The following is a 56,068-nucleotide window of genomic DNA, read 5'->3' on the forward strand; positions in this document are numbered from 1 at the left end:
TCGTCAGGTCGGTGACCGGGTGTGATGCTGGCGATCTCGCCAAGGCGCGCGAGGCGCTGACGCAGTTCCTGTCCGGGACCGCGGGCAATGCCGGCTGGCCGGGCATGGATCTGCTGGCGGCCGTCTCCAGACACGCCGGCAGGCACGCGGCGGTGCTGCTCCCCTGGGATGCCGCCCTCGCGCTTGTGGAGCAGGGCGCCACCGCCCGTCGGGCAGCCCGGTCCTGATGCCGCTCGAAGGGGGGCATCCCACACTGCTGATCGATGCGCAGGCGCTGGCAGCGAACTGGCGCACCATGGCGCGCATGGCTCCGTCGGCCGAGGTGGCCGCGGCGGTCAAGGCGGATTGCTACGGTCTCGGGGTCGATGCATGCGTGCCGCACCTCGTCGCGGCCGGAGCCCGGCACTTCCTGGTGGCGCACTGGTTGGAGGTGGAGGACGTGGCCCGTCATGTGCCGCCGGCGCGGATCAGCGTGCTGCACGGCCCCGTCTGTGCGGCCGACGTGGCGATAGCCCGGCGGACGGGAGCGCGGCCGGTTATCAATTCTCTGGCCCAGGCGCAGCGCTGGGTGCAGGCGGGCGGCGGTCCCTGCGACCTCATGATCGACACGGGGATCAACCGCCTCGGACTGCGGCCTGACGAGGTGCGCGATCCGGTTGTCGGGCAGCTCGACATCGAGGTGCTGATGTCGCATCTCGCCTGCGCCGACGAGGACAGCCCCCGCAACGCGCAGCAGCAGTCGCTGTTCACGGCGCTTCTCAGCGCGGTGGCGCACCGCCGTGCCAGCCTGGCCAATTCGGCCGGCGTCGCTCTGGGCGCCTCCTACCACCTGGACGTGGTGCGTCCGGGGCTGGCGCTTTACGGCGGCGTGCCGCGCCGGGAACTGGCGGGGCGGATTGCGCCGGTGGCGACGCTCGCCGCCCCGCTCGTCCAGCGGCGCCGGGTGCGGCAGGGCGAGGGGGTCGGCTACAACGGCACCTTTGCCGCACCCCGTGACATGGACATCGGCATCGTCTCCCTCGGCTATGCCGATGGCCTTTTGCGTGTCTGGGGTGGGAGCGGGGCATTGCACTTCGACGGGCGGGAACTGGCCATGGTCGGCCGGATCTCGATGGACATGCTGGCCGTCGACCTGACCTGCGCGCCCGATGCGCGCGAAGGGGATCTTCTCACGCTGGCTCACGACGTTCCCGCGGCCGCACACGCGACCGGTCTTTCGCAGTACGAGGTGCTCACGACACTGGGCCGGCGCATGCCGCGGCGCACGGTGCGGGGGTCCGGTTGCACCGCGGGACCGGCCGGTGCTAATGCTGCGCAGCAATAAGCGCGAAGGAAGGATGCTGCGGTGGCGAAGCGTCAGGCGGGCGACGGCCCGGTCATCATCAAGAAATACGCCAACCGGCGCCTCTACAACACCGGGTCTTCCACCTACATCACGCTCGACGATCTGGCCACGATGGTCCGGCAGAATGTCGACTTCAAAGTGGTCGACGCGAAGACCGGCGACGATCTGACCCACGCCATCCTGACGCAGATCATCATGGAAAAGGAGGCCGGTCAGGGCGAGCCGATGCTGTCCGTGCCGTTCCTGCGTGAACTCATCGCGATGTATGGCCACTCGGTGCAGGCGCTCATGCCGGCCTATCTGACCACCATGATGCAGCAGTTCCGCGAGAACCAGGAGAAGCTCGGCGAGGCGTTCGGCATGGGACAGGGAGCGGCCGCCCTGGCCAAGATGACCGAAACGAACCTCGCCATGATGCGCGCCGCAGGCCGCGCCTTCATGCCGCCGCTCGGGGGTGCCGCCGGCAGCACCGGCGCCGGCAAGGCGCCGGCGTCCCCGAAAGCGGAGCCGCCCTCGCGGGACGACGATCTCGCCGCGCTCAAGGCGCAGCTGGCGAGCATGCAGAAGCGGCTTGACGAACTGGACCGGTGAGCGGCTTACCGGCTTTTCCCTCTTTCCAGGATTTCGCGTGGCTCAGATCCGACATGCGCTAGGCATCAAGCGCGCCGACAACTTCGCCCAGTGGTATCAGGAGGTCATCTCCGCCGCGGACCTCGCCGAGGATTCCGGCGTGCGGGGATGCATGGTCATCAAGCCGTGGGGCTACGGCATCTGGGAGCGGATTCAGCAGCTGCTGGACCGCCGCATCCGGGCCGAAGGGCATGACAACGCCTATTTCCCCTTGTTCATCCCCCTGTCCAATTTCGAGCGCGAGGCCGAGCATGTCGACGGGTTCGCCAAGGAAATGGCCGTCGTCACCCACCACCGCCTGATCGCCGACGGCAGCGGACGGCTCATCCCCGACCCGGACGCGCGTCTCGAGGAGCCGCTGGTGGTGCGGCCCACATCCGAGACGATCATCGGCGACGCCATGGCGCGGTGGGTGCAGAGCTGGCGCGACCTGCCGCTCAAGCTGAACCAGTGGGCCAACGTGGTGCGATGGGAGATGCGCACACGCATGTTCCTGCGCACGTCCGAGTTCCTCTGGCAGGAAGGTCACACCGCCCATGCCGACGCGGCGGAGGCAAAGGCGCACACGCTGCGCATGCTGGAGGTCTACCGCGCCTGTGCCGAGGACGATCTCGCCTTGCCGGTCATCGCCGGTCAGAAGCCGGAGAACGAGCGGTTCCCCGGCGCTGTCGAGACGTGGTCGATCGAAGCCATGATGCAGGACGGCAAGGCGTTGCAGGCCGGCACCTCGCACTATCTCGGCACCAATTTCGCCGAGGCGGCGGGGATCCGCTTCCAGAACCGCGAGGGACAGCAGGCGCTGTGCCACACGACCAGCTGGGGCGTGTCCACCCGCATGATCGGCGGGATCATCATGACGCATGGCGACGATGACGGCCTGCGCGTGCCGCCCCGCATCGCACCATGGCAGGTCGTGATCCTGCCGATGCTGCGCGAACGCGAGGACGACGACGCGCTGCTCCGGTACTGCGAAACCCTGCGGCAAAGCCTTGCGGGCGCCTGCGCGCTGGGCGAGCCGCTGCGCGTGCTGCTGGACGCGAAGCCCGGCAAGGCTGCGGCCAAGCGCTGGGACTGGGTGCGCAAAGGCGCGCCGGTCATTCTCGAGGTGGGACAGCGCGACCGCGAGAGCGGTGTCGTCACCCTGATCCGCCGGGACAGGCTGTGGGACGCCGGCACCGGCAAGCTGGAGACGGCGGTGCTGCCTCTCGACGGGGCCGGCGACAAGCTGCCTCTCCTGCTCGATGAGATCCAGCAAGGCCTGTTCGCGGATGCGCGGCAGCGGCGGGACAGCCACATCCGCCGCGACATCGCTACCTTCGACGCGCTTGCGCAGGCCTTCGCCGGTGACGATGCGGTGGCAGGCTGGGCCGAGGTGCAGTGGGCGCGCCCGACGGGTGACGAGCTTGCGGGCGTGGTCGAGCGGCTCAAGGCGATGCGCCTGACCTTCCGCAACGTGGACATGACGGCGGCACCGGCGGATGGCGTGTGCCTGTTCACCGGTGCCCCAGCGGTCGAGCGGATCCTCGTCGCCAAGGCCTACTGACCGGCAACGCCTTGCCTTGAGGAGCGATGTGCGGGACAAGACCTGCATGAAAACGCCTTTCGCTCTCGCCTTGCTGCTGACGACCTCCGCCGCCTTCGCGCAGGAGACGGACACCGCGTTCCCGGTGGCGGAGGACCGCCTGCGCGGGGATGTCGAAACGCTGGTCGCGTTCGGCACCCGTCACACCCTGTCCTCGCAGGACGACCCGCGCCGGGGCATCGGCGCCGCGGTCGACTGGTCGCTGGCGGAGATGCGCCGCATCGCCGCCGCCTGCGGCGGGTGCCTGGAGATCGTGGCGCCCGAGCAGACGCTCGAGGGCGCGCGCCTGCCCGGGCCGACGCGCATCCGCAACGCCGTCGCGATCCAGCGCGGCTTCGAGCGGCCCGACGAGGTGGTCATCGTGCAGGCGCACATCGACAGCCGGGTGTCGGACGTGATGAACGCCGACGCGGATGCGCCGGGCGCGAACGACAATGCGTCGGGCAGCGCGCTGGTTCTGGAGGCGGCGCGGGTGCTGTCGCAACGGCGCTACCCGGTCACCATCGTCTACGCCCTGCTGTCGGGCGAGGAACAGGGGCTGTACGGCGGGCGGGTGCTCGCCGACACCGCCGCGAGCCGGGGATGGCAGGTCAAGGCGGTGCTCAACAACGACATCGTCGGGAACAGCTGCGGATCGGACGGGCTGTGCGATGCGGCGCATGTGCGGGTGTTTTCCGAAGGCCAGCGCGCCGATCTCAGCCCGGCGCTGAGAGCCGCGCAAAGACGCGACGGAGGCGAGAACGACAGCCCGTCGCGCAACCTCTCCCGCTGGCTGGCGGAGCTTGCGGCAGAGGATGCAAGCGGTCTTGCCGTCCGGCAGATCTGGCGCACCGACCGGATGGGTCGGGGCGGCGACCAGATCCCGTTTCAGGAGCGCGGCATCCCGGCCATCCGCTTCTCCGTCGCGGTGGAGGACTACAACCACCAGCATCAGGATCTGCGCGTCGAAGAGGGCATCCGCTTCGGCGACACGGTCGAGGCGATGGACTTCGCCTACCTTGCGCGGGTGACGCGGCTCAATGTCCGGGCGCTCGACGCGCTCGCTCGGACACCGGCACCGCCAGCGCCGACGGCCACGGCGGCGGTGCAGACCTTCACCGCGCTGTCCTGGCAGCCGGTGCCGGGGGCGCGCAGCTACACCGTCTGGCAGCGGCGCACTGACGAGCCGAACTGGCCCCGGCAACCGGTGCGGGCGGGACTGACCGCGACGCAGCTCCGTCTCGACGGGGTGCGCGGGGACGACTGGCTGTTCGGCGTCAGCGCGTGCGACGCGGCGGGCCAGTGCAGTCCGGTGGCCAGTGCCGTGCCCGCAGGGGCGTTCCGCCCGGCAGAAGCGCCCGGGCAGCCAAGAGCAGGAGAGCAGTGACATGATGACGGCAAGATCCTGGCTTCTCGCGGCGGCCGCGGCCGCCCTTCCGGTGAGCGCGGCGGCGCATCACGGCTGGATCTCCTATGACGAGACGCAGCCGGTCACGCTGACGGGTCATCTGACCAGCGTCGAATGGAGCAATCCGCACGCCACGGCGACGATGGTGTGGCAGGGGCGGCAGTGGGACGTGATCCTCGCGCCCGTCTCGCGCATGACCGCGCGGGGGCTGGCGCTGCAGGACATCAACAACCGCCAGACGATCACCATCACCGGCTATGTGCGCCGCGACGGCACGCCGGAAATGCGGCTCGAGCGCGTGCGGGTCGGCGACCGGGTCGTCGAGCTGCGCTGACGCGTGCAGGAGGGGCTGCTGGCGCTCGATGCCTGGCTCGGGCAGACGGGACTGAACGCATGGGTGCGCAGCAGCCCCCACATCTATCCGTGGGCCAATGTCCTTCATGTCCTGGGCGTGGCGCTGCTGGTTGGAGCCATCGGCATTCTCGACCTGCGCATTGCCGGCGCGTGGCGGCGCCTGCCGCTTGAGGCGCTTTCGGCGGCGCTGACGCCCCTTGCGGCCACGGGAGTGGCGGTGCAGGCCGCCTCGGGTCTGGTGCTGTTCGCGGCGGACGGTCAGGCGCTGGCGGCATCCGGCGTGTTCCATGCCAAGCTGGCGCTGATGGCCGCGGCGCTGCTCAACGCGGCACTGTTCCGGTGGCGCTGGCGCAGTCTCGCACACGCTTCACGCACGCGCGGAGAGGTCGTCGCCCGCGAGGAGCCGCCGGCCTCAGCACGCCTGCTCGCCCTTGCGTCGCTGGCCCTCTGGATTGCGGTGCTGATCCTCGGTCGCCTGATCGCCTACGCCTGATGCGAGGTTGAGCATCGGCGGCCGAGGGGCCATAGCGGCACCATGCCGCGCCACCGACCCGCCGGCTTGCCTTCGCGCGAGCAGATCCTCGAGTTCCTCCGGACCTCGCCACATCCGGCGGGCAAGCGCGAGATCGCCAAGGCCTTCGGGCTGAAGGGCGACGACAAGCTGCAGCTCAAGCGGCTGCTCAGGGACATGGCGGAGGAGGGGCTGATCGATGGCAACCGCACCGCGTTCCGGCGGGCGGGCGGGGTGCCGCGCGTCACCGTGCTCAGGATCGTCGACACCGACGAAGAGGGCTGGGTGGCCGTGCCGGACACATGGGAGAGCACCCATGACGGGGATCCTCCCCGAATCCGCATCGCGGAGCGTGGCACGGACAGCGGCAGGAAACGGGCATCGACCCCGCCCCTGAAACGGGGCGACCGGGTGCTTGCCCACACGGAGCAGAGCGGCAACACGGTCACCGCCCGGGTGATGAAGCGTCTGCCGCCGCGCGCAGAAGGGCTGATCGGCGTGGTGGAGACCGACAGCGCCGGGCGGCTGGTGCTGGCTCCGGTCAGCAAGCGGGTGCGTGACTCGGTGCCGATCGGCGATGCAGGCGGGGCGCGCGTGGGCGAGCTGGTGCTGGCGGAGCGCACGGGACGTTCCGCCCGGGGAGCCGCTCGGGTCGTCGAGGTGGTCGGCGATCCGCTCGCGCCGAACAGCTTTTCGCTCATCGCCATCGCCGAGCACGACATCCCGCACAGCTTTCCCCCGGCGGCACTGGCCGAGGCCGAGGCCGCCACCGTTCTTCCGCTGTGCGCGGACGAGAGAGAGGACCTGCGCCATCTGCCGCTGGTCGCCATCGACCCGCGCGACGCGCGCGACCATGACGACGCGATCTGGGCCGAGGCCAAGGAGGATGGCGGCTTTCGCGCCGTGGTGGCGATTGCCGACGTGTCCTACTATGTCCGCCCCGGCGGCGCGCTCGACCGGGAAGCGCGGCGCCGGGGCAACAGCGTCTATTTTCCCGACCGCGTCGTGCCGATGCTGCCCGAGGTGCTGTCGGCGGACGTGTGTTCGCTTGTCGAGGGCGAGGACCGGGCGGTCATGGCCTGCCATCTCGACATCACCGCCGAGGGACGGATCGCCGCGTGGCGCTTCTCCCGCGGGCTAGCGCGGCTGGCGGCGAACATCGCCTACGAGGATGCGCAGGCCGCCATTGATGCGGGCGCCGCGGGCGCGGAGCTGCGCGCCCTGTGGGCGTGCTGGCGGCTGCTGCACGCCGCGCGGGTGGCAAGAGGTCCGCTCGAGCTCGACCTTCCCGAGCGCCGGGTCGTGCTCGACGAGGGCGGCGGCATCGCGGACATCGTCACGCGGGAGCGGCTCGACGCGCATCAGGTGGTCGAGGATTTCATGATCGCCGCCAATGTCGCCGCCGCGCGGGCGCTTGAGGCGAAGACCTCGCCGGTGGTTTACCGCGTGCACGAGCCGCCGAGCCGGGAGAAGCTGCTGGCGCTGCGCGAGTTCCTGGCGACGCAGGGCCGGTCGCTGGCGCTCGGGCAGGTGGTCACGCCGGCGCTGTTCAACCGCATGCTCAAGGACATCGCGGACGACACCGAACGGGCGCTGGTCATGCAGGCCGTGCTCAGAAGCCAGACGCAGGCCTATTACGGCCCCGCCAATGCGGGCCATTTCGGCCTGTCGCTGGCTTCCTACGCGCATTTCACCTCGCCTATCCGCCGCTATGCCGACCTGCTGGTGCACCGGGCGCTGGTGGATGCCTACGGTCTCGAGCAGAGTGGCGCCGTCGCCGGCGTGCCGCAGGAGACGGGGCTGTCGGCGCGCGACCGGGCGAGCCTTGCCTCGGTGTCCGAGGCGATCAGCGCAACCGAGCGCCGGGCCATGGAGGCGGAACGCGACACCATCGACCGTTACGTCGCCGCGTGGCTCGCGGGCCGGGTGGGGGAGGAGTTCGACACCCGCATCACCGGCGTGCAGTTCTTCGGCTTCTTCGCCACCATCACCGGCGTCGGCGGGGACGGGCTGGTCCCGGTGTCCACCCTCGGGGACGAGTTCTACCGCTTCGACGAGGCGGCGCAGGCGCTCGTCGGCGCGGACAGCGGACGGCGCTTCACCGTGGGCGACCGCCTCCGCCTGCGCCTCGTCGAAAGCAATCCGCTGACCGGGGGGCTGCGCTTCGCCTTGCCGGATGCGGAGACCGCGGACGCGGATGCGCCGCTGGCAGCGGCTCGATCGGGACAGGCGCGCAGAGGCGCGCGGCCCGAACGGCCACGACGCGGGCGGCCCGGCAACATCCGCCACCAGGGCCGCCGCCGCTAGCCGAAGCGGCGCCCGCTCAGGCGATCTCGTCGAGCGCCTCGTCCGTCATCCCGCCGGGGACGATGTAGAGGGGGCAGGGCAGCGTGCCGGCCACGGCCGAGAAGTGCGTCACCAGCGGACCCGGCCCTCCGGTCGCGGAGGCGGCCAGCACCAGCGCGGCAACGTTCGGGTACTCGTCCAGATACTCTCGGATGATCGCCTGCGGCTCGCCCTGGCGGACCGCGATGACCGGGCGGCGACCGGTCTCGGCGAAGATGTTGCCCGCCTCGCTCGCCGCCAGGACCTCGGCCCGCTCGCGCGCTTCCTGCTCGATGGTCGCCTGCACCGCGCCGAAGGCGTTGAAGCCCTGCGGCGGCGCAAGGGCGAGGATGTGGACGAGCGACTGGGTGCGCGCAGCCCTGCGGGCGGCAAAGCGCAGCGCCCGGCGCGCTTCGGCCGTCTCGTCCATCACCACCAGATACACGCGCATCGATCAGCCCCCCGAACGCATCTGCTTACCGCCCGCCGACCGTCATGTGCAAGCACTTGCCGGTGACGCGGATATTGGTCACAGAGCATGCGTTCCTTCACCCAGCCGAGGATGCGCCGGTCGCCATGCCCATAGCCATCAAGATGCCTGCCCTGTCGCCGACGATGGAGGAGGGCACGCTCGCCCGCTGGCTGATCGAGCCAGGGCAGACCGTTGCCGCCGGTGACGTCATGGCGGAGATCGAAACCGACAAGGCGACAATGGAGTTCGAAGCGGTGGACGAGGGCGTGGTGGCCAGCCTGCTGGTTCCCGCCGGAACCGAGGGCGTGAAGGTGGGGACGGTCATCGCCGTGCTCGCCGCGGAGGGTGAGGATCCGGCAGAGGCCGAACGCGCCCTGACTGCCGAGGCATCCGGGACGCAGCCCGCCGAGGGCGCCCCGACCGATGCGGCGGATCGGGGCGGCGGTTTGCCTCGCGCCGCAGAGCCGACGGGCGACGCGGCGACGGCAGTCTCACCTCCGGCGTCGCCGGCGTCATCGGCGCAGCGGTCGCGGATCATCGCCTCGCCGCTCGCTCGCCGCATCGCCGAGCAGCAGGGGGTCGACCTCGCGCAGGTGAAGGGCACGGGGCCGGGCGGCCGCATCGTCAAGGCCGATGTCGAGGCCGCGCAAGGCGACGCGGCGGTGACGCCTGCGCCGGCGCAGCCCGCAACGCCACCGCCGCCCGAACCGGCGACCGCAAGGTCGCCCGCCGCCGCCCCGGATGCCGACGCGCGAGGCGGGGAGGCGCCGTTCGAGACGGTCAAGCTCAACAACGTGCGCAAGGTCATCGCCCGGCGGCTGACCGAGGCGAAGCAGACGATCCCGCACATCTACCTGACGGTGGACGTGCGGCTCGACGCGTTGCTCGATCTGCGCGCGCAGCTCAACGCGTCGCTCGAGGCGGATGGCGTCAAGCTGTCGGTGAACGACCTGCTGATCAAGGCGCTCGCCCGCGCGCTCGCCCGCGTGCCCGCCTGCAATGTCAGCTTCCAGGGCGACGCGCTGCACCGCTACAGCCGGCAGGACATCTCGGTCGCGGTCGCCGCGCCATCCGGCCTCATCACCCCGATCATCGTCGATGCGGGTCGCAAGGGGCTGGCGCAGATCTCGACCGAGATGAAGGAACTCGCCGCCAGGGCGAAGGACGGCAAGCTGCAGCCGCACGAATATCAGGGCGGCACCGCCTCGCTCTCGAACCTCGGCATGTTCGGCACCAAGCAGTTCGACGCGGTCATCAACCCGCCCCAGGCCATGATCCTCGCCGTCGGCGCGGGCGAGCAGCGCCCGTGGGTCATCGACGGCGCGCTCGGCGTGGCCACGGTGATGAGCGTGACGGGCAGCTTCGACCACCGCGCGATCGACGGCGCCGACGGAGCGCAGCTGCTTCAGGCGTTCCGGCAGCTGGTCGAGCAGCCGATGGGGTTGGTGGTTTGACGGCGACACACACGCATCGCGAGACCGCTGCGACATGACACTTCGCGATCTCCTCATCCGCGTCACCGCCATGCCGGCGGACACCAACCCCTATGGCGGCGTGTTCGGCGGGTGGTTGATGAGCCAGATGGCGCTCGGCGCGGGGGCGCTGGCGAGCCGGGTGGGGCGTGGCAAGGCGGTGGTCGTCTCCGCCACCGACTTCGCCTTCCCCGGAGCGATGAAGGTCGGGGACGAGCTGAGCGTCTATTGCGACATCGTGGCGACCGGTACAACCTCCCTCACCATTGCCGCCGAGGCGATCGCCCGCGAACGGCATGGGGAAGCGACGACACGGGTGGCGAGCGGCGTCTTCAAGTTCGTGCTGCTCGACGAGGAGGACCGGCCGCGTGCCGTCCCTGTGTCGTTCGGGCATGCGCCGGAGACGGCGAACGAGGGCGGCTGATGCTGTCCTACACGGCGCATTCCATGGCAGGCGGGGACGATGACGAACGCCCCGCCGCGCCTCTGTTCCCCGCTTCGACCCGCCCCCGAAGCCGTCATGCCATCTTTTGCCCAGGACCGTGTCACATCCGGTCCAAGTCTCCCGCCATTGGCTGAACACGCAGGAACTTCTCATGGCTGAACCCTTCGATGTCATCGTCCTCGGCTCCGGCCCCGGCGGCTACGTCGCGGCGATCCGCGCGGCACAGCTGGGCCTCAAGACCGCCATCGTCGAGCGCGAGCTACTTGGAGGCGTGTGTCTCAACTGGGGCTGCATTCCGACCAAGGCGCTGCTCCGGTCGGCTGAGGTGCTGAACCTGATGCGCCACGCCAAGGACTTCGGCCTGTCGGTCGCCGGCGCGATCGAAGCTGATCTCGAGGCGGTGGTGAAGCGCAGCCGCGGCGTCGCGAAACAGCTCAACCAGGGCGTCGGGCACCTGATGAAGAAGAACGGCATTGCCGTATTCATGGGCGAGGGACGTCTCGAGGGGCCGGGCACCGTCAGGGTGACGGCCAAGGGCGAGGACAGCGTCCTCAACGCCGCTCACGTGATCGTCGCCACCGGCGCCCGCCCGCGCGATCTGCCTGCCGCGCCGCCCGACGGCCAGCGGATCTGGAACTACCGCCACGCCATGACCCCGCCGGAGATGCCTTCGCGGCTGCTGGTGATCGGCTCGGGCGCGATCGGGGTGGAGTTCGCCAGCTTCTACAACGACATGGGAGCAGAGGTGACGATCGTCGAAATGCTCGACCGCATCGCCCCGGTCGAGGACGACGACATCTCCGACTTCCTAGCCCAGGCGCTGACCCGGCAGGGCATCGTGATCGAGGCCGGCGCGAAGGTCGAGGCGATCGATGTGCGCGGCGACGGCGTCAGCGCCACCATCCGCGACAGTGCCGGCGACGCCCGGACGAGCGAGTGTAGCCACGTCATCACGGCCATCGGCATCGTGGCCAACACGCAGGGCATCGGCATCGACGATCTCGTCGACTTCGACGGCGGCTGCATCGCGATCGACCCCTATGGCCGCACCCGTACGCCCGGCCTGTGGGCGATCGGCGACTGCACACCCGGTCCCTGGCTGGCCCACAAGGCCAGTCACGAGGGCGTCACCGCCGCCGAGGCCATCGCGCAGGAGCTGGGCAGGTCGGGGGCGGACCCCCATCCGCTGGACCGCTCCAACATTCCGGGCTGCACCTACTGCCACCCGCAGATCGCCGCAGTCGGCATGACCGAGCGGGCCGCGCGGGAGAGCGGTCGCGAAATCCGCGTCGGCAAGTTTCCCTTCATCGGCAATGGCAAGGCCATCGCGCTTGGCGAGCCGCAGGGGTTCGTCAAGACGATCTTCGACGCAGCCAACGGCGAGCTGCTCGGGGCGCACATGATCGGCGCAGAGGTGACGGAGATGATCCAGGGCTTCGTCGTCGGGCGGCAGCTGGAAACCACCGAAACGGAACTGATGCAGGCGATCTTCCCCCACCCGACCATTTCGGAATCCATGCACGAGAGCGTGCTCGCCGCCTATGGCCGGGCGCTGCATATTTGAGCCGGGCCGAGTGCGGGTATCGGGATAAAGGGAGGCTCCTCAACGTTTTCCTTGGTGAAGGAGAACGTCGATGGAATACGAGATCAAGGACGAGCCGCAGGGCCTGCCTGAGCGGCCCGAGGCCGAACGCGACGGCGGGGTGGCCGACAACCACTCCTCGCTGCAGAACCAATCCACGGTGACGCCGCAGGACTACACCAAGGAGTACCGCGACCAGCAGGCGATCGGCGCGGGCAAGCAGCCCGGCTGACGCGGGACGGACTGGCGGACAGGGTGGGAGCCAAAATAGGCCCTAAGTAATTTATTTCATTGTAGGTCGCTCTGTCCGTTCAACCCTCAGCCTTAACCAAGAAACGCCGCGACTAGGCTTTTGCGCCAGCCTTACCCGCCATTAAGGGCATCAGCTTATTTGCCGCTCTTGCCGGGATCAGGCTTGGGCTTGGGCGGGTCAGCCGGTTTTTCCCGGTCAGTGCCGGGTTTATTCCGGCCTCGGTTTGGACCCTCTTGCGTGCTGAAGGTTTTCTTTTCGAGTTCGCTCATGTGGGGTTGATGCCAGCCGGCTAGCGGAGCCGTCAAGTTGAGCTAGGCACTTGGTCTAGCCAGTGACGTGACCCCCGTCAGCATGGAAGCCATTGCCCTCCGGGGTAAGGCTGCGAATTTTCGTGTTAGTGAGTTGCTCAATACCCGCCATAAAAGCCATCTTTTCCGCCAGTCTCAGGTTCATCCCTCTGCCTTACCCTGGGGGCTGGAAAGGGGTGTAAAACAGTGGAAGCCAGTAGAATCTGGGTAAGGTTGACAGTCAAGCAAAACCGCCATTTTACGGGAGAACAGCGGATTTGCGTAGGGTTTGTGGCGGACAGGGTGGGATTCGAACCCACGGAGGGCTTGCACCCTCGGCGGTTTTCAAGACCGCTGCATTCAACCGCTCTGCCACCTGTCCGGCGCATTGGCCGGGTCCGCCAGTTCCTCTCCTCTCGCCGCCTGTCAAGGGGGCGCGGGGTTTCGGGGTCGGCGGCGCGCGTCATGGCTTGCAGTCTGCTGTGAGGGTGCGCACAGTGGCGCCATGACGCTTCGCCGAACCTTCCTGTCGCTTGTCGCTCCGCTCGCCGCATTCTGCTCCGTCCCGGCCGCCGCGCAGACGGACTTGTCGTTTGACGGCTATCTGGCCCAGCTCAACGAGCAGGCCCGCCGCGCCGGGGTGAGCGAGGCGACGCTCGTCCGGATGAGCGCAGGGATGCAGCCGGACAGCCGGGTCATCTCCCTCGACCGGGCGCAACCCGGCTCCCCGAACGCCGGCGGCGCCTTCCCGCCGGTCAGCGCCTATATCAGCCGGCACGTGGATGCGGCCCGGATCGGCGGCGGGCGGCGGGTGTATGCCGAAACGCGCCACCTCGAACGGACGCTGGAGCAGCATTTCGGAGTGCCGTTGCCCATTCTGGTGGCGATTTTCGGCCATGAGACCGCCTACGGTCAGGTGCTCGGCAATTTCGATCTCGCCCGCTCGCTGGCAACCCTTGCGTGGGAGGGGCGGCGGCGTGACCTCTTCGCGGCGGAGTATGTCGCCCTGATGCGCATCGCCGACCGCAACCGGTACACGCGCGAGCAGCTGCGGGGAAGCTGGGCCGGCGCGTTCGGCAACCCGCAGTTCCTTCCCAGCGTGTATCTGCGCCTCGCCGTCGACGGCGACGGCGACGGGCGGGCCGACCTGTTTTCCAGCCGCGCGGACACGCTCGCCTCGATCGCGAACTATCTGCGCGACGCGGGGTGGCGACGGAACGAACCGTGGGGCGTCGGCGCCACCGTGCCGACAGGCTTCGACTGGAGCAGGCTGGGCACGCGTCTCAACGCGCCGGTGTGCCCGCGCGTCCACGATCGCCACAGCACCTGGATGACCGTGGCCGAATGGCGGGCACTCGGCGTGCGGCCGACGGGCGCCATTCGCGACGATGTGCACGCCTTCCTGTTCCAGCCCGATGGTGCGGGCACGCCGGCCTATCTCCTGACCAACAATTACCGGGCGATCCTGGAGTACAATTGCTCCAACTATTACGCGATGAGTGTCGGGCTGCTCGCCGATGCGGTCTCCGGCTGAGCCTGATCCACGGACCGGGAGCAGGAGATTGAGCAGCGGATGGAGCAGGACGCGCTCCGCGGCGCGTTCGGGGCTGCGCAAGACGGCGGGTGCCGTGCTTCTCGCGTGCTGTCCGGCGGCAGCGGGCGCCAGCCCGGCACCCATCCAGCCCATGCCGCCGGCGGAGTGGCGAACACCCACGGTCGACGAGGCTCCGATCGCGTTGCTCGTCGACCTCGCCTCGGGACAGACGCTGTTTGCCCGCGAGGAAGAACGGCGGTTCGCCCCGGCTTCCGTCACAAAGGTGATGACGATCTATTCCGCCCTCAGCCGCATCGCCAAGGGGCAGATGAAGCTGGATGACCGCTATGCCGTCAGCCCCGCCGCCTTTTCCGCGTGGCGCCGGCGCGGCTCGACGATGTACCTTGCCGCAGACGCACGCCCGACGGTGGAGCAGCTGCTGCTGGGCATTGCCGCCGTGTCGGCCAACGACGGCGCGGTCGTGCTGGCCGAAGGCGCGGCCGGATCCACCGACGCCTGGCTCGGGTGGATGAACGCCGATGCGCGCCGGCTCGGCATGCGCGACAGCCGGTTCGGCAGCGTGAACGGGTTCCCCGATGGTGGCGGCACCTACACCTCCGCCCGCGATCTGGTGCGGCTCGCATCCGCGCTGATCGACGAGCATCCGCGGCTCTATCGCCATTTCTTCGGTCGGCCCGGCTACACCTTCAACGGCATTACGCAGCGCAACCACGATCCCATTTCCGGGGTGATCGCCGGCGCGGACGGGCTCAAGACCGGCTACACCGACGAGGCAGGGTACACCTTTCTCGGCTCGGCGGAGCGCGACGGACGCCGGCTCGTCATGGTGATTGCCGCCAGCGACACGGCGCGTCAGCGCGACCGTGCCGCGCGTGCGCTGATGGAGTGGGGTTTTCAGGCGTTCGACCACCATCGGCTGTTCGCCGGTGGCGCGGCGCTGGCGCAGGCGCAGGTGCAGGGCGGGACGCGCCGCACGGTGGGGCTGGTTGCCGAGCGCCCGCTCGGCATCTCCGTCCCGCGCGGCACGCGGCCGGCCGTCACGATGAAAGTCCGGTATGAAGGCCCGCTTGCCGCCCCGATTGCGCAGGGCGATCACGTCGCCGACCTGCATGTCCGGATCGACGGGCTGCCCCCTTATACGGTGCCGCTCCTCGCGGCGCAGGATGTCGGCGTGGCGGGTCCCTTGGACCGGATCCTCAACGGATTCGCGCGATGGCTGCGGTGAAGGGGCGGTTCATCACCTTTGAAGGCGGGGAAGGGGCGGGCAAGTCGACGCAAGCGCGCCTGCTTGCCGACTGGCTCACGCAGCAGGGACGCCCGACCGTGCTCACGCGCGAGCCGGGCGGGACGCCGGGCGCCGAGGCGATCCGCGCGCTGCTGCTGTGCCCGCCGGGCGCCGAATGGCTGCCGCGTGCCGAGGCGCTGCTGTTCGCTGCCGCGCGCTCCGACCATGTGGAGCGGTTGATCAACCCGGCGCTTGCGCGGGGGGAATGGGTGATCAGCGACCGGTTCATCGACTCCAGCCTGGCCTACCAAGGTTTCGCCGGAGGGCTGGGTGTGGAGAAGGTCACGGCCCTGCACACGATCGGCACCGGGGGCGTCTGGCCGGACCTGACGCTCGTGCTGCGCGCGCCGGCGGCAACGGCGGCTGCGCGGGTGACAGCCCGCGACGGGAGCTGCCGGGACGCCATCGGCGGCCGCGGAGAAGCTTACCACAGCGACGTCGATGCCGCCTTCCTCCAGCTCGTCGCTGCTCATCCCCAGCGGATCAGGGAAGTGGATGCCAGCGGGGATGCGGACGCCGTCCACGCGCTCGTGCGGGATGCAGTGGCGCCGCTGCTTGAAGGCGCAGCGCGATGAGCGGGAGCCACAGCAGTTTCTGTCCACAGACGGCTTTCGGCACATGGCAAACCCTCGTCGCGGCCGACCGGCTCCACCACGCCTGGCTGCTGAGCGGGCCGGCCGGGTCCGGCAAGCGCGCCTTTGCCGTTCAGGCGGCCGCTCACCTGCTCGGCCAGCCCGTCTCCAAGGGCGCGGTGCATCCCGATCTGCTCCTCATCACGCGCGAGCCGCGGGACGGCGCCGAAGCGAGGAAGGCCGAGGACGGCAAGCCGTTCGAGCGCCGCAGGAACATCACCATCGCACAGATCCGCGCCATGCAGCAGCGCCTCACCATCGGGCTCGTCGGCGCCGGACAGTGGCGCGTGATCCTCATCGATGCCGCCGACGATCTCGAAGCCGGTGCGGCGAACGCCTTGCTCAAGAGCCTGGAGGAGCCACCACGGCGCACGGTGTTCCTGCTGGTCGCCGATCGTCCGGCGCAGCTTCTGCCCACCATCCGCTCGCGGTGCCAGGTGCTCCGCTTCTCGATTCCGCACAACGCCGCCGATACGCGAACGGAACCTGACGGCGCCGCAGCGACCGGCAACGCGGCGACGCGCGGGCAGGGACGGGAGGCGGTTGCGGCGGCCCGGCAGGAGCTTGCCCGCCAGCTTCCCCCTCGCACGGCGGAACACTTTGCCGCCCTCGACCGGAGCTATGCCGAACTGGCAAGGATCGAGAACGAGGTGGCGAGCTTCAACTACGATCCCGATCTGCTGCGCGCGCGCATCGCCGGCTTGCTCGCCGGCGCGCCGCTCCCTAGGGGCGGTGGCAATGACGACGCCGTTCTACATCACCACCGCGATCAACTACCCTAACGGGCGGCCTCATATCGGGCATGCCTACGAGGCGATCTGCGCCGACGTGATCGCCCGCTTCCAGCGGGCACAGGGCCGCCGGGTGCGGTTCCAGACCGGCACCGACGAACACGGCCTCAAGATGATGCGCAAGGCGCGCGAGCAGGGAGTCACGCCCGCCGCCCTTGCGGACGAGATGTCGTCGCACTTTCGCCACATGGCGGATGCGCTCCACATCTCCTACGACCGTTTCATCCGCACTGTCGAGCCAGCCCACCACGCCGCCAGCGCCGCGCTGTGGGAGGCGATGAAAGCGAGCGGAGACCTGTATCTCGGCCGTTACGAAGGGTGGTATTCCGTCCGGGACGAGGCGTTCTACGACGAGACGGAACTGCGCGAGAGCCCCGACGGCGGGCGGCTGTCGCCACTCGGCACACCGGTCGAATGGACGGTCGAGGAGAGCTGGTTCTTTCGCCTGTCGCGGTTCGCCGAGCCTTTGCTGAAGCTCTACGAAGAGCGGCCCGATTTCATCGAACCGGCGGCACGGCGGAACGAAATGGTCGCCTTCGTTCGTCAGGGGCTGCGCGATCTGTCGGTCAGCCGCACAAGCTTCGACTGGGGCGTGAAGGTGCCGGGTGCGCCGGATCATGTGATGTATGTCTGGGTCGATGCGCTGACCAATTATATCACGGGCCTCGGCTACCCTGAGCCCACCGAGGAGATGCGGGACTTCTGGCCAGCCGATCTGCATCTCATCGGCAAGGACATCGTTCGCTTCCATGCGGTTTACTGGCCGGCCTTTCTGATGAGCGCGAAGCTCCCGCTGCCGCGCAAGGTCTTTGGCCACGGCTTCGTTCTCAACCAGGGCGAGAAGGAGTCGAAGAGCCTCGGGAACGTGACCGATCCGCTTGATCTGGCGGAACGCTACGGGGTGGATGCACTGCGATACTTCCTGATGCGTGAAATTCCGTTCGGTCAGGATGGCAGCTGGTCCCACCAGGCGATCGTCACCCGGGCAAATGCGGAACTGTCAAACAGTTACGGCAATCTTGTGCAACGTGTTCTTGGCTTCATCGCGCGGAACCTGGACGGCACGGTCGCCCGTGTGACGGAACTGCAGGAGGCTGACGCGGCCCTTCTGAATCGGGTGCGGTCGGCTTGCCTTGCCGAGCTGCCGGAGCAATGGAATCGCCTTGCCCTCAACGCCGGCCTCGACGCGTGGATGAAGGCGGTCTACGCTGCCAATGCCTATGTGGACGAGCAGGCGCCCTGGGCGCTGCGAAAGACGGATCCCGAGCGCATGGCGACCGTGCTGGCGGTGCTGTGCAACGTGATCGAGATGCTCACATCGGCCATCCAGCCGGTCATTCCGGCGAGCGCCCGGAAGGTGCTGCACATGCTCGAGCCGGACCACGGCGATCTTGGCACGAAGAGCGCGAAGCGCGGCGCTGCGCTGCGCTACACCGTACGGGACGTGCAGCCGCTGTTCCCGCGCCTGGCCGATCCGACGGCGGAGCCTGAAGGGTGCTGATCGACAGCCACTGCCACCTCAACTATCCCGGTCTCGTGGAGGACGTGGACGCCGTGCTCGAGCGCGCCCGCGCGAGAGGGGTGGGCGGCATGCTGAACATCTCCACCAAGCACAGCGAATGGGACGATGTCGTCGGCCTTGCGCGGCACCATCCCGATGTGTGGGCGAGCATCGGCGTGCACCCACATGCCGCGGAAGACCACCTGCATGTCGATGTCGACCTCCTCAGAAATGCCGCATCGCAAGATCGGGTGGTGGCGATCGGCGAGACCGGCCTCGACTATCACTACAGCCACAGCTCACCTGCAGCGCAGCAGTCCCTGTTCAGAAGGCACATCACCGTCGCGCGGGAGCTTGACCTGCCGCTCATCATCCACACCCGCGACGCGGAAGACGACACCGTGGCGATGCTCGATGAAGCGGCGCAGGACGGTCCGTTTGCGGCGCTGATCCATTGCTTCACCGGATCGATCCGCTTTGCCGAGGCCGTTCTGGAGCGCGGCCTGTCGATCTCGCTGTCGGGGATCGTGACCTTCCGCAATGCCAGGGAATTGCAAGCCGTTGCGCGCCTCGTTCCGGAGGAACGGCTGCTCGTGGAAACGGACAGTCCCTTTCTCGCGCCGGTCCCGCACCGCGGCAAGACGTGTGAGCCTGCGTATGTCCGCGATACGCTCGAGCGGATCGCCGCACTGCGTGGGGTGGACGCCGAAGTGCTGGAAAACCGCACAAGCGCCAACTTCTTCAACCTGTTCAAAAAAGCGGTGCTGGCTTGAAACTGCGGATGCTCGGGTGCGGAACGTCGACAGGAGTGCCGCGCATCGGCAATGACTGGGGCGCATGCGATCCGGACGAGCCGAAGAACCGGCGCACGCGGCCGTCGGTCGTCATCGAGACGGAACGTGGCGACCGCATTTTGGTCGACACCTCCACCGATCTTCGCGAGCAGTTGCTGCGCGAAGACATTGACCGCGTCGACGCGGTGATCTGGACCCATGACCACGCCGATCACACGCACGGCATCGACGATTTGCGATTGATGCGCTCATCGCGCACGAACCCGCTGCCCGCTTTTGCGGGGGAAGAAACCGTGAGAAGACTCCGCAGCCGCTTTGGCTATGTCTTCGCCGGGAAGGACGGCTACGCGACGATTGCCCGCCTGGCGCCGCTCAACAAGCTGCATCTCGTGGTGGGGTGTTCGGTTCGCCACTGCGAGATGCCGCATGGCGGCATGACCAGCACCGGACTGCGGTTCGAATGTGACAACAAGTCCATCGGTTATGCCGTTGATTTCCAGGAAATTACTCCGGACATGGTGTCGCTGTTCATGGGCGTCGACCTGCTGGTGTCGGACTGTCTGCGGCGGCAACCGCACCCGACGCATGCCCATCTGGCCATGGCGCTGGACTTTGCTGATAGGGTGAGTGCCAGCAGGGTCGTGCTGACGCATCTGGACAACACCATGGACTATGCGACGCTGTCCGCCGAATTGCCGAAGCACGTCCGGGTCGGCTTCGATGGTCTGGAGATCGTGATTTGAACGAGGTTCAGATCGTCTCGCTGGTCGCGCTGACAGCGATGCTCATCTTCGTGGCGAGCGGTCTGCGTCGGCACGGAGCGTCCGGCGCAAGACTGGCCGGAATGGCAGCCGTCTGGGTGGTCATCTTCATCGTCGTTGCGCTGCTCGCCACGACGCTGTTCTCACGGTAATTTTACATAATATGTATTATCGGACACGGGATGATGTCTGACCCCGTAGCGCAACTCCGCTCCATCATGGCCCGCCTGCGCGATCCCGTGCATGGTTGCCCCTGGGATCAGCAGCAGACCTTCGCGTCGATTGCTCCTTATACCATTGAAGAAGCCTACGAGGTCGCAGACGCCATCGCGCGCGATGATGTCGCGGACCTGCGCGGCGAACTCGGCGATCTGCTCCTGCAGGTCATCTATCATGCGCAGATGGCGCAGGAGCGCGGAGCCTTCACCTTCGACGATGTTGCAACGGACATCTGCCACAAGATGATCCGCCGCCATCCCCATGTGTTCGGGAGCGAACCAGGCGCCGAAGCCCCGGACTGGGAGGCCATCAAGGACGATGAGCGCACCGACACGGGCCAGACCAGCGCCATGGATGGCGTGGCCTTGGCACTTCCCGCCCTCTTGCGCGCGTTCAAGCTTCAGACCCGCGCTGCGCGCTGCGGCTTCGACTGGCCCTCTCCGGATGGCGCGAAGGCGAAGATCGAGGAGGAACTTGCGGAGTTCGCCGCCGCCGGATCGGACGCCGAGCGTCAGGAGGAAGCGGGCGACGTGCTGTTTTCCGTGGTGAACGTCCTTCGCGCTCACGGGGTCGAGCCCGAAGCAGCTCTGCGGCATGCGAATGCGAAGTTCGAACGGCGCTTTCGCGCTGTCGAAGCAAACGCGGACCGTCCCTTGCGCGACATGCCTCCCGATGAACTCGAAGCCCTCTGGAATGCCGTGAAACGGGAGGGGGAGGCGGCGGCGTCCTGATCACAGTTGCGTGAACCGCCCATAGGCTTTGCCGCTCATGCGAACCTGCATGTGCCGCTGTTCCTCATCCACGGTTTCACTGATCACCTGCCCGTGCTCGTGAAGGAAAGCGCGGCGCCGGCCATCGTCCAGAGCGAGTGCGACTGCGTACACACGTTCCCCGGCGGAAAGGAGGTCGGCAAATTTGCCGACAAGCTCGTCCGTGCCCTCTCCCGTCTCCGCCGAGATCAGCACGACGTTTTCTTCAACCCGTGACCCGTCCTCGAGCGCCGCGCGCTCGGATGAGTCCAGCAGGTCCACCTTGTTCCACGCCTCCACGATGGGCACTGAGCCTTCTTCCGGGTCAATGCCGAGGTCACGCAGAACGGCGTAGACCTGATCGCGTTCGGCCCTGCTTTCTTCAGCGTGGATGTCGCGCACGTGACAGATGAGGTCCGCTTCCGCCACTTCCTCGAGCGTCGCCCGAAAAGCCGCGACAAGCTGGGTCGGCAGATCCGAGATGAACCCCACCGTGTCTGACAGGATTGCCTTGGGAAATCCCGGCAGCGACAGGGAGCGCATGGTGGGGTCGAGCGTGGCGAACAGCATGTCCTCGGCCTTGACGCCGGCGCCTGTGAGCCGGTTGAACAAGGTGGATTTGCCTGCATTGGTATAGCCCACCAGCGCGATCACCGGCCATGGCGCCTTCCAGCGCCGTTCACGATGCAACGTCCGGGTCCGCCGGACCTGATCTAGCTCGCGGCGCAGGCGGCCGATCCGCTGGCGGATCATGCGCCGGTCGGCCTCGATCTGCGTCTCGCCCGGACCGCCTAGGAAGCCGAACCCGCCGCGTTGCCGCTCCAGATGGGTCCAGCTGCGGACAAGGCGGCTTTGCTGATACTCGAGGTGCGCCAGCTCCACCTGTAGCCGCCCTTCTGCCGTCGCGGCGCGCTCCCCAAAAATCTCCAGGATGAGGCCCGTGCGGTCGATCACCTTGCAAGCCCAGGCCCGCTCGAGATTGCGCTGCTGAAGAGGAGACAACGCCCCGTCGACGATCACGAGAGACGCATCGTGAAGGACGACGGCGTCGCCAATGGCGGAGATCTGTCCGGTGCCGAACAGCGACGCCGGACGCACCGCGCGCACCGTAAGGATCTCCTCGGCGACCGGAGCAATTCCGATCGCGGCGGCAAGCCCCCTCAGCTCGGACAGGCGCGCAGGCGCGGGGCGATCGTAAAGGCGACCCCGCACGTCCGGGCAGACGAGGACGGCCCGCGCCCCTGTGGCCGCGCCGGACGAGACCTCATGCGCAGTCAGGCCGGGTCGTCCTCTGCCGTGGTCAGGTCCACGTGATCGTTGGGCTGGATTGTGGAGATGGCATGCTTGTAAGCCAACTGGACGAACGAGTCCCGCTCGAGCAGAACACAGAACGGGTCGAAAGATGCGATGCGACCCTGAAGCATCACCCCGTTGACGAGGAACATCGTCACCCCGACGCGCGCCTCGGCCACCTTGGTAAGAAAGACATCCTGCAACAGCCGTCCGGAAGCAGTCCCCACCGAGGGAAAAGAAGTTTCCGCGTCCATGGCGTGCGCCGGCATGATGGTGGAGATGGCGTGCTTGTAGACCAGCTGGGTGGCGCCATCACGGCGCAGCAGGATGGAGAAATTGTCGAACCAGGTGACGATCCCCTGAAGCTTGACACCCTTCACGAGGAACACGGTGAGCGGCGTCTTGTTCTTCCGCATCAGATTGAGGAACGTGTCCTGCAGGCTCGCAGGCTTGACGCGCTTGCCGCCTCCCTGCCCCTCGGCTGCTTCCGCCTTGGCTGGCTTGCGCACACTGAGCGTAGCATTTCCAGCCATTTACACGATCCTCCTCATATTCATCTTCGCATCCAGCCTCTCCGGCTGATGATGGCAACGTTTCGCCACATCTTGTGCCGCGACGGTCCGGGCCTCCCCGCCGCAAGGGCCTGCGCTCACACAATGAGCGAGCCTAGCTCCGGTTTCCTGCTTGTGGACGGGCTAGGCGTCCGATCCTTCTGAACGGCGATCTCCCAGCCCCAGCAGCTTGAGCTTGCGATGCAGAGCGCTGCGCTCCATGCCAATAAAGGACGCCGTGCGCGAGATGTTGCCGGAGAAGCGCCGGATCTGGATGGCGAGATATTCGCGCTCGAAGGTTTCGCGGGCTTCGCGCAGCGGGGCACTCATCATGATCGACATGCTGTTCGCGCTTGCATCGGTTCCGCCGACGATCTCCGCAGGCAGCATGGAAGGTTCCACACAGGCAAGGTTGTCGCGGGGCGAGAGAATGATGGTGCGCTCGACGACATTGCGCAGTTCGCGAACGTTTCCCGGCCAGTCGTGCGACTGCAGGACAGCAAGCGTTTCGGGCGTGATCGCCGGCGGCGGTAACCCCTGCTCGATAGCCAGTCGGCCGAAGAATTCCTCCGCCAGCAGCGGGATGTCCTCCCGCCGGTCCTTCAGCGGCGGAATGGACACCGGCACCACGTTGAGCCGGTAGAACAGATCCTCACGAAACCGGCCTTCCGCGATTTCGACGGTCAGGTCGCGCGTCGTGGACGTGACCACCCGGACGTCGACGCCGATCTGGCGATGTCCGCCGACGCGAACGAAGCTCTGGTCCGTCAGCACTCTCAGGATGCGCGCCTGCGTCGACAGAGGCATGTCCGCCACCTCGTCCAGATACAGCGTTCCGCCGTCGGCAAGCTCGAGCAGCCCTTGGCGGACGAGATTCCCGTCCACCTCTTCTCCAAACAATTCATGTTCGAAGCGCTCGGGCGTGATCCGGGCCGAGTTGACGACCACGAAGGCGTGGTCCGCGCGGTTGCTCCAGCTGTGCAGCAGCCGTGCAGCCACCTCCTTGCCCGATCCGGCAGGTCCGCTGATCAAGACGCGGCTGCCGGTGCCGGCGACCCGCTTCAAGGTTGCGCGAACTTGGTTGATGAGCGAGGAAGTGCCCGTAAACCCTTGCTCTGCCGGGAGGTTCTGCTTCAGGCCGGCGACATTGCGGCGCAGCTTTTCGGCGGTTGTAGCCCGCTCCACGAGCAGCAGCAGACGTTCGGTCTCGAAGGGCTTTTCGAGGAAATCCATGGCTCCGCGCGACACGGCGGCCACGGCGGTGTCGATGTTGCCATGGCCTGAGAAGATGATTACCGGCAGTTCCGGCTCTCTCTGCTTGATGGCGTCGAGCACCTCCAGACCATCCATCGGACTGCCATGCAACCAGACGTCGAGAAGGACGAGATTGGGCCGCCGCGCATCCACTGCCGCCAAGGCTGCGGTGCTGTCGGCCGCGGTCCGGCAGTGATATCCCTCGTCCGACAGAACGCCGGCCACCAACTCGCGGATGTCCTGCTCGTCATCAACCACAAGTATGTCGAGTGTCACGTGCTGCTCCAGACTGGCTACTCGGCCGCGGTTTCGATGAAACGGCCAGGGTTCCTGGCGAACTTCAGGGTGACGGTCGTGCCCCCTTCCCGCCCGCTGCGGAAGCTGAGGTCGCCTTCATGTTCCTCGACGATCTTGCTGACGATGGCCAGACCAAGGCCCGTCCCCTTGGCGCGCGTGGTAACATAGGGTTCGATCAGGCGCTCGTGATCCTTCGGCAGGCCGATCCCGTTGTCGGTCACGGCGACGACGATGTGCTCCTCCTCGACGGACAACGCCACGTCAATGACGCCCGCTGCCGCGTTCTCGGCATGATCCTGTCCGATCCGCGCCTCGATGGCTTCGGCGGCGTTCTTGAGCACGTTCGTGAGGGCCTGCCCGAACTGGTGCCGGTCGCACAGCATCAGGATCCGCTCGTCATCAGGAGCCGAGAAGCGGTAGGTGATGTGGCCGTTCGCCACCTCCTGCAGGAACACCGCCTGCCGGACGAGGTCGAGAGCGTCCTCCTGCCGGAACACCGGCTTGGGCAGACGGGCGAAGGAGGAGAACTCGTCCACCATCTTGCGCAGGTCGCTGACCTGCCGGATGACCGTGCTGGTGAGGTCGTCGAACAACTCGCCATCCGTTTCGATCTGGCGCCGGTAGCGACGCTTCAGCCGCTCCGTCGCCAGCTGGATGGGTGTCAGCGGGTTCTTGATCTCGTGCGCAATCCGGCGCGCCACGTCCGACCAGGCCGCCTGCCGCTGATCGAGCAGTTGCCGCGTGATGTCGTCGAAGGTGACCACATGCCCTTCGCGCAGCGGGCTGACGGTCACCGCCAGCGTGATGTGGTCGCCGGCACGGTCGAAGCTGACAAGCGCCTGACGTCGCCCCTCCCTGATCATGTCTGCAATGCCGGGCACCACGGTCTCGAGGTCGATGCCGATGGCAGACCGTGTCCCGGTGTCGAACAGCACGTCCTGGGCCGAGCGGTTGATCAGCAGGATCCTGCCCGCGGCGTCGACCGAGACGATCCCGGCGCTGACCGACTCCAGCACGGCTTCGATGAAGCGCCGCCTCTCCTGCAACTGGCTGTTGGCGGCGATGAGGGCCGCCGTCTGCTGTTCGAGCTGAGCGGTCATGCGATTGAAGGCGCGGTTGAGCAGGCCGATCTCGTCGCCGCTGGTGCGCCCCTGCACGCGCATGGCGAAGTTGCCCGCGCCGACCCGGCGCGCCGCAGCCACGAGTTCGGTCAGCGGCTGAACCTGCCGGTCCGCGAAGCGAAGGGCGAACCATACCGCCGCGCCCACAAGAGCGAGGCTGCCGAAGAACAGCGCCAGCACGAATCGCACCTGCAGGGCACGGGCCCGCTCCGTCAGCAGCCGGTAGTCGCCCGCGATCGCGGCCGCTTTCTGCCAGTAGGCAAAGCTTTCCGCTTCGCTGTTGCGCGAGGTGTAGAGGTAGATGCCGGACGCGCTGTCGATCGCGGCAACCGCCTCGATCCGGTTCGGACCGCCCTCCACGTGGACGATCTCTCCGGCTTTCAAGGCCGGAATGTGGCGGTCGACGAACGCGGTCGGCTGGTTGTCGTCGCGCAGGTTCAGCAAGGCGGCGATGCGCGTCGATCCGCCGCCGGTGTCCTGCAGGATCACGGATTCGCTGATGTCGCGGCTTTGTGCCTGAAAGCCGTAATAGGTCGGGAAGGCGGAATCGAGGATGCTGCCGTTTTCCAGATAGGCGCGCATGTCGCCTGCCATGGCCACAGTCTCTCGGCCGACGTCGAGCTGGTTGTTTTCGTAATAGCCTTGCGCCAGCTGATTGGCGTTCTCCATCAGGCCCCGCGAGGCGTCGGAGAAGAAGAAGTCGACGCCGAATTTGAACAACACGGCTGCGAAGGCCGCGAACAGGAGCGTCGGCACCGCCGCCAGCACCGAGAACAGGAACACAAGTCGGACATGAAGCCGGGCAGTGCTGCCCGCCGCGCGCCGCAGGGCGAGTCGCCGCCCCAGCAGGACGAGAAGGCCCATTGCCGGAACCAGCGCCCCGACGAGCAGCATCGTAACCTGCGCAGAAGGAAGCAGCAGCACGCCCTGGGGCGCGGAGGTGAAGGCGTCATACGCCGCCCAGATCATCGCGCCCAGCGCCAGCGCGCAGGCCAGTTCGAGCATGGCGAAGATGGGCAGCCGGCGCAGCGCCCGTGCAACGCGCCGCGACCGCAATCCCGACCGTCTCGGCAGAGTGTCGCTTCGCGTCATCGTGACATGGTTACAACGCCTGTGTGGCGGTTTGGCAAGGACCAACTCGCCTCAGCATTGCGGAGCGGCGAAAAACCGCAGGCGTGCACAATGAACGCTTTCAAGGCGCCGGTGCACCACTTGCTGCCGATCAGGTGCAGAACGGGGCGAAAAACCGCTCCACCTCGTCCATGACGTCAGCCGGACGGTCGATGAAATTGACCGTGTTCCTGAACTCCGCCGAGCCGGGGAGGCCCTTGGTGTACCAGCCAAGATGCTTGCGGGCCATGCGCACAGCAACCGCGTCCCCGTAATGCTCCCGCATGGCAGCGTAGTGTTCGGTGACAAGAGCCAGAAGTTCCGACCCGCCCGGCTCGGCCAGAAGGGTGCCGCTCCGCCACCACTCCATCACCTGACCGAGCAGCCATGGACGCCCATACGCGCCCCGACCGATCATCACGCCATCCGCGCCGGACTGTTCGAGGGCCGCGGCCGCATCGGCGACCGAGCAGATGTCGCCGTTCACAATGACGGGAATGCCGACCGCCTGCTTGACGCGCCGGACGAACCCCCAGTCGGCCGATCCCTTGTACATCTGGTTCCGGGTGCGGCCGTGGACGGTGATCATCCTTGCACCCAGATCCTCGGCGATGCGGGCAAGCTCTGGCGCGTTCAGGCTGTCGTGATCCCAGCCCATCCGCATCTTGACCGTGACCGGAATGCTGACCGCCTTCACGGTGGCGTCGATGATCGCGGCGGCAAGCTTGAGGTCACGCATCAGGGCGCTCCCGGCATCGCCATTGACGACCTTCTTGACCGGGCAACCCATGTTGATGTCGATGAGAGCAACACCCCGGTCGGCGTTGAGCTTTGCCGCTTCCGCCATCTCCGCCGGAGAACACCCCGCCAGCTGCAGCGAAATGGGTTCCTCGCTGGCGTGCCAGGCCGCCTTCTGCAGGCTTTGACGCGTTTCGCGGATCATCGCCGGCGACGCGATCATCTCCGTGACGTTCAGGCCGGAGCCGTAGCGGCGCACAAGGCGGCGGAACGGCATGTCCGTGACCCCCGTCATGGGCGCGAGGATGACCGGCACGTCGATCGTGACGGCGCCGATCCGGATCGGCCGGAGCGCGGGAGGTGTCAGGGGCGCAAGCATGGGCAGGACTGGCACACGCCGTTACCGGATTGCGGCCGCACCGGCAACAGGATAGCGGACGCAGCGATGCCCGATGCCACTCCCCAGCCCGCCTTCGCCGCCATCGTGGTTGCCGCCGGTACGGGGGAGCGCGCGCCCGGCGCGGTGCCGAAGCAGTTTCGCTCGTGGAAGGGTCGCCCGGTGCTGCTGCACTCGCTCGACGCCCTGCTCGAGGCCGGCGCCGCGCATGTGGTGGTCGCGCACCCCGCAGACCGGCGCAACGAAACCGAGGCACTTGTCGGCGCGCGCGCGCGGGTCAGCCTCGTCGCCGGCGCGGCCACCCGGCAAGGCTCCGTGGCCGCCGGGCTGTCGGCCCTGCCCGCGGATGCGCCCGGCATCGTGCTGATCCACGATGCGGCGCGGCCGGATCTTCCGATCGCGGTCATTAAACGTCTGCTGGCGGCTTTGGACATGGCAGACGGTGCGATCCCGGTCCTCCCGGTGACGGACAGCCTCGTGCGCGTTCCACCCGGCGCTGCTCCTCGCGCAATCGACCGGCGCGACATGATGCGCGTCCAGACTCCCCAGGCGTTCCGGCTCGACGCAATCAGAACGGCGCACTGGGGCTGGACAGGCTCCTTGACGGCGACAGACGACGCGCAGGTGCTCTCCGCGGCGGGCTTTCGTCTCACCACGGTGGCAGGAGATGAACGGTTGGCGAAACTGACCTACAACGCCGATTTCGGATCGGATCAACTCCCGGTCAGGATTGGAGCGGGCTACGACGTTCATCGGCTGGAGGCGGGGAAGGATTTGTGGCTGTGCGGCGTGCAGATCGAGTCGCCTGTGGGCCTGGCGGGGCATTCCGATGCCGACGTGGCGCTCCACGCCCTCACTGACGCGCTGCTTGGCGCGATCGGTGCCGGCGACATCGGCACCCACTTCCCGCCTTCGGACATGCGCTGGCAGGGGGCAAGTTCGGACCTCTTCCTGCGCCACGCGGACGCTCTCGTCGCCGAGGCGGGATACGGGATCGGCAATGTGGACCTGACGATCATCTGCGAATCCCCGCGGATCGGTCCGCACCGGGACCGGATGCGCAGTCGCCTCGCAGAGATCCTGCGCCTCGCCCCGGATGTGGTGAGCATCAAGGCGACGACAACCGAGAAGCTCGGCTTCACCGGCCGGGCTGAAGGAATTGCGGCGCAGGCAAGCGTCTGCCTTGTGCGCGCCGCCGGGGCCTGACGGAGGTGCCGATGGAGCGTGTCCTTCCACCGGAGATCATCACACTGGCCGAGCAGGTGGTCGCCGCCAACGCAGCCGCGGCGCGACGGATCGTGCTCGCGGAGAGCTGCACCGGCGGTCTTGTCGCGGCGGCTCTGACCGAGGTGGCCGGGTCATCGGCGGTCTTCGACCGGAGCTTCGTCACCTACTCGAACGAGGCCAAGATGGAGGCGCTCGGCGTGTCGCTCGACATTCTGGAGACCTTCGGCGCGGTTTCGGTCGCCTGCGTGTGGGCGATGGCGCGCGGAGCGTTGGCCCGGTCGTCCGCCGATGTAGCCGTGGCGATCAGCGGCATCGCCGGCCCCGGCGGCGGTTCGGAGCTGAAGCCGGTCGGGACCGTCGTCTTCGCCCGCGCTGTTCGCGGCCATGGCGATCAGGACGTCGCCGAAACGCGGGCGTTTCCGGACACCGACGGACGGGCGGGCATTCGCCAGGCCGCGACGATCTGCGCGCTTGAACTGCTCCTGCCCTGATCCGGCGGAGAAAAGGTCACGCGGCCTTGGCGCCGGACCCGTAAAGCTCGGCCGCACGCGCCTCGAACGCCGCCACCATCTTGCGGAATGCCCGGTCGATGTAGCGCCCCGCGAGGCTTTCGAAGATGCGGCTCTTGAACGCGAATTCGACGCAGAACTCGATCTCGCACCGGTCCGGTCCGAGCGGACGGAAATCCCAGCGGTTGTCGAGATCGCTGAGCGGCCCGTCGACATAGTGAACACGGATAGACCGGGGACGGTCCCGGGTCACGCGCGAGGTGAACCGCTCCTTGAGCGCCTTGAACCCCACGAGCATGTCTGCCGTCAGCACGACGCCATCGTCCGACCGGACGCGGACTGCCGTCACCCACGGGAGAAAGGACGGATATTCGCGCACGTCGGCCACAAGGTCGAACATCTGTTCCGCCGCGTATGGCAGCTGCCGGACTTCATGGATCCGCGGCATCAGGCAATGACCTTTGCGGCGCGGTCGAGAGCCTGCGCGCGCCGCTGCCGCATCACCTCGAAGTCGGCCCCGGCATGGTAGCTCGACCGGGTCAGAGGACTGGCGGCAACCTGCAGGAACCCTTTGGCCCGCGCGATCGAGGCATAGGCGTCGAAGGCTGCCGGCGTGACGAAGTCCGCCACCCGCGCATGCTTCGGCGTCGGTTGCAGGTACTGGCCCATGGTGATGAAATCGACATCGGCGCAGCGCATGTCGTCCATGACCTGATGCACCTCCAGGCGCTCTTCGCCCAGACCCAGCATGATGCCCGATTTGGTGAAGATCAGCGGATCGTGCGCCTTGACCTCTTCGAGCAGGCGGAGGGAAGCGTAGTAGCGCGCGCCCGGCCGGATGGTCGGGTAGAGCCGGGGAACCGTCTCGAGGTTGTGATTGTACACATCCGGGCCGGCCTGGCAGATCATCTCCACGGCCGCGCGCATCTTGTTGCGGAAGTCAGGCGTGAGGATCTCGATCGTCGTGGCGGGCGTGCTGCGCCGCAGCGCCTTGATGACCCTGACGAACTGGCCGGCACCGCCATCAGGAAGATCGTCGCGGTCCACGCTGGTCACGACGATGTGCTGCAACCCCAGCCGGGCGGCCGCGGCCGCGACATGCTCGGGTTCGAGCGGATCGACGGGCCGCGGCATGCCGGTCTTCACGTTGCAGAAGGCGCAGGCGCGGGTGCACACGTCGCCGAGGATCATTACGGTTGCGTGTTTTTTCTCCCAACATTCACCGATGTTGGGACACGCAGCTTCCTCGCACACGGTGTTCAGCGACAGCTCCCGCATCAGGGCCCGCGTCGACTGGTAGCCTTGACCAACCGGAGCGCGGACGCGGATCCAGTCGGGCTTGCGCTGCCGGGGTGGACGGTCACCCGAGAGCGCCATCGCGGAGGAGAGATCGTTCATGGCCGCCATCTAGGCTGGCAGACAGGTCACTGCAAGAAAGGGCGGCGGGTTCACCCCGCCGCCCTTCCAGCCTTCCGCCGCTGCCGCGGTCGAGTCCGGGACGCGTTCAGCCGGTCGTCCGTCCCTGCGCCCGCTGCTCCGCATAGGCCGCCCACAGCTGCGACACCGCCGAGCGGTTGCCCTCGACGCGGCCGAAGGTTTCGGCCGCGGCGGCATAGTTGCCCTGGCGGACCTGCGCGATCCCGATCCGGTTCTGCAGGGTCACGGTGTCGGCGCCGGGCATGGTCAGAGCCTTGCGGTAGAACTGCTCGGCCTTCTGCGGCTGGCCTGCATCAAGGAAGATGTTGCCAGCCGCCACCACGGTCTGCAGACGGGCCGAAGCGGCATTGGCATCGCGCTCCAGCCCGGCGAGTTCCCCCTGCACGATCGACTGCCGCGAACGCGCCGTCGCCAGCGCGTCGGAGGCAAACGAGTTCTCGCGCGACAGCAGGCCGGAGGCGTACCCTTCGTTGACGACCTGAACCACCTCGTTGGGCAGACGCCGCGGGTCGGCCATTTCGATGAACGCCAGATATTCCTGTCCGTCCCGGAAGGTGCGGGTCGCCTGCTGCAGCCGCAGCAGGTCGAGCACGTCGTCGTCGTTCAGCTGCGCGGAGGTGCGGGTGACGACGATGGCATCGCCCCAGCTGTCGCTCGCCGGGTAGTGGCGCGCAAAGAGGGTGCCGTAGCGGACGGCCGCATCACCGAGCCGGCCGGTATAGGCGACGGCCAGCGCCTTGCGCAGATGATCGCGCGACGGCACCTGGCCGGCCGCGACCTGCTGATCGACGATCCCGCCGATATAGGACAGCCCGCCGGCATGGTCGTTCTGCTGGACGAAGGTGTCGGTGATGAGCACGTGCGGATCGGTCTCGTTGTAGCCCGCGGCGACCGCCGCCTGGAGGTAGGTCCGCGACCGGGCGAAATCCCGGGCCTGATAGGCGATCTGGCCGGCGATGAAGTTGTACTGGCCCAAATTCTCCGCGGCGACCTTGCCGCTTTCGAGCATCAGGCCAAGCCCCTGAAGCTGCAGCGCGGGATCGCTCGCCGCCGTGCCTGCCGCGTAGATGAACTGACCGCCGGCGAACTTGTCGTCCGGCGTCGAAACCGCCGCGGCAATCGCCGGCACGGCTGCCCGCATCGCCTGCGGATCACGGGGCTGCGCGTTGAACAGCGCCTGCGCCGGCGCGAACGCCGCGCGGAAGGCTTCCGAGTAGGTCGCCTGCGGCGCCTGCTGTCCGCGTTCCCGGTTGCCGCGCTGCTGGGCTGCGGCCGGATCCGCGAACGATCCTGCAGTCAGCGCCACGACCGCGGCCATGGCCACACCGAACCTTCGGACGGATCTGCCTTCCCCGCCTCGCGCTCCCCGCTTGCCCGAAATCATCATACGTCTATACCCCGCTCTTTCAGGACGTGCCGCACTCCGGCCCGCCGTGTCGAAACCAAATCGTCGCGCCTTGTCTGAACCGCGAGGGTGTCCCGCCCGGTTCATGCGCAAGCCACGCGATGTCGCTATGGACCTCGGCCTTAATCATGATTGAATGTCAAAGCTCTCCTGCCGTTCATCCCCGGCGGCGCGGGGATGCGTCATGCGGTCTGTGGATAAAGCGAGCCGGCGGGCCAAGCGGTTCCCACGGGGTCTCCTGTTTCCTGTAAGACCGTGAAGCCTTCTCCCCTGTCAGCAGCGTTGGAAGTGAACTCTTGAACGATATCAGCCCCATCGGCCCCTCCGACCCACAGCACGGCGGATACGAGCGCATCGACATCGTCGACGAGATGAAGAGCAGCTACCTGGATTACGCGATGAGCGTGATCATCAGCCGCGCTCTTCCCGATGTCCGCGACGGTTTGAAGCCGGTCCACCGGCGCATCCTCTATGCAAGTCACGAGGCCGGCTTCGTGGCCGGTCGGCCCTATCGCAAGAGCGCCAAGATCGTCGGCGACGTGATGGGCAACTTCCACCCTCACGGCGACAGCGCCATCTACGACGCTCTGGCGCGCATGACGCAGGACTGGTCGATGCGCGTGCCGCTGGTCGACGGCCAGGGAAACTTCGGCAGCGTCGATCCCGATCCGCCCGCCTCCATGCGCTACACCGAGGCCCGGCTTGCCCGCGTGGCCAATGCGTTGCTGGAAGATCTCGACAAGGACACGGTCGACTTTGCCGACAACTATGACGGCTCGCGCAAGGAACCGACGGTTCTGCCGGCACGCTTCCCCAATCTGCTGGTCAACGGCGCCGGCGGCATCGCGGTCGGCATGGCGACGAACATCCCGCCGCACAATCTGGGCGAGGTGATCGACGCCTGCGTGGCGATGATCGACAATCCCGGCATCACGGCCGAGGAACTGATCGCGATCGTCCCAGGGCCGGACTTTCCGACCGCGCCGCTGATCCTCGGCCAGGCGGGCAGCCGGGCCGCCTATCTGACGGGCCGCGGCTCCATTCTCATGCGCTGTCAGCACGAAATCGAGGACCGGCGCGGCGACCGGCAGTCCATCGTGCTCAAATCCCTTCCTTACCAGGTCGGCAAGGCCAGCCTGGTGGAGAAGATCGCCGAAGCCGCGCGGGACAAGCGGGTCGAAGGCATCGCGGACATCCGGGACGAGTCCAACCGCGAGGGGATCCGCGTCGTCATCGATCTGAAGCGCGAAGCGTCGGCCGAAGTGACGCTCAACCAGATCTGGCGGCACACCCCGGCCCAGGCGTCGTTTCCCGCCAACATGCTCGCCATCCGCGGCGGTCGTCCGGAGATCCTCACGCTCAGGGAGATCATCCAGGCTTTCATCGCCTTCCGCGAGGAGGTGATCACCCGCCGCACCAAGTTCGAGCTGAACCGCGCCCGTGAACGGGCCCACATCCTGCTGGGTCTGGTCATCGCCGTCTCCAATCTCGACGAGGTCGTGCGCATCATCCGTGCGGCGGCAAGTCCCGCGGATGCGCGTGCGGCCCTGCTCGCGCGTGAGTGGCCGATCGGCGACATCGGCCGCTACATCGCGCTCGTCGAGGCGATCGAAGCCGAGGTCGAACAGGAGGCCGGCGTTTACCGCCTGTCGGCGCGGCAGGTGAAAGCCATTCTCGACCTCCGCCTGCACCGGCTCACGGCGCTGGGGCGCGACGAGATCGGTGACGAGCTTCAGGAGCTGGCCGACCAGATCGCCGGGTTCCTGCGGATCCTTGCAGACCGTTCGGTTCTGTTCGGAGTGATGCGGGAAGAACTGCTCGAGGTGCGCGCGAACTTCGCGACTCCGCGCCTCTGCACCATCGCTCCGGCGTGGGACGGGATTGACGACGAGGATCTCATCGCCCGCGACGAGATGGTGGTGACCGTCACCATGGACGGATACATCAAGCGCACGTCGCTGTCCGCCTTCCGCGCCCAGAACCGCGGCGGGAAGGGCCGCGCGGGCATGAACACCAAGGAGCAGGACGCGGTCAGCGACCTGTTCATCACCAGCACGCACAATCCGGTCCTGTTCTTTTCCACCGCCGGCAAGGTCTACCGCCTCAAGGTCTGGCGTCTGCCTGAAGGCGGACCGGCCACGCGCGGGCGGCCGATCGTCAACCTCCTGCCCGCACTGGAGGAGGGAGAGACGATCGCTGCCGTGCTTCCCCTCCCCGAGGACGAGAACGCCTGGAGCGCCCTGCACGTGGTCTTCGCCACCGCGCGCGGCAACATCCGGCGCAACGCGATGGACGCTTTCGCCAACGTGCCGTCGAGCGGCAAGCTCGCGATCCGTTTCGAGGACGGATCGGACGACCGGCTGGTTGGCGTGGCCCTGGTCGAGCCGGGTGACGATGTCCTCCTGGCCAGCCGCCAGGGCAAGGCGATCCGCTTTGCCGCGGAGGATGTGCGCGAGTTCGCCAGCCGCACCTCCACCGGCGTGCGCGGCATGACGCTGCGTCCCGATGACGCCGTGATCTCGCTCGCCATCCTGCGCGGCGGCGCATGGTCGTCCGAACAGCGCGACGCCTATCTCCGCCAGGCAGCGTGGAAGGCATCGGGTAGCCAGAACCTGTCGCCTGAACATCAGAACATGGCGGACGAGGAGCAGTTCATCCTCACCGTCTGCGCCAATGGCTACGGCAAGCTCAGTTCCGCCTACGAGTACCGGCGCACCGGCCGCGGCGGTCAGGGGATCGTCAACATCGACAACATCGCCCGCAACGGTCCGGTGGTGGCAAGTTTCACCGCGACGCCGCGTGATCAGCTGATGCTGGTGACGGACCAAGCGAAGCTCATCCGCATCAGCCTTGCCTCGCTGCGCGTGATCGGCCGCGGCAGCGCCGGGGTGCGCCTGTTCGACGTATCGCCCGGAGAGCACGTCGTGGGAGCGGCGCGGATCGACGACATCGCCGAGCCTGAGAACGAAGCCGAACTCGCGATCGTCGAGGAGATCGCCACCCGCAGCAGTGTCGAGACGGCGCCGGACACGCCGGCCGATCGCGACACGCCGTCGCCGCTCGAACCATAGCCGTAAAAATGCCCTCGTCTCCCTGTGACGTGCACGTGATCGGCGGCGGGCTGGCCGGGAGCGAGGCGGCTTGGCAGCTGGCACAGCGCGGGGCGCGCGTGCGGCTGACGGAGATGCGCGGCGGCGGGGCGACCACGCCGGCCCACGAGACCGCACTGCTGGCCGAGCTGGTCTGCTCCAACTCGTTCCGCTCGGACGATGACCGCCTCAACGCGGTCGGACTCCTCCACGACGAGATGCGAAGGCTCGACAGCATCGTCATGGCGGCCGGCGAGGACACCCGCGTTCCCGCCGGGAGCGCCATGGCCGTCGACCGCACCGCCTTCGCGCACGCCGTGCAGGAACGCCTGGAACAGCATCCGAACGTGACCATAGTGCGCGAGCGGGTTGACACACTTCCCCGGGCGGGTCTCACAATCGTGGCGACAGGACCGCTCACGGCCACCGCGCTGGCCGAAGACATCGCCCGTCTCACCGGTGCCGAGCATCTCGCCTTCTTCGACGCCATTGCGCCGATCGTTCACCGCGACACGATCGACATGGACATCTGCTGGGTCCAGTCGCGGTGGAACAAGCGCACGCATCTGTCGGGCGAGGACGGCGACTACATCAACTGCCCTCTCGACAAGGAGCAGTACCTCGCCTTTCACGCACAGCTCCTGGCGCGGGACACCGTGTCGTTCCGCGAATGGGAGACCGACACCCCCTACTTCGAAGGGTGCATGCCCATCGAGGTCATGGCCGCGCGCGGGGTGGACACGCTGCGGTTCGGACCGATGAAGCCGGTCGGCCTCGACGACCCTCGCACCGGGCGCTGGCCCTATGCCGTGGTTCAGCTTCGCCAAGACAACCGGCTTGGCACGCTGTGGAACATGGTCGGGTTCCAGACCAAGCTCAAGCACAGCGAGCAGGTGGAGCTGTTCCGCACCATCCCCGGCCTTCAGAAGGCCGAGTTCGCGCGCCTAGGCGGCCTCCACCGCAACACCTTCCTGAACGCGCCGCGTCTGCTCGACGATCAGCTCCGCTTGCGCAGGGCCCCGCATCTGCGCTTCGCAGGGCAGATCACGGGCTGCGAAGGGTATGTCGAAAGCGCTGCGGTGGGGTTGGCGGCGGGGCTGATGACGCTGGCCGAGCTGCGCGGCCTGCCTTGGGAGCCCCTGCCCGCCACGACGGCTCTGGGCAGTCTGCTGAGCCACATTACGGGCGGAGCCGCGGCGGCGACCTATCAGCCGATGAACATCAACTTCGGTCTCTTTCCGCCCCTGCACGAGATCCACAAGAAGGCGCGCAAGGAGGCTTACACCAGCCGTGCCAAGGCCGATCTCGGCTCGTGGCTGCGGGCAGCGGCTGTGTCCGCCTAGCCGGTCAGCACGCGCATCGCGGCTTTGGCTTCGGCTTCGCGGCCGGCATCCCTGCCGAAAATTCCGGCAGCGTCAGTTCCGCGTCGCGGTTCGCATCCGCCGCTTCGAACCGCTTCACGGTCGCCACCGCCCATTCCTCGAAGGTGAGGAGATTGTTCCCGTCGACGTCCAGCTTGCGGAACGCTGCCGCGCGGGTGGAAAGCATCTCGTTCCGGCTGATCCGCCAGTCGCGGTTGCGGTCATACCGGAAGAAGCGCTGTTGCTCCTTGCTCAGTTCCGTCGCGGACGGGAGCGCCGGACCGCGTGCTGCGAGGTCGGCGGCGGTCGCGAGCGGCAGGGCAATTTCTGACTGCGCAGCAGGTGCAGCCGCGGGCGGCGGGACGCCTGCGGCCTCCACCTGCGCCCGGCCCTGAAGCCAGAACAACCCGACGCCGAAGATGACGAGCACGCCCAACGCGCCCAGAAGAATGCGGCTCATTCCCGCCTCCTAGGCGGCGAACCGTTACCAAGCTGTAGCCGCGCTAGCGCCCCGTGAGCCCTGCGCGCAGCGCGTCCAGCGCGCTGGCGCGTCCGGCCCACAACGGTGCGCGCTCGTGACGCAAGGCTCTGAGCGCGATTCGCCTCAACACGGCGGCGGGACGGAGCGCACGGCTCAGCCGCGGCATCGCGGCAAGGTTCTCCCGCAGCACCTGCGCATCGGCGCGGGATCCGCCGGAACGCCGCAGCAACGCCAGCGCCCACAGGCCGCCCGCCTGCGCTGCTCCGATCCGCTGGGCGTCGCTGCGGCCGCTGGTCGCGAACGTGGCGAAGCACGCACCGAGAGCGGATCGGACCTGCTCGGCCTCGGAGTGCATCGGCTCGGCGAGCCAGTGTTCCTCGTGCGCGTCGATCAGCGCAACAAGACATTGGCGGTCTGCCACCCAGTGACGGCCAATCAGGCCGAGCAGCGGGTCGGCGGCCGTCTGCAGCCGCGCCGGATCACCCACCTGCTCACGCCACCAGGCAAGCTTCATCTGGGTCAGCAACGGTTCGCGGCCGGTTCTGCCCAGTCGGATGAGCCGAGTGTTCAGCGCAAAGAGAGCAAGATACCGCCCGTGTGTCTCGGACGGCGCATAGTGAAGCGCCGCCCCCTCGGGGAGCGTCACCTTCACCTCCGGCCGGCCGGGATCTCCTGCAAGCGCCACCGGAACGACGGGACTCAGATCCTCCATGCGGCGTTCACCATCTGCGCTAACACAATGTTGACCCTTTCCGCTTAGTGGCCGGTGTTCGATCAGGGAGCGGAGATCGGCAGATGGGGAAGCAAGAGTCGCAAGTCACGGGCTCGTCTTTCCTCCGGCGGCTTGCGGCAGACCGGTCCGGCAACGTGGTGGCCATCACTGCGGCGGCGATCATTCCCATGATCGGTGTCGTGGGGGGCGCCATCGACACCAGCCGGCTCTATCTGACCAAAAGCCGCCTGCAAGCCGCGTGCGACTCCGCCGTCCTCGCCGGGCGCAAGGCGATGACGACCAACCTCTACACCGCCTCGGCGCGCAACCGGGCGAACAGCATGTTCGCCTTCAACTTCCAGGACGCGGACTACGGGACCACCGGCACGCGCTTCCTATCCGCTGCCAACGCCGACGGGCGGCTCGACGGCACCGCGTCAACAAATGTGCCGATGACGCTGATGAAGATGTTCGGCTTCGAGGCGCAGCCGCTCGAGGTCACGTGCAGCGCGGACATCCAGGTGCCCAACATCGACATCGTGTTCGTCCTCGACGTCACCGGGTCGATGAACGGAGCCATGGGATCGGGAACGCGCCTCTCGGCATTGAAGCAGGCCGCGAAGGACTTCGCCGACGTCATGGACGCCGCGCTGATCGGCAACACCCGGTCGCAGGTGCGTTATGGCTTCGTGCCGTACAGCCAGACGGTCAACGGCCGCGACCTGTTCAAGGCCAATCCCGACCTCTCGCGCGGAGAACTGCACCTGTCGCACCTCGCGGACACGGTGACGGCCGAGTCGCGCGTGGCCAATTTCAGCACCTGGCAGGACTGGACCCAGGATCCATGGACCAGCCCCACCAGCTTCAACCAGACCTTCGGCGTCGACCGCACGATGAGCCATGAACCCTTTCAGGCGACGAGTTCGCAGGCGACGCGCATCTCCAACAGCGACTGCGACGCTTACAGCGCCAACCTGTCCTTCTCCATCAACAGCATCAACCGCAACGTCCACCTGTTCCCGCAGACCAGCTGGAGCGGGAGCGGCCGGGGTGCTTCCGAACTGTTCCAGGCGGAAGGCTCCAACACCTGGACGACCACGCCGCCCAATCATGGCAACCGCTACGTGCGGATCAGCTTCAGCCGCGTGTCAAGCACCTGGGAAGACAACAACGGCGCGACGCACTCCGCCTATCAGAATTGCGTGCGCCGGGTCACCCGCACGACCTTCCACCGCGGGTTCCGGTTCACCAACTGGATCTATCGGCCCGTCGACTATGACACGCGCACCTACAAGGCCGGTTCGGCAATCCCCTTCGTCTCGGCGGTGAATGCGAACTATCTCGTCACCGAACCGGGGATGTACGATCCTGTTGCCCTCCGCCAGCTGCCGCGGCAGGGGGGGCTGACGGCTGCCTCGATGACGTGGAACGGCTGTCTCGAGGAACGCGACACGGTGCCCGCGACCAATTTCGCTCCGATCCCGAGCGGCGCCAAGGACCTCGACATCTTCAACGGCGGCACAAACGACAGCATGCGCTGGCGCCCCGTCCTGCCCAACCTCAGCTGGAATCGCGGCACGCCCTCGCAGACAACCTCCTTCATCAACCAGAACCACAGCTGCCCGCAGTCGTTCATGCGCAACCTGAACACGATGAGCCGGGCAGAGTACGACGCGTATATCGACGGGCTGGCGGCCGCCGGCGGCACCTATCACGACATTGGTCTGGTGTGGGGCCTGCGGATGATTTCACCCACGGGCATGTTCGCCAGCCGCAATCTGATCGGTCCGAACGGCGGGCAGATCAGCCGGCACATCATCTTCCTCACCGACGGCAAGATGGAGCCACACGAGCAGACCTACTCCTCCTACGGCTACGAGCAGACCTCGCAGCGCATCCGCGGAGGCGGCGGCCCCTCCCTCGTCGATCGCCACAACGCCCGCTTCAAGGCTCTGTGCGACAGCCAGCGGGGCCTGATCAGCATCTGGGCGATCGCGTTCGGAGAGCCGCTTGGCCCTACCCTGCGCGATTGCGCCGATCCGGGCCGCGCCTATGAGGCGAACAACGCCGCGGAACTGAGCGAGGCCTTCCGGCGCATCGCCAAGGAAGTCGCCGATCTGAGGCTGGTCCAATGAGCGCGCGGAGGCGTTCTCGGCCCTGCGCGCTGGTGCGTAGACTCCGCCGGTGCGAGAGCGGTGTCTCGGCGGTCGAGTTCGGCTTCGTCGGGCCGATCTTCATCATGCTGCTGATGGCGGTGTTCGACACCGGCTTCTCCATCTACACCCGGGCCGTGCTTCAGGGCGCGGTCGAGGAGGGTGCCCGCACGGCCTCGCTGGAGAACACCCAGTGGGAGGTGATCAAACAACGGGTGAACAACCAGGTCCGCGCCGTCATCCCGGCCGCCAACCCGGAGACCGACATCTCGTTCGAGATCGATCCGTTCTACTACCAGAACTATGCCGACGTCGTCATTCCGGAGGACTTCACGGACCTCAACGCCAATGGCCGCTGGGATCCCAACGAGTGCTTCGTCGACCGCAACGGCAACCGCTCCTATGACGAGGATGTCGGCATCCAGGGACGAGGCGGCGCGCAGGATGTCGTGGCGATCCGGGCCCAGCTCGAGTTCCGGCGGGCGATGCCGCTCTGGAACATGCTCGGTCAGCCGCAGACAATGACGCTGGTGGCGAGCACCTACCTGCGCAACCAGCCGTTCTCGGGACAGGCATCGCGCGTCGGAGTGCGGATATGCCCCTGAAGACCCCAGCGCGCCGCCGAAAATGGTGCAGGCGCCTGCGCCGCGAGGACCGCGGCGTCGTCGTGATCGAATTCGCCTACACACTGCCGATCTTCATGCTGCTCGGCATCACGGGAGTGGAACTCGCGCATTTCGCCATCGCCAACATGCGCGTCAGCCAGATCACCATGACCGTGGCGGACAACATCTCGCGCGCGAAGCAGACAGTGCCCCTCGCCCTGCCCCGACTGCGCGAGGTCGACATCAACGACAACCTGCTCGGCGCCATGGTGCAGGGCGGCGAGAGCCTGAAGATCTTCGAGGAAGGCCGGATCATCGTCTCCAGCCTCCAGCAGAATGCCACCGGGCGACAGTGGATTGCCTGGCAACGGTGCAAGGGTATGCTGAACGTGCAGTCGCGTTACGGCCTCGAAGGCGCCACTCAGCCGAACAGCGGCACGAGCGGGTTCCAGGGGATGGGAACCGGCGCCAATCGCGTCCAGGCCGAACCGAACAGCGCCATCATCTTCGCCGAAGTTGCCTACACCTATCGGCCCCTGTTCAGCGAATGGGTGATCGGTCCCAAGCAGATCCGGCGCGAAGCCGCCTTCTTCGTGCGCGACGACCGCGACCTGACGCGTGTCTACAACGATGCACCGCTGGCGTCCGTGTCGTCCTGCAACAAGTTCGACACGACGTTCTGACCGTTGCCTGGCTGACTATTTTGGACAGATGCGCCGCGCGGCGGCCACGATCTTGTCCGCATTGATCAGCGCGAGCTGCTCCAGATTGGCAGCATAGGGCAGCGGCACGTCCTCGTTGCAGACGCGCAGCACCGGCGCATCAAGGTCATCGAAGCCCTCCTCCATGCACAGCGCCATGACCTCGGACGCGACCGAGCATGTCGGCCACCCCTCTTCTGCCACGATCAGCCGGTTGGTCCGTGCGAGGCTGTCGAGGATCGCCTGCCGGTCGAGCGGCCGGATCGTTCTGAGATCGAGCACCTCGGCCTCGATGCCCTCGGCGGCCAGCGTCTCCGCAGCCTCGAGCGCGAATCCCACGCCGATCGAATAGCTGACGAGGGTTACATCCCGCCCTTCACGCACGATCTTCGCCTTGCCGATGGGCAGCACCTGCTCCTCGTCCTCGTCGAGTGCGAAGCTGCGTCCGTAGAGCAGTTCGTTCTCAAGGAACACGACAGGATCCTCCGAGCGGATGGCGGCCTTCAGCAGTCCCTTGGCATCGGCTGCGTCATAGGGCGCGATCACGACGAGTCCCGGCACGCTGGCATACCAGGGCGCGAAGTTCTGGCTGTGCTGCGCCGCGACACGGCTCGCCGCGCCATTCGGGCCGCGGAAGACGACCGGACACCGCATCTGCCCACCTGACATGTAGTTCGTCTTGGCGGCCGAATTGACGATGTGATCGATCGCCTGCATGGCGAAGTTGAAGGTCATGAATTCGACGATCGGCCTCAGCCCGGCCATCGCCGCGCCGGTGCCGATGCCGGCGAAACCGTATTCGGTGATCGGCGTGTCGATGACGCGCTTCTTGCCGAATTCGTCGAGCAGCCCCTGCGTCACCTTGTACGCGCCCTGATACTGGGCGACCTCCTCGCCCATCACGAACACGCGCGGATCGCGGCGCATCTCCTCGGCCATGGCATCGCGCAACGCCTCGCGCACGGTGACTGTGCGTCCGCTTGCGGTGCGGTGCGAGCCGGCCGGGTGGGATGCGTGTGCCGGCGCCGGGACCAACGTGGCAGCGTCGGCCGTCGATTTCTCCGGGTCGCCGCTGGCACCGCCGTCTGATGCGGCAGCAGCCTCTTCCCGAACCGGCGAGGGTGTGGACGACGCCTCGCCCTCATCTGCTCCCCGGAGGAAGGCGATGACGGTGCCGACCTTGACGTTCTCCGTGCCCTCCAGAACGGCGATGCGTTCGAGCACGCCTTCATCGACGGCTTCGAACTCCATGGTCGCCTTGTCCGTCTCGATTTCGGCAAGGATGTCGCCGGGTGCCACGGAATCGCCCTCGCGTTTCAGCCACCGGGCAAGCGTGCCCTCTTCCATGGTGGGGGAGAGCGCGGGCATTTTCAGTTCGACAGGCATCAGCAACTCACCGGGCGTGTTCGGCTGCGGGGATCGCCGGCGCGCTGCCCGAATAGCTGTCCACCAAGACGTCGGTGTACAGCTCCTCCGGCTCAGGCTCGGGCGACGTTTCGGCGAAGTCGGCTGCGGCAGCAACGATGGCCCGGATCTCCTTGTCGATGGCGCGCAGATCGTCCTCGGCCGTGCCGTCCTCCACGAGGAGCCGCTTGATCGCCTCGATCGGGTCGCGCTGCTCCTTAAATTCCTGAACCTCCTCGCGGGTGCGGTACTTCGCCGGATCGGACATGGAGTGGCCGCGGTAGCGGTAGGTGCTGCACTCCATCAGCACCGGGCCGTTCCCGTCCCGGACATAGGCGAAGGCGACCTCCGCCGCCTGACGCACCTGCAGCACATCCATCCCGTCCACATGCATGCCGGGAATGCGGAACGCCGCGCCGCGCCTGTGAAACTCCGTTTCGGCCGAGGACCGCTCCACCGCCGTGCCCATGGCGTAGCGGTTGTTCTCCACAACGAACACGATCGGCAGCTTCCACAAGGCAGCCATGTTGAAGGTCTCGTAGACCTGTCCCTGATTGGCCGCACCATCGCCAAAATAGGCGAGGCACAGGCCGCCATCCTCGTTGTACTGGTGGGCAAGGGCCAGCCCGCCGCCCAGCGCAACCTGCGCGCCCACGATGCCGTGGCCGCCGTAGAACTTGTGCGCGGTCGAGAACATGTGCATCGAACCGCCCTTGCCGCGCGAAATGCCCGAATGGCGCCCCGTCAGCTCGGCCATGATGATCTTGGGATCGATGCCGTAGGCGAGCATGTGGCCGTGATCCCGGTAGCCGGTGATGACGCTGTCGACTTCCGGATTGAGCGCGCTTTGGAGCCCGATCGCGACGGCTTCCTGCCCGATGTAGAGGTGGCAGAAGCCGCCGATGAGGCCCAGCCCGTAGAGTTGCCCGGCCTTTTCCTCGAAGCGGCGGATGAGCAGCATCTGGCGGTAGAAGGCGAGCTTCTCGTCCGCGCTCGCGGGGTAGCGGGTGTTGCTCGCGAACTGGTCCTGAAGCGAACGCAGGGACGGCACCTGCGCATCAGGGGCACTGTCGTGTGGCTTGGACATGGCGGTGTGCAATCCTTGCTCGCGCGGACCGGCGGGTTCGATTCACCGCCTATAGGAGCGAGCACCGGCGCAAGGCAACCGGCCCGCCGGCATCTGCCCGGTCCGCACCCTCAACGCTGCTCCTCGTCCAGGCTCAGGATCATCTCGTCGGGGTGGACGACATTGAGATTGCGGCGGATCAGTTCGCCCACGAGATCCGGATCGGCATTGTCCGGGTTCAGCAGGATGACACGCTGGCGCAGCCGGTCGCGGCGTTCGATCAGGGCGGCGAGTTCCGCCTCGCGCTTCTCCTTGAGCTGAGCATATTCGCTCCAGGCGATGAGACCTGACGGCCCCGCCACGATGAGGCCGAGCAGAACGCTCGCCGTCACGAGCGAAGCGACGGACAAGACCCGCTCCTTCTCCAGCTTCGTCCGGCGCAACGCTATCATGGCTTGTGACAGAACACACCAGCCGCCGGCGATCAAGTCCCCTTTGTCGGCCGGCGACGCACCGCTTTGACAGCGGCGGACCGGACATGATACCGCTTCGGTGCAGAACATGACCTTAGAGTGAGAGCGACGTGGCTGACCTGTTTCCCAATCCCGCTGGTCTGGACGGCTTCGAGTTCGTCGAATTCTGCGCGCCGGAGAAGGAGGTTCTGGAGCCGGTTTTCCGCACCATGGGCTTCACGCATGTGGCGTCGCACCGGTCGAAGGATGTGCATCTGTGGCGCCAGGGCGGGATCAACCTCCTGACCAATTACGAACCGCACAGCGCGGCCTGGTACTTTGCCCGGGAACACGGGCCGAGCGCGTGCGGCATGGGGTTCCGGGTCCGCGACGCTGCCGATGCGTGGGATCATCTTCTCGAAGCCGGGGCCCAGCCGGCGCCGACCGAAGCCGGGCCGATGGAGCTGAACATCCCCGCGATCAAAGGGATCGGCGGCGCCAACATCTACCTTGTCGACCGCTACGAGGGATCGGCCAAGGGCGATCTGACCATCTACGACGTCGACTTCCGCTACCTGAACGGCGTCGACCCCCATCCGGTTGGCGCGGGTTTCCAGCGCATCGATCACCTCACCCACAACGTCCACAAGGGGCGAATGGCCTACTGGGCGGACTGGTACGAACGCCTGTTCAACTTCCGCGAAATCCGCTTCTTCGACATCAAGGGCGAATATACCGGCCTCACGTCCAAGGCGCTGACCGCACCGGACGGGAAGATCCGCATCCCGCTCAACGAGGAGGGCGAGAGCGGCAAGGGCCAGATCGAGGAGTTCCTGCGGGCCTTTAACGGCGAGGGGATCCAGCACATCGCTCTCATCTGCGACGATCTCGTCGCGGCGTGGGATCGGCTCAAGCAGCTCGGTGTGCCGTTCATGACCGCGCCGCCGGCGACCTATTACGAGATGCTCGACGAGCGGCTCCCCGGACATGGCGAGCGCGTCGATGACCTGCGCGCGCGCGGCATCCTGCTTGACGGCAGCGTGTCTGACGGACAGCCGCGCCTCCTGCTGCAGATCTTTGCCGAAGCGCAGGTCGGGCCGGTGTTCTTCGAGTTCATCCAGCGCAAGGGGGACGAGGGCTTCGGCGAAGGAAACTTCAAGGCGCTGTTTGAGTCCATGGAGCGTGACCAGATCCGCCGCGGCGCGCTGCAAGTGGACGAGCGGTCCGCCCAGCACGCAGAGGTGGCGCAATGAGCGGGAGCGACGCTGCCGCCGGACCGTCGGGATCGCCGATCCGCCTCCGCGGGATCCACCATGCCGCCTACCGCTGCCGCGATGCTGCCGAGACGGTGGCGTGGTACGGCAAGGTTCTGGGCATGGAATACACGACCGCTTTCGCGGAGGATCACGTGCCGTCCACGGGCGCTTATGATCCGTACATGCATGTCTTTCTGGATGCCGGGAACGGCAACATTCTCGCCTTCTTCGAACTGCCGAACCAGCCGGACATGGGGCGGGACGAGAACACGCCCACATGGGTGCAGCATCTCGCCTTCAAGCTCGGCTCCGAAGATGAATTGATGCGGGCCAAGGACCATGTCGAGAGTCTCGGCATCGAAGTTCTCGGCCCCACCCATCACGGCATCTTCAAGTCGATCTATTTCTTCGATCCGAACGGGCATCGGGTCGAACTCGCTGCCGACATCGCCACGGACGATCAGCTGGCCGAACTGCGCCGCGTCGCCGAACCCATGCTCGAGGAGTGGAGCCGGACCAAACGGGCGCCTCGGCACGCCGCGTGGCTGCACGAGGCCGCCCGTTGAGCGGATATCCCGACGCGGCGTAGCGCGTCAGGCGGCCTGACAATGCCTGGCATGGACTATGTCGCCACCCTGCAGGCGCAGCTGCATGCGATGGCGCTCGGCTTCGTCGCTCAGCTCCCGAACCTGGCTTTTGCCCTCATCGCGATCCTTGTCACGTGGATTGCGGCGCGGTTCGCTGTCAGGATCGCCGACCTGCTCGTCGCTCGGACCGATCTGCGGCCGAGTCTCAAGGAACTGCTCGACACTCTGGTGCGGGTGGCGATCTGGACGGCCGGACTTCTGTTCGCGGCAATGCTGGTCATGCCGGGCCTCACCCCTGCGAGCCTACTGGCAGGGCTCGGGATCGGGGCCGTGGCGATCGGCTTTGCCTTTCAGGACATCTTCGAGAACTTTCTTGCGGGCGTGCTCATCATGGCGCGTCGCAAGATGCAGATCGGCGATCTCGTCGAATGCGAAGGCATCACCGGGCGCGTCGAACACATCACGCTGCGCGAGACGCATGTGCGGGCGCTGTCGAACGAGCTGACGATCGTGCCGAACGCGGTGCTGTTCAAGAACCCGGTGCGGATTGTCACCGACGAGGAGCGGCGGCGTTATGAACTGGTGGTCGGAGTCTCCTACGACGCGGATCTCGATCGCACCGCCGAGGTGCTGCGCAGGGCGGTGGAAAAGGTGGCGTCCGTCGATCAGGCGCGGGGTGTGGAGATCTACGCCACCACCTTCGGCCCCAGCGCGATCGACTTTCTGGTGCGCTGGTGGGCCGGTTCAACACCTAGGGCAGGATTCGAGAGCCGCGACCGCGTTGTCCGTGCCGTGCGCCGCGCACTCGCCGATGCGCGCATCGAGATCCCGTATCCGCAGATGACCCACAGCTTCCGCGAACCCGTGCAGGTGCAGGTCCGCACTGGCGAAAAGGACTAAGTCCGGCGGAGGAGAATGGCGCGCCCGGAAGGATTCGAACCTCCGACCGCCCGGTTCGTAGCCGGGTACTCTATCCAGCTGAGCTACGGGCGCGCTTGGTGTGGGCGTCCTTAGGAGTGGGCCAGCGGCTTGGCAATCCCTAAAGCGCAGGCAACCCGACCAGGCGGCCTCGCAGGTCCCGGTCGAGCGGCGGCATGGCGCACGTCAGCATGGCGTCAAGGGTGAACCAGTCCACCGCCCCGCCCTCCAGCGCGGCCGGCGTGCCCGACCACACGGTGCAGCGATACAGCAGGAGCAGGATCGCTCCGCCCGCGTCGCTCACGCTGCTCGTGGCAAAGGACAGCGGCTGAAGCGACGCGGGTGCCGCCGCAACTCCCAATTCCTCCGCCAGCTCACGCGACAGGGCATCCTGCGGAGTTTCGCCTGGCTCGACCTTGCCGCCCGGAAACTCCCACAGGCCGCCATGATGCTTGTGGCGCGGTCGGCGGTGGAGAAGATGCCGACCGTCCGCGCCGACCAGATCGGCAGCCACGACCAGCATCATGGTTGCCTGTCCGGCAAGACTCCCGTCACACCGGACGTTAACGATTTGGCGCCATAAGGCGGCTGCCGGCGCGCGGATGCCGGTTGGCAGGAGCGGCCCATGTCGCAGATTTCGAAGCAACTCGGCAAGGACGATTCCGGCGCCACCGCCATCGAATACGGGCTGATCATCGCGCTGCTGTGCATCGCGATCATCGGGTCCATCACCGCGTTCGGCGGCGCAGTCAACGCCATGTGGCTGCACATCAGCACCACCATCACCGCCACCATCGGCATCTGAACGGCTTAAACATTTATCAACTCATACAGGTTAGCAGCACTCTTGCCAGAAGCGACAACAGCGGGACGGCGGGGACATCAGGATCAACGAGGAGAACGACCATGACCACCATCAACAAGCTCATCCGTGACGAAGACGGCGCCACGGCCATCGAATACGGCCTGATCGCGGCGCTGATCGCCGTGGGCCTCATCGCGGCGCTCAGCTCGCTCGGTGGCAGCCTGTCGCGCACGTTCACCGGCGTGGGCAACCAGCTCAACACCGCGAACGCCTGAGCGCCTTCGCGCAAAACGGAAGGCGGCGGGAGCGATCCCGCCGCCTTCTTCTTTGCCCGTCGTTCGTGATGCCCTCACGTGCCGCGAACGACGATCTTCACCCGCTGTCCGACCTGCAGCTGATCGGTGGAGGTCAACCCGTTCAGCACGCGGAAGCGTACCTCCTGCGCGTTGTCGAACGCCATGCGCCGGCTGAGCGACTGCACCGTATCGCCGGCCCTCACCTGCACCACTTCCAGCCGCCGCGGGACCACCTGAGCCGCCTGCTGAGCCGTGATCCGCCGCACCGACTGGAACATCGGGTTGAACACCGCCGCGCGGCCCGCCGGAGTGATGGCGGCGAAGTGGTAAGCGCGGTCGCGGGCGAACTCATAGGCGAACACCACCACATCGACCTGCTGGTTGCCGCTGTTCACCCGTGCCGTGCCCACCGCCGCTGGGATGCCGTTGACCGTGGTCCGCTGGATCGTCTGCGGGGCGAGTCGCTGCTGCTGACCGCCAAGCGCCTGGAAGACGCTCTGCACATAGCTATCGAGATTGCCGTTGTAGGCGGCAAAGGAGAACTGCGCCTGCCCGCCCTGACCCTGCACCGTCACCGCGCGCGTGCTGTTGATCATGGTGTAGCCCTGAGGCACGGTGAAGGCGAGCCGCAGTTCCGGGTGGATGAAGTCGTTGCCCTCGATCAGCCCCTGCGCCGGATCGTCCCCGTAGCGAAGACCGTTGATGCGGGTCAGGAAGGTGTCGCGGTTGGTGGCGGTTCCGGGCAGGCCCTGCGCCGTCGCGAGCGCGCCGCGCACGCGGCTCGCCGGATCCGGGTGGGTCGAGGCCCATTCGGGGATGGAGGCGCCGCGCCGACCCTGGAGCTGCGCGTCGAGCTGGTTCTGCGCCGCAAGGCTCGCGAGCACGGTCGCCATGGCGCGCGGGTCATACCCCGCCTGGCTGAGATAGCGGATGCCGAGCTGGTCCGCCTCGATCTCCTGCGCCCGCGAAAAGCTGAGCGTCAGCAGCTGCGAGCCTTGCAGCGCCGCCTGCCCCAGCTGCTGTCCGATCCCGGTGTTTCCGAGCAGAATGCCGGAGAGGATCGCCCCGCCCACGCCGAGCAGCGTGTTGCGCTGCGCATTGGCGGCGCGGCGCTGCTGATGCCGGGCGGCAACGTGCGCCACTTCGTGCCCGAGGACGCCGGCGAGTTCCGCCTCGTTGTTCATCAACGCCACGAGCTGCCGCGTCGTGTAGATGTAGCCGCCTGGAATGGCGAAGGCGTTGTTGACCGGGCTGTTAAGGAGCGAGACGGTGAAGGCGCTCTGCGCGTTGCCAAGCCCGGACTGCACCGCAATCCGCTGTCCGACCTGCTCGACATACTGGGCCTGCGGGCCGGTCATCGCCCCACCGAACTCTGCCAGCAGCTGCGGGTGCAACTGTGCACCCTGCTGCGCCTCTGTCTGGGTGATCGGGGTGGTGGGTCCGGGAATGTTGGCGGCGGTCGCGCACCCGGCAAGCGACAGGGCGGCAACGGAGGCAAGCATCCTCGAGAGCGGCATAACGTTCATCCTTTGTCGTGCCGCGCGTGCACCCACCTGCCGCGCAGCTGTTGTTCTGCGCCACAAACCGGCCGCTCCGGGTCTTGGTTCCCTTCGCGCGCCGGGGTCACCCGCCGATGCGCAGGAAGCGATCCTCGCGGTTGCGGCGGAGCGTGGACGGCGCAAGCCCCACAAGGGCGCCCAGTTCCTCGGCGATGGCCGATGCCATCGAAACGGCCGCCGCAACCGGATCACGGTGTGCGCCGCCGAGCGGCTCGTCGACGATCCGGTCGATAACGCCTGCCTGCAGGAGGTCTTTCGCCCCCACCTTCATGGCCTCGGCAGCGTCCGGCGCCTTCTCGGCCGTGCGCCAGAGAATCGAGGCGCAGCCTTCGGGAGAGATGACGGAATACACCGCATGCTCGAACATCAGCACCCGGTCGGCGCTGGCCAGCGCCACGGCTCCTCCCGATCCGCCCTCGCCGACGACCGCCGCCACCAGCGGCACCGGGAGCGCCAGGCACGCCTCGGTGCAGCGGGCGATCGCCTCGGCCTGGCCGCGCTCCTCCGCCTCGACGCCGGGGAAGGCACCGGACGTGTCGACCAGTGTGACCACCGGCAGGCCGAAGCGTCCGGCGAGATCCATCAGCCGGATTGCCTTGCGGTATCCTTCCGGCTTGGCCATGCCGAAATTGTGGCGCACCCGGGACTGGGTGTCGTGCCCCTTCTCGTGCCCGATGAGCATGATCCGACGCCCCTGGAGGCGCGCAAACCCGCCGAGGATTGCCTGATCGTCGGCAAAGGCCCGGTCTCCGGCGAGCGGCACGAAATCCTCGAACCCGTGTGCCACAAGGTCCGCGAAATGAGGCCGTCGCGGATGCCGGGCGACCTGCGTTTTCTGCCAGGGTGTCAGGTTGGCATAGGTGCGCACCAGCAGCTCGTGACTCTTCGCCTCGAGCTGCGACACCTCATCCTCGATGTCGGCGCTGCACGCGCCGCCGGCGGCGCGCAGCTCCTCGATCCGCGCCTGCAACTGCGCGACGGGCTTCTCGAATTCCAGGAAGGACTGCATCGGCTCAGCCGCTAGGCCAGCGTGGGCGTGCCGGCAAGAGGATGCCGCTCGTTGACCAGCTTCACGAGATGCGCGGCGTTCACATGGGTGTAGATCTGCGTGGTTCCGATGTCCGCATGGCCGAGCAGCATCTGGAGCACCCTGAGGTCCGCACCCCCGGCGAGGAGATGCGTGGCAAAGGCATGCCGGAGGACGTGCGGCCCAACCCGGTCAGGGGGGAGGCCCGACCTGTGAGCGAGACCCTTGAGCAGCTGGAACAGCCGCACCCGGGTGAGATGGCTGTCCCGCGAGGGGAAGACGTAGCGGGCATTGGCGGATGTCAGCGCGAGCCAGCGCTCGAGCGCCGCCTTTGCCGGGGTGCTCACCGGCACGATGCGCGCGTGTCCCCCCTTCCCCGTGATTTGGAGGATGCGGCCATCGCCTGCCACCGCCTCCATCGGCAGCGACACGAGTTCGCTGGCGCGCAGGCCCGAGCCGTACAGCAGCTCGATGAGCGCCAGCAGCCGAACCGGTCGCGGCTGTCCGCTCTCTGCCTCCCGGTGCGCGCAGGCAAGCAGCCGTTCGACCTCGGAGACTGAAAGGACTTTTGGCAGGGGGCGATGGCGTCGCGGGGCGGCGAGCGCGACGGCGGGGTTGTCGGCGCGATGGCCCTCCTGGTGCAGATAGGCGAAGAACTGCCGCAGGGTGGACAGGCGCCGCGCGACGGTGGCGGGCGACATTCTGGCCCACCCCGCGACCAATTGTTCAAGGCGCTCTGTCGTGGCCGTGTGCAGATCCGGGCATTCTGCCATGGCCTGATCAAGGTCACGGCGGTAGGCAAGCTGCGTGTTGCGGGCTGCTCCCCGCTCGGCCGCCAGCGCCGCCACAAACTCGTCGGCAAGGGCACGGACGGTCATGGTTCGACGCGTCAGACGCGGGCCACCGCCTCGGCAGCGATCATCCGCGCTTCGGCCTCCATCCCCACGCGCCGCAGGGTCGACACGATCTGGAACAGCTGCCGCGCCGTCATCCGCTCCCAACTTTCGCCCTGCATGCCCAGTCCCGCGAGCAGGGCGACGAGAACACGGTTGTCGGCCTGCGCCGCCCGCTCGATCGTCAACGCCCAGCGAGTGCGGGGCGTCAGGTCTGCTCCGAGATCGCGGGCAAGGTCGGCAGCAGCGCCGTCATGCAGCCGGCCAAGACCGGCCAGTCCCGCGACAAGGAATTGCGACCGGCGCCGCCCCGTGCTCGCATCCGCGTCGATGAAGCGGGACACCGCACCGCTCGACACCCGGAGATCGCCGGGCGCACCAAGAGCCGCAAGGGCCCAGCCCTCACTCCCCTCCGGCACGACGTCAAGCCAGCGTGCCGCGCTGCGGTCCAGGCCGGCGGTGAGCATCGACGCGATGAGCGGTCCCGCCTCGTCAGCGAAGCGTTCCTCCGGCGGTACCCGCGCCGCCGCGTAGGCGGTGAGAACCCGGCTGCCGTAGTCCTCCCCTTCGCTGTCGGTCCAGATCGCCTCCAGCGCCTGCAGCCGCACAGCCGGATCATTGGCGACGTAAGCGGTGCGCAGCAGGGCGCTGATCCGTCCCGCTCCGGCGTTGCGATCCTCGCCGCCGGCGTAGATCTGGCCGAAGAGGTCGACCATCGCTGCCGAGGACAACACCCCTGCCGCCGCGGCGGTGTATGCCGCTTCGGCGCGCGCGGCGGCAGGAAGCATGGGCATCACCGCCGCGATGCGCCGGTAGTAGAAGGGAAGATCCGCCGTCAGCCGGTCGGGAATCGGCTCGCTGAGGCTCGTGGCCAGGGCATAGCGCCAGGGCGTCAGCGCATCATCGATCGCCCATTCGACGGTGTAGCCGCGGCGGCTCCCCGCTGCGGCCGCGAAGCGCTGGGCGAGAAGGACGTCGACCCTCGGCTGGACACCTTGCCGGCGCATGCGTTCCAGATCGGTCTGGGCACGCGTGCTTTCCCCGGCAAAGGCGGAGCAGATCGCCGAGAGCATCTGCCACTGCGGATTGCCTCCACCGCTGCCGCGCTGGATCGTGGCGGGACAGATGCCGAGAACGTCGCCGCTGCCCAGATACGCCTCGACGGCGGCGGCCGTGAGGGCATCGTCCCACTGCGCGACGTCGACCGTCTGCGCCAGCGCGCGCGCAGCCTGATGTTCCCCCAGCCTGTTCAGCAGTGCGGTCCGCAAGGCGACGAACTCTGCCGGCGCCATCCCTTCCGGCGCCGCCAGCCTGCTCATGAGGACGCGCCGGAGCATGATCTGACCCCACCGGGCGACCAGCGGCCCTTCCGTCCCGGCAATCGCCGCGCGCACCAGTGACGCGGGCTGCCGCGCGAGTGCTTCGCTGGGCACGGCGCTTTCCGCAAGCGACAGCACGCCGGCCCGCTCGGGGCTGCGCTGAAGACCCGGAGGAATGTCGAAGCGTGGTCGCAGCCCCAGCAACCGGTCCAGTTCGCTGGGCGACAGGCTTTCGATCTGCCGCAGGCTCGGCAGGCCTTCAAGCGCCTGAGCCGGCACACTGACGGGCGGCGGCGCCGACGATGTCGGCGCGCTGCTCTCGACCGGCTCCGCCGGCAGCGGCTGCACGATCTCGCGCGGCGGGTTCCGCACCGTCGGCGCAGGACTTGCGGCGCCCGCCGGTGGCGGCGCCGGTTCCGCCTCGCGCGGCGGCGTGCTCGTCGGGGCCGGCTGCTGGAAAACCGGAGGAAGGATGGAGCGGGGCGCCTCCTGCGCAACCGCCAGCCCTGATCCGAGCACCAGGGCCGCTCCAGCGAACCAGTACATCCTCATGCGTTACGACCCCGCCGCCTCGACTTCGTCCCGTTCATGGCGCCGTCGTGCTGTACGATGACGGCACCGCGACCTCTTGTTCAAGCGGCGTCAGCGGCTCCGGGCCGCCGGACGCGTACGCCGCCGCGAGGAGCACCGCCAGCGTCAGTCCTGTCGCGGCAAGGACAAGTCCGCGCTTCTTTCCCCGACCCTGCAAACACGTGTTCCCGCTGAACTTGCGGCGACGACCGCCTGTCACTATCGCTCTAGCCAATGATGGCAGAGCTTACCAGCGGCCACAAACGCTCGCCTGAGGCCTCGCCCGCTGTGGCCCTGCGGCGGCCGGTCTGCCTGGTCGGGATGATGGGAGCGGGCAAGACGACAATCGGCCGGCGGCTCGCGAACCGGCTGGGCAGGCGGTTCGTGGATGCCGACGCGGCCATCGAACAGGCCGCACGCCTGTCGATTTCGGAAATTTTCGCCGCGTTCGGCGAACCAGGCTTTCGCGACGGGGAACGGCGGGTGATCGCCAGACTGCTGCGCGAAGGCTATGACGTCATCGCCACCGGCGGAGGCGCGTTCTGCGATCCGCGAACGCGGGCGCTGATGCTCGACAATGCCACCGTGGTGTGGCTCGACTGCGATATCGAGGTGCTGGTCGAGCGCACGGGCCGCCGTCGCAATCGGCCGCTGCTGGAAGGGGTGGACCGGCGCGAGGTGCTCACCCGCCTCCTTGCCGAGCGCCGCGAGTTCTACGCGCAGGCGCATCTCCATGTGAAAGCGGGGGTTCAGCCGCATCGGCGCACCGTCGATGCCATTCTGAAGGCGCTGAACCCGTGCGCCGGATAATGGTCCCGCACAGGGACGGGTGCTACGACGTTCTCGTGGGTGCGGGGCTCCTGACCGGCGATCATCTGCCGGAACCTCTTGCGGGCCTGCTGCGCGAAGGCAGGACCGTGCCTGTCGTCACCGATGCCCACGTCTTCGCCTTGCACGGTGCATCTCTCGAACGTCTGCTCACCGGCGCTGGACATTCTGTCGCGTGGCATATCCTCCCGCCCAGAGAGCGGTCCAAGAGCTGGCCGCATCTCGAGGGGCTGGTCGAGTGGATGCTGGAACTCGGCCTCACCAGAACGGACGCGGTGCTTGCCTTCGGGGGGGGCGTGGTCGGCGATCTTGCCGGCTTCGCGGCTGCGATCATGAAACGCGGTTGCGGGGTGATCCAGATCCCGACCACCCTGCTTGCCCAAGTCGACTCGTCGGTCGGCGGCAAGACGGCCATCAACGCGCGTGCCGGCAAGAACCTCGTGGGCGCCTTCCATCAACCCGCGCTGGTGCTGGCGGACACCGCGCTGCTGGCCACGCTGCCGGATCGCGAGATGCGCGCAGGGCTGGCCGAGGTGATCAAATGCGCCCTCCTTGCCGATGCGGGATTGTTCCGCTGGCTGGAGAAGAACGCCGCGGCGATCATGGCGCGCGAGGCGGAGCCGCTCAGCCATGCCATTGCCGCCAGCATCGGCATCAAGGCCGAAATCGTCGCCGCCGACGAGCGCGAGACGGCGGACCTGCGCGCGCTGCTCAACCTTGGCCACACCTTCGGCCATGCGCTGGAGGCTGAGACCGGCTTCTCGGATCGCCTGCTGCATGGGGAGGCGGTCGCGGTTGGTCTGGTTCTGGCAGCCCGCTACTCTGTTCGCCGCGGCACGCTTGCGCCCGGTGCGGCCAGCCGCGTCGAAAGCGCGGTGGCAGCGGCGCAGCTGCCCGCATCCTTGCGGCAGGCGGGCCTGACCTGCACGGGCGACACGCTCGTCGCGCACATGAAGCACGACAAGAAGATGGACGGCGCGGCCCTGCCCTTCATCCTGCTGGAGGACATCGGCCGCGCCTGCGTCGTACGGGACGTGGCGCTGGAGGACGTTGCTTGCTTCCTCGACGAGGAACGCGGTCGCTGAACCTCCGCGGATCCCCCGCGCGTGCACCGCGCCTACCGGGAAGGTGATGCGTCCCTGCCACCCAGACCGCCCGAGAAGAGCAGGCGCGACGGTGTCAGGCGAACACGGCCACCGTCTGTGTGCCAGACGCTCCGGGGCGGCCTTGGGCGTCCCAGATCATCATGTGCTGGCTTGACGTGCCCCGCGCGGCTTCATCGGCGGAGGAGCGGAGGAGCCACCACCCCTCGCCCTCGGCCGCGGCGGCGCCGGCAAAAAGGTTGATCTGCCAGGTCATTGAACTGACCGGCCCGCGCACCGGCATCACCGGAAGCACCGCCGGTGGCAGCGCATCTCCGATCAGCAGCAATTCCGTCTCCGGATGGAGGCCGCCACGGTCCAGCAGCCGCACCCAAAGGCAGATGTCGGGCTGCGGCGAGGGAGCTTTGGGGAGCGCGTATCGGGTCTCGAAGTGGTGGCGAAGAAAGGCGGGACGCTGATCGCTGTCTGCCACCGCCGCTTCGGCCGGGTCGACGAGGTCTGCAGGCGGGCGCGGACTGGCAATGACGGCGGCGCTGTCCAGAGGCTGCATGAACACGAACGTCGCGGCAAGAACGACCCGCTCCGCGCTGGTGATTTGGACGCCGATCCAGA

55 protein-coding genes and 2 tRNA genes (2 of these 57 cut by a window edge) are annotated in these 56,068 nt (G+C 67.5%); 35 read left to right on the top strand and 22 right to left on the bottom strand.

Annotation, left to right across the window (positions count from 1 at the left end):
- The 8 genes in view from ETO60_RS06750 to rnr are tightly spaced (at most 46 nt apart) and all read left to right on the top strand, a layout consistent with a single transcriptional unit that may run on beyond the window.
- Nucleotides 1–227, top strand: the final stretch of a protein-coding gene (locus tag ETO60_RS06750; protein WP_130003968.1) for an iron-sulfur cluster assembly scaffold protein. It extends 253 nt beyond the left edge of the window; the window shows 227 of its 480 coding nt (coding positions 254–480); the start codon falls outside the window, past its left edge; the stop codon is at nt 225–227.
- Complete coding sequence (gene alr, locus ETO60_RS06755; protein WP_130003970.1) at nt 227–1,324, top strand: alanine racemase; 1,098 nt, start codon at nt 227–229, stop codon at nt 1,322–1,324. The genes ETO60_RS06750 and alr overlap by 1 nt, the downstream gene beginning before the upstream one ends.
- Nucleotides 1,325–1,345: 21 nt before the next feature.
- Nucleotides 1,346–1,936: a polyhydroxyalkanoate synthesis repressor PhaR gene (gene phaR, locus ETO60_RS06760; RefSeq protein WP_130003972.1), complete on the top strand. Its 591-nt coding sequence runs from the start codon at nt 1,346–1,348 to the stop codon at nt 1,934–1,936.
- Between the two features lie 37 nt (nt 1,937–1,973).
- Entirely contained in the window at nt 1,974–3,518 is a 1,545-nt protein-coding gene (locus ETO60_RS06765) for an aminoacyl--tRNA ligase-related protein (RefSeq protein ID WP_130003974.1), read from the top strand.
- A 46-nt stretch (nt 3,519–3,564) separates the two neighbouring features.
- Complete coding sequence (locus ETO60_RS06770; RefSeq protein ID WP_130003976.1) at nt 3,565–4,923, top strand: M28 family peptidase; 1,359 nt, start codon at nt 3,565–3,567, stop codon at nt 4,921–4,923.
- A gap of 1 nt (nt 4,924) precedes the next feature.
- Nucleotides 4,925–5,278: a DUF6152 family protein gene (locus tag ETO60_RS06775; protein ID WP_199798843.1), complete on the top strand. Its 354-nt coding sequence runs from the start codon at nt 4,925–4,927 to the stop codon at nt 5,276–5,278.
- A 3-nt stretch (nt 5,279–5,281) separates the two neighbouring features.
- Complete coding sequence (locus ETO60_RS06780) at nt 5,282–5,791, top strand: hypothetical protein (RefSeq protein ID WP_199798844.1); 510 nt, start codon at nt 5,282–5,284, stop codon at nt 5,789–5,791.
- 42 nt (nt 5,792–5,833) lie between these two features.
- A complete protein-coding gene (rnr, locus tag ETO60_RS06785) occupies nt 5,834–8,116 on the top strand; it encodes a ribonuclease R (RefSeq protein WP_130003978.1) in 2,283 nt (760 codons plus the stop codon).
- 16 nt (nt 8,117–8,132) lie between these two features.
- Here rnr and ETO60_RS06790 read toward each other — a convergent pair whose 3' ends face one another.
- The gene (locus ETO60_RS06790; RefSeq protein ID WP_130003980.1) at nt 8,133–8,585 is read right to left on the bottom strand and encodes a universal stress protein; all 453 of its coding nucleotides are present in this window, start codon (nt 8,583–8,585) and stop codon (nt 8,133–8,135) included.
- 125 nt (nt 8,586–8,710) lie between these two features.
- Between ETO60_RS06790 and ETO60_RS06795 the strand changes: the two genes are divergently transcribed.
- The 4 genes from ETO60_RS06795 to ETO60_RS06810 all read left to right on the top strand — a co-directional run bounded on the left by ETO60_RS06795 (nt 8,711) and on the right by ETO60_RS06810 (nt 12,337).
- Nucleotides 8,711–10,060 carry a pyruvate dehydrogenase complex dihydrolipoamide acetyltransferase gene (locus tag ETO60_RS06795; RefSeq protein ID WP_130003982.1) on the top strand — a complete coding sequence of 450 codons (1,350 nt, stop codon included), beginning with the start codon at nt 8,711–8,713 and terminating at the stop codon, nt 10,058–10,060.
- 34 nt (nt 10,061–10,094) lie between these two features.
- A complete protein-coding gene (locus ETO60_RS06800) occupies nt 10,095–10,502 on the top strand; it encodes an acyl-CoA thioesterase (RefSeq protein ID WP_234026373.1) in 408 nt (135 codons plus the stop codon).
- A gap of 172 nt (nt 10,503–10,674) precedes the next feature.
- The gene (lpdA, locus tag ETO60_RS06805; protein WP_130003985.1) at nt 10,675–12,087 is read left to right on the top strand and encodes a dihydrolipoyl dehydrogenase; all 1,413 of its coding nucleotides are present in this window, start codon (nt 10,675–10,677) and stop codon (nt 12,085–12,087) included.
- Nucleotides 12,088–12,157: 70 nt separating this feature from the next.
- Nucleotides 12,158–12,337, top strand: coding sequence for a hypothetical protein (locus tag ETO60_RS06810; RefSeq protein ID WP_130003987.1), 180 nt, complete (start codon nt 12,158–12,160; stop codon nt 12,335–12,337).
- Nucleotides 12,338–12,937: 600 nt separating this feature from the next.
- On the opposite strand, the gene ETO60_RS06815 is transcribed toward ETO60_RS06810, so the two are convergent.
- Nucleotides 12,938–13,027: transfer RNA gene (locus ETO60_RS06815), tRNA-Ser, on the bottom strand.
- 123 nt (nt 13,028–13,150) lie between these two features.
- On the opposite strand from ETO60_RS06815, the gene ETO60_RS06820 reads away from it, so the two are divergent.
- Genes ETO60_RS06820 through mazG form a run of 9 tightly spaced genes read left to right on the top strand, consistent with a single transcriptional unit; the run spans nt 13,151 to nt 20,914 of the window.
- Nucleotides 13,151–14,179, top strand: a complete 1,029-nt coding sequence (locus ETO60_RS06820) for a lytic murein transglycosylase (RefSeq protein WP_130003989.1) — start codon at nt 13,151–13,153, stop codon at nt 14,177–14,179.
- Nucleotides 14,180–14,207: 28 nt separating this feature from the next.
- The gene (locus ETO60_RS06825; RefSeq protein WP_234026374.1) at nt 14,208–15,425 is read left to right on the top strand and encodes a D-alanyl-D-alanine carboxypeptidase family protein; all 1,218 of its coding nucleotides are present in this window, start codon (nt 14,208–14,210) and stop codon (nt 15,423–15,425) included.
- Nucleotides 15,413–16,060, top strand: coding sequence for a dTMP kinase (gene tmk, locus ETO60_RS06830; protein ID WP_130003991.1), 648 nt, complete (start codon nt 15,413–15,415; stop codon nt 16,058–16,060). Before ETO60_RS06825 ends, tmk begins: the two co-directional genes overlap by 13 nt.
- Complete coding sequence (locus tag ETO60_RS06835) at nt 16,057–16,899, top strand: hypothetical protein (RefSeq protein WP_130003993.1); 843 nt, start codon at nt 16,057–16,059, stop codon at nt 16,897–16,899. Before tmk ends, ETO60_RS06835 begins: the two co-directional genes overlap by 4 nt.
- Nucleotides 16,856–18,409: a methionine--tRNA ligase gene (gene metG, locus ETO60_RS06840; protein WP_130003995.1), complete on the top strand. Its 1,554-nt coding sequence runs from the start codon at nt 16,856–16,858 to the stop codon at nt 18,407–18,409. Before ETO60_RS06835 ends, metG begins: the two co-directional genes overlap by 44 nt.
- Nucleotides 18,403–19,182 (top strand): TatD family hydrolase, encoded by a 780-nt coding sequence (locus tag ETO60_RS06845; protein ID WP_130003997.1) that lies wholly within the window; start codon nt 18,403–18,405, stop codon nt 19,180–19,182. The genes metG and ETO60_RS06845 overlap by 7 nt, the downstream gene beginning before the upstream one ends.
- Entirely contained in the window at nt 19,179–19,946 is a 768-nt protein-coding gene (locus ETO60_RS06850) for an MBL fold metallo-hydrolase (protein WP_130003999.1), read from the top strand. Before ETO60_RS06845 ends, ETO60_RS06850 begins: the two co-directional genes overlap by 4 nt.
- Nucleotides 19,943–20,116, top strand: a complete 174-nt coding sequence (locus ETO60_RS11240; RefSeq protein ID WP_165362132.1) for a hypothetical protein — start codon at nt 19,943–19,945, stop codon at nt 20,114–20,116. Before ETO60_RS06850 ends, ETO60_RS11240 begins: the two co-directional genes overlap by 4 nt.
- Nucleotides 20,117–20,149: 33 nt before the next feature.
- Entirely contained in the window at nt 20,150–20,914 is a 765-nt protein-coding gene (gene mazG / locus ETO60_RS06855; RefSeq protein WP_130004651.1) for a nucleoside triphosphate pyrophosphohydrolase, read from the top strand.
- On the opposite strand, the gene hflX is transcribed toward mazG, so the two are convergent.
- From hflX to dusB, 5 genes are all read right to left on the bottom strand, one after another.
- On the bottom strand, nt 20,915–22,210 hold the full coding sequence (gene hflX, locus ETO60_RS06860) for a GTPase HflX (protein ID WP_130004001.1): 1,296 nt from the start codon (nt 22,208–22,210) through the stop codon (nt 20,915–20,917).
- Entirely contained in the window at nt 22,207–22,758 is a 552-nt protein-coding gene (hfq, locus tag ETO60_RS06865; RefSeq protein WP_130004003.1) for an RNA chaperone Hfq, read from the bottom strand. Before hfq ends, hflX begins: the two co-directional genes overlap by 4 nt.
- Nucleotides 22,759–22,920: 162 nt before the next feature.
- Entirely contained in the window at nt 22,921–24,306 is a 1,386-nt protein-coding gene (gene ntrX / locus ETO60_RS06870; RefSeq protein WP_130004005.1) for a nitrogen assimilation response regulator NtrX, read from the bottom strand.
- A 17-nt stretch (nt 24,307–24,323) separates the two neighbouring features.
- Nucleotides 24,324–26,540 (bottom strand): sensor histidine kinase, encoded by a 2,217-nt coding sequence (locus tag ETO60_RS06875; RefSeq protein WP_130004007.1) that lies wholly within the window; start codon nt 26,538–26,540, stop codon nt 24,324–24,326.
- A gap of 130 nt (nt 26,541–26,670) precedes the next feature.
- Nucleotides 26,671–27,675, bottom strand: a complete 1,005-nt coding sequence (dusB, locus tag ETO60_RS06880) for a tRNA dihydrouridine synthase DusB (RefSeq protein ID WP_130004009.1) — start codon at nt 27,673–27,675, stop codon at nt 26,671–26,673.
- 66 nt (nt 27,676–27,741) lie between these two features.
- Between dusB and ETO60_RS06885 the strand changes: the two genes are divergently transcribed.
- Together ETO60_RS06885 and ETO60_RS06890 are read left to right on the top strand one after the other, a co-directional pair.
- A complete protein-coding gene (locus tag ETO60_RS06885; protein WP_130004011.1) occupies nt 27,742–28,899 on the top strand; it encodes a bifunctional 2-C-methyl-D-erythritol 4-phosphate cytidylyltransferase/2-C-methyl-D-erythritol 2,4-cyclodiphosphate synthase in 1,158 nt (385 codons plus the stop codon).
- A gap of 11 nt (nt 28,900–28,910) precedes the next feature.
- Nucleotides 28,911–29,411: a CinA family protein gene (locus tag ETO60_RS06890; RefSeq protein ID WP_130004013.1), complete on the top strand. Its 501-nt coding sequence runs from the start codon at nt 28,911–28,913 to the stop codon at nt 29,409–29,411.
- A 16-nt stretch (nt 29,412–29,427) separates the two neighbouring features.
- Here the strand turns inward: ETO60_RS06890 and ETO60_RS06895 are convergent, their stop codons facing one another.
- From ETO60_RS06895 to ETO60_RS06905, 3 genes are all read right to left on the bottom strand, one after another.
- Complete coding sequence (locus tag ETO60_RS06895) at nt 29,428–29,877, bottom strand: type II toxin-antitoxin system RatA family toxin (protein ID WP_130004015.1); 450 nt, start codon at nt 29,875–29,877, stop codon at nt 29,428–29,430.
- A complete protein-coding gene (gene lipA / locus ETO60_RS06900) occupies nt 29,877–30,836 on the bottom strand; it encodes a lipoyl synthase (protein ID WP_130004017.1) in 960 nt (319 codons plus the stop codon). The genes ETO60_RS06895 and lipA overlap by 1 nt, the downstream gene beginning before the upstream one ends.
- 97 nt (nt 30,837–30,933) lie before the next feature.
- Nucleotides 30,934–32,184: a hypothetical protein gene (locus ETO60_RS06905; RefSeq protein ID WP_130004019.1), complete on the bottom strand. Its 1,251-nt coding sequence runs from the start codon at nt 32,182–32,184 to the stop codon at nt 30,934–30,936.
- 458 nt (nt 32,185–32,642) lie between these two features.
- Here ETO60_RS06905 and gyrA point away from each other — a divergent pair, with 458 nt between their 5' ends.
- Together gyrA and trmFO are read left to right on the top strand one after the other, a co-directional pair.
- A complete protein-coding gene (gyrA, locus tag ETO60_RS06910) occupies nt 32,643–35,342 on the top strand; it encodes a DNA gyrase subunit A (protein WP_130004653.1) in 2,700 nt (899 codons plus the stop codon).
- 8 nt (nt 35,343–35,350) lie between these two features.
- The gene (gene trmFO / locus ETO60_RS06915) at nt 35,351–36,703 is read left to right on the top strand and encodes a methylenetetrahydrofolate--tRNA-(uracil(54)-C(5))-methyltransferase (FADH(2)-oxidizing) TrmFO (RefSeq protein WP_130004021.1); all 1,353 of its coding nucleotides are present in this window, start codon (nt 35,351–35,353) and stop codon (nt 36,701–36,703) included.
- Nucleotides 36,704–36,707: 4 nt separating this feature from the next.
- Here the strand turns inward: trmFO and ETO60_RS06920 are convergent, their stop codons facing one another.
- Both ETO60_RS06920 and ETO60_RS06925 read right to left on the bottom strand, forming a co-directional pair.
- A complete protein-coding gene (locus tag ETO60_RS06920; protein ID WP_130004023.1) occupies nt 36,708–37,181 on the bottom strand; it encodes an EF-hand domain-containing protein in 474 nt (157 codons plus the stop codon).
- 43 nt (nt 37,182–37,224) lie between these two features.
- Complete coding sequence (locus ETO60_RS06925; RefSeq protein WP_130004025.1) at nt 37,225–37,914, bottom strand: hypothetical protein; 690 nt, start codon at nt 37,912–37,914, stop codon at nt 37,225–37,227.
- A gap of 155 nt (nt 37,915–38,069) precedes the next feature.
- Here ETO60_RS06925 and ETO60_RS06930 point away from each other — a divergent pair, with 155 nt between their 5' ends.
- The 3 genes from ETO60_RS06930 to ETO60_RS06940 are packed head-to-tail and all read left to right on the top strand — an operon-like array spanning nt 38,070 to nt 41,355.
- Entirely contained in the window at nt 38,070–40,049 is a 1,980-nt protein-coding gene (locus tag ETO60_RS06930) for a pilus assembly protein TadG-related protein (RefSeq protein ID WP_165362133.1), read from the top strand.
- 32 nt (nt 40,050–40,081) lie between these two features.
- Nucleotides 40,082–40,672 (top strand): TadE/TadG family type IV pilus assembly protein, encoded by a 591-nt coding sequence (locus ETO60_RS06935; RefSeq protein WP_165362134.1) that lies wholly within the window; start codon nt 40,082–40,084, stop codon nt 40,670–40,672.
- Complete coding sequence (locus ETO60_RS06940; RefSeq protein WP_130004031.1) at nt 40,663–41,355, top strand: TadE/TadG family type IV pilus assembly protein; 693 nt, start codon at nt 40,663–40,665, stop codon at nt 41,353–41,355. The genes ETO60_RS06935 and ETO60_RS06940 overlap by 10 nt, the downstream gene beginning before the upstream one ends.
- A 15-nt stretch (nt 41,356–41,370) precedes the next feature.
- Here ETO60_RS06940 and ETO60_RS06945 read toward each other — a convergent pair whose 3' ends face one another.
- The 3 genes from ETO60_RS06945 to ETO60_RS06955 all read right to left on the bottom strand — a co-directional run bounded on the left by ETO60_RS06945 (nt 41,371) and on the right by ETO60_RS06955 (nt 44,253).
- A complete protein-coding gene (locus ETO60_RS06945) occupies nt 41,371–42,759 on the bottom strand; it encodes a pyruvate dehydrogenase complex E1 component subunit beta (protein WP_130004033.1) in 1,389 nt (462 codons plus the stop codon).
- 7 nt (nt 42,760–42,766) lie between these two features.
- Nucleotides 42,767–43,864, bottom strand: coding sequence for a pyruvate dehydrogenase (acetyl-transferring) E1 component subunit alpha (gene pdhA / locus ETO60_RS06950; RefSeq protein ID WP_130004035.1), 1,098 nt, complete (start codon nt 43,862–43,864; stop codon nt 42,767–42,769).
- 110 nt (nt 43,865–43,974) lie between these two features.
- Nucleotides 43,975–44,253, bottom strand: a complete 279-nt coding sequence (locus ETO60_RS06955; protein WP_234026376.1) for an FtsB family cell division protein — start codon at nt 44,251–44,253, stop codon at nt 43,975–43,977.
- Nucleotides 44,254–44,426: 173 nt separating this feature from the next.
- Here ETO60_RS06955 and hppD point away from each other — a divergent pair, with 173 nt between their 5' ends.
- Genes hppD through ETO60_RS06970 form a run of 3 tightly spaced genes read left to right on the top strand, consistent with a single transcriptional unit; the run spans nt 44,427 to nt 47,038 of the window.
- Nucleotides 44,427–45,548: a 4-hydroxyphenylpyruvate dioxygenase gene (hppD, locus tag ETO60_RS06960; protein ID WP_130004039.1), complete on the top strand. Its 1,122-nt coding sequence runs from the start codon at nt 44,427–44,429 to the stop codon at nt 45,546–45,548.
- Complete coding sequence (locus ETO60_RS06965; protein WP_130004041.1) at nt 45,545–46,117, top strand: VOC family protein; 573 nt, start codon at nt 45,545–45,547, stop codon at nt 46,115–46,117. Before hppD ends, ETO60_RS06965 begins: the two co-directional genes overlap by 4 nt.
- Before the next feature lie 42 nt (nt 46,118–46,159).
- Entirely contained in the window at nt 46,160–47,038 is an 879-nt protein-coding gene (locus tag ETO60_RS06970; RefSeq protein ID WP_315850271.1) for a mechanosensitive ion channel family protein, read from the top strand.
- Nucleotides 47,039–47,054: 16 nt separating this feature from the next.
- Here ETO60_RS06970 and ETO60_RS06975 read toward each other — a convergent pair.
- Nucleotides 47,055–47,131, bottom strand: a tRNA-Arg gene (locus tag ETO60_RS06975).
- Nucleotides 47,132–47,177: 46 nt separating this feature from the next.
- Complete coding sequence (locus ETO60_RS06980; protein ID WP_315850272.1) at nt 47,178–47,582, bottom strand: (deoxy)nucleoside triphosphate pyrophosphohydrolase; 405 nt, start codon at nt 47,580–47,582, stop codon at nt 47,178–47,180.
- Nucleotides 47,583–47,681: 99 nt separating this feature from the next.
- Between ETO60_RS06980 and ETO60_RS06985 the strand changes: the two genes are divergently transcribed.
- Both ETO60_RS06985 and ETO60_RS06990 read left to right on the top strand, forming a co-directional pair.
- On the top strand, nt 47,682–47,861 hold the full coding sequence (locus tag ETO60_RS06985) for a Flp family type IVb pilin (RefSeq protein WP_130004043.1): 180 nt from the start codon (nt 47,682–47,684) through the stop codon (nt 47,859–47,861).
- Between the two features lie 101 nt (nt 47,862–47,962).
- Nucleotides 47,963–48,136 carry a Flp family type IVb pilin gene (locus ETO60_RS06990; RefSeq protein WP_130004045.1) on the top strand — a complete coding sequence of 58 codons (174 nt, stop codon included), beginning with the start codon at nt 47,963–47,965 and terminating at the stop codon, nt 48,134–48,136.
- 74 nt (nt 48,137–48,210) lie between these two features.
- On the opposite strand, the gene ETO60_RS06995 is transcribed toward ETO60_RS06990, so the two are convergent.
- From ETO60_RS06995 to ETO60_RS07010, 4 genes are all read right to left on the bottom strand, one after another.
- A complete protein-coding gene (locus ETO60_RS06995) occupies nt 48,211–49,674 on the bottom strand; it encodes a M48 family metalloprotease (RefSeq protein WP_130004047.1) in 1,464 nt (487 codons plus the stop codon).
- Between the two features lie 106 nt (nt 49,675–49,780).
- Complete coding sequence (locus tag ETO60_RS07000) at nt 49,781–50,725, bottom strand: acetyl-CoA carboxylase carboxyltransferase subunit alpha (RefSeq protein ID WP_130004049.1); 945 nt, start codon at nt 50,723–50,725, stop codon at nt 49,781–49,783.
- 11 nt (nt 50,726–50,736) lie between these two features.
- Complete coding sequence (locus ETO60_RS07005) at nt 50,737–51,621, bottom strand: tyrosine recombinase (RefSeq protein WP_130004051.1); 885 nt, start codon at nt 51,619–51,621, stop codon at nt 50,737–50,739.
- Between the two features lie 11 nt (nt 51,622–51,632).
- Entirely contained in the window at nt 51,633–53,501 is a 1,869-nt protein-coding gene (locus ETO60_RS07010; RefSeq protein ID WP_165362135.1) for a hypothetical protein, read from the bottom strand.
- Between the two features lie 258 nt (nt 53,502–53,759).
- Between ETO60_RS07010 and ETO60_RS07015 the strand changes: the two genes are divergently transcribed.
- The gene (locus tag ETO60_RS07015; protein ID WP_390612637.1) at nt 53,760–54,335 is read left to right on the top strand and encodes a shikimate kinase; all 576 of its coding nucleotides are present in this window, start codon (nt 53,760–53,762) and stop codon (nt 54,333–54,335) included.
- Nucleotides 54,335–55,438 (top strand): 3-dehydroquinate synthase, encoded by a 1,104-nt coding sequence (aroB, locus tag ETO60_RS07020; RefSeq protein ID WP_130004055.1) that lies wholly within the window; start codon nt 54,335–54,337, stop codon nt 55,436–55,438. Before ETO60_RS07015 ends, aroB begins: the two co-directional genes overlap by 1 nt.
- Nucleotides 55,439–55,532: 94 nt before the next feature.
- Here the strand turns inward: aroB and ETO60_RS07025 are convergent, their stop codons facing one another.
- Nucleotides 55,533–56,068 carry the 3' portion of a thioesterase family protein gene (locus ETO60_RS07025; RefSeq protein ID WP_130004057.1) on the bottom strand. The gene runs 250 nt beyond the window's last position, so the window shows 536 of its 786 coding nt (coding positions 251–786); its start codon lies off the right edge, out of view; it ends in the stop codon at nt 55,533–55,535.

The sequence above is a fragment of the Qipengyuania thermophila genome (assembly GCF_004153605.1).
In the GTDB taxonomy this organism is placed as follows: domain Bacteria; phylum Pseudomonadota; class Alphaproteobacteria; order Sphingomonadales; family Sphingomonadaceae; genus Qipengyuania_B; species Qipengyuania_B thermophila.

Excerpts from the sequence above, each read along its gene's own strand:
- alr (WP_130003970.1), top strand. The coding sequence starts at position 227 with ATGCCGCTCGAAGGGGGGCATCCCACACTGCTGATCGATGCGCAGGCG.
- ETO60_RS06770 (WP_130003976.1), top strand. The coding sequence starts at position 3,565 with ATGAAAACGCCTTTCGCTCTCGCCTTGCTGCTGACGACCTCCGCCGCC.
- ETO60_RS06775 (WP_199798843.1), top strand. The coding sequence starts at position 4,925 with ATGATGACGGCAAGATCCTGGCTTCTCGCGGCGGCCGCGGCCGCCCTT.
- rnr (WP_130003978.1), top strand. The coding sequence starts at position 5,834 with ATGCCGCGCCACCGACCCGCCGGCTTGCCTTCGCGCGAGCAGATCCTC.
- ETO60_RS06790 (WP_130003980.1), bottom strand. The coding sequence starts at position 8,585 with ATGCGCGTGTATCTGGTGGTGATGGACGAGACGGCCGAAGCGCGCCGG.
- ETO60_RS06795 (WP_130003982.1), top strand. The coding sequence starts at position 8,711 with ATGCCCATAGCCATCAAGATGCCTGCCCTGTCGCCGACGATGGAGGAG.
- ETO60_RS06800 (WP_234026373.1), top strand. The coding sequence starts at position 10,095 with ATGACACTTCGCGATCTCCTCATCCGCGTCACCGCCATGCCGGCGGAC.
- lpdA (WP_130003985.1), top strand. The coding sequence starts at position 10,675 with ATGGCTGAACCCTTCGATGTCATCGTCCTCGGCTCCGGCCCCGGCGGC.
- ETO60_RS06810 (WP_130003987.1), top strand. The coding sequence starts at position 12,158 with ATGGAATACGAGATCAAGGACGAGCCGCAGGGCCTGCCTGAGCGGCCC.
- ETO60_RS06820 (WP_130003989.1), top strand. The coding sequence starts at position 13,151 with ATGACGCTTCGCCGAACCTTCCTGTCGCTTGTCGCTCCGCTCGCCGCA.
- tmk (WP_130003991.1), top strand. The coding sequence starts at position 15,413 with ATGGCTGCGGTGAAGGGGCGGTTCATCACCTTTGAAGGCGGGGAAGGG.
- ETO60_RS06835 (WP_130003993.1), top strand. The coding sequence starts at position 16,057 with ATGAGCGGGAGCCACAGCAGTTTCTGTCCACAGACGGCTTTCGGCACA.
- metG (WP_130003995.1), top strand. The coding sequence starts at position 16,856 with ATGACGACGCCGTTCTACATCACCACCGCGATCAACTACCCTAACGGG.
- mazG (WP_130004651.1), top strand. The coding sequence starts at position 20,150 with ATGTCTGACCCCGTAGCGCAACTCCGCTCCATCATGGCCCGCCTGCGC.
- hfq (WP_130004003.1), bottom strand. The coding sequence starts at position 22,758 with ATGGCTGGAAATGCTACGCTCAGTGTGCGCAAGCCAGCCAAGGCGGAA.
- ETO60_RS06875 (WP_130004007.1), bottom strand. The coding sequence starts at position 26,540 with ATGACGCGAAGCGACACTCTGCCGAGACGGTCGGGATTGCGGTCGCGG.
- dusB (WP_130004009.1), bottom strand. The coding sequence starts at position 27,675 with ATGCTTGCGCCCCTGACACCTCCCGCGCTCCGGCCGATCCGGATCGGC.
- ETO60_RS06885 (WP_130004011.1), top strand. The coding sequence starts at position 27,742 with ATGCCCGATGCCACTCCCCAGCCCGCCTTCGCCGCCATCGTGGTTGCC.
- ETO60_RS06890 (WP_130004013.1), top strand. The coding sequence starts at position 28,911 with ATGGAGCGTGTCCTTCCACCGGAGATCATCACACTGGCCGAGCAGGTG.
- ETO60_RS06895 (WP_130004015.1), bottom strand. The coding sequence starts at position 29,877 with ATGCCGCGGATCCATGAAGTCCGGCAGCTGCCATACGCGGCGGAACAG.
- lipA (WP_130004017.1), bottom strand. The coding sequence starts at position 30,836 with ATGGCGGCCATGAACGATCTCTCCTCCGCGATGGCGCTCTCGGGTGAC.
- ETO60_RS06905 (WP_130004019.1), bottom strand. The coding sequence starts at position 32,184 with ATGGCCGCGGTCGTGGCGCTGACTGCAGGATCGTTCGCGGATCCGGCC.
- gyrA (WP_130004653.1), top strand. The coding sequence starts at position 32,643 with ATGAAGAGCAGCTACCTGGATTACGCGATGAGCGTGATCATCAGCCGC.
- trmFO (WP_130004021.1), top strand. The coding sequence starts at position 35,351 with ATGCCCTCGTCTCCCTGTGACGTGCACGTGATCGGCGGCGGGCTGGCC.
- ETO60_RS06920 (WP_130004023.1), bottom strand. The coding sequence starts at position 37,181 with ATGAGCCGCATTCTTCTGGGCGCGTTGGGCGTGCTCGTCATCTTCGGC.
- ETO60_RS06925 (WP_130004025.1), bottom strand. The coding sequence starts at position 37,914 with ATGGAGGATCTGAGTCCCGTCGTTCCGGTGGCGCTTGCAGGAGATCCC.
- ETO60_RS06940 (WP_130004031.1), top strand. The coding sequence starts at position 40,663 with ATGCCCCTGAAGACCCCAGCGCGCCGCCGAAAATGGTGCAGGCGCCTG.
- ETO60_RS06945 (WP_130004033.1), bottom strand. The coding sequence starts at position 42,759 with ATGCCTGTCGAACTGAAAATGCCCGCGCTCTCCCCCACCATGGAAGAG.
- pdhA (WP_130004035.1), bottom strand. The coding sequence starts at position 43,864 with ATGTCCAAGCCACACGACAGTGCCCCTGATGCGCAGGTGCCGTCCCTG.
- ETO60_RS06965 (WP_130004041.1), top strand. The coding sequence starts at position 45,545 with ATGAGCGGGAGCGACGCTGCCGCCGGACCGTCGGGATCGCCGATCCGC.
- ETO60_RS06970 (WP_315850271.1), top strand. The coding sequence starts at position 46,160 with ATGCCTGGCATGGACTATGTCGCCACCCTGCAGGCGCAGCTGCATGCG.
- ETO60_RS06980 (WP_315850272.1), bottom strand. The coding sequence starts at position 47,582 with ATGATGCTGGTCGTGGCTGCCGATCTGGTCGGCGCGGACGGTCGGCAT.
- ETO60_RS06985 (WP_130004043.1), top strand. The coding sequence starts at position 47,682 with ATGTCGCAGATTTCGAAGCAACTCGGCAAGGACGATTCCGGCGCCACC.
- ETO60_RS06990 (WP_130004045.1), top strand. The coding sequence starts at position 47,963 with ATGACCACCATCAACAAGCTCATCCGTGACGAAGACGGCGCCACGGCC.
- ETO60_RS06995 (WP_130004047.1), bottom strand. The coding sequence starts at position 49,674 with ATGCCGCTCTCGAGGATGCTTGCCTCCGTTGCCGCCCTGTCGCTTGCC.
- ETO60_RS07000 (WP_130004049.1), bottom strand. The coding sequence starts at position 50,725 with ATGCAGTCCTTCCTGGAATTCGAGAAGCCCGTCGCGCAGTTGCAGGCG.
- ETO60_RS07005 (WP_130004051.1), bottom strand. The coding sequence starts at position 51,621 with ATGACCGTCCGTGCCCTTGCCGACGAGTTTGTGGCGGCGCTGGCGGCC.
- ETO60_RS07010 (WP_165362135.1), bottom strand. The coding sequence starts at position 53,501 with ATGTACTGGTTCGCTGGAGCGGCCCTGGTGCTCGGATCAGGGCTGGCG.
- ETO60_RS07015 (WP_390612637.1), top strand. The coding sequence starts at position 53,760 with ATGATGGCAGAGCTTACCAGCGGCCACAAACGCTCGCCTGAGGCCTCG.
- aroB (WP_130004055.1), top strand. The coding sequence starts at position 54,335 with ATGGTCCCGCACAGGGACGGGTGCTACGACGTTCTCGTGGGTGCGGGG.